At 45.3% G+C, this 57671-nt stretch carries 47 protein-coding genes, 1 tRNA gene and 1 pseudogene (1 of these 49 running past the window's edge); 33 read left to right on the top strand and 16 right to left on the bottom strand.

Annotated elements, in window-relative coordinates; translation table 11 throughout:
- The 7 genes from B3K91_RS13365 to B3K91_RS13335 form a co-directional block, all read left to right on the top strand.
- Window positions 1–253: the 3' end of a fumarylacetoacetate hydrolase family protein gene (locus tag B3K91_RS13365; RefSeq protein ID WP_292588708.1), read on the top strand. 722 nt of this gene lie to the left of the window's left edge; the window shows 253 of its 975 coding nt (coding positions 723–975); the start codon falls outside the window, past its left edge; its stop codon occupies window positions 251–253.
- Window positions 253–1113, top strand: coding sequence for a DegV family protein (locus B3K91_RS13360; protein ID WP_099830548.1), 861 nt, complete (start codon window positions 253–255; stop codon window positions 1111–1113). Before B3K91_RS13365 ends, B3K91_RS13360 begins: the two co-directional genes overlap by 1 nt.
- Before the next feature lie 266 nt (window positions 1114–1379).
- On the top strand, window positions 1380–2369 hold the full coding sequence (locus B3K91_RS13355) for a LacI family DNA-binding transcriptional regulator (protein WP_292588705.1): 990 nt from the start codon (window positions 1380–1382) through the stop codon (window positions 2367–2369).
- 26 nt (window positions 2370–2395) lie between these two features.
- On the top strand, window positions 2396–3472 hold the full coding sequence (locus tag B3K91_RS13350) for a carbohydrate ABC transporter permease (RefSeq protein ID WP_292588703.1): 1077 nt from the start codon (window positions 2396–2398) through the stop codon (window positions 3470–3472).
- Window positions 3469–4335 (top strand): carbohydrate ABC transporter permease, encoded by an 867-nt coding sequence (locus B3K91_RS13345; RefSeq protein WP_214079361.1) that lies wholly within the window; start codon window positions 3469–3471, stop codon window positions 4333–4335. Before B3K91_RS13350 ends, B3K91_RS13345 begins: the two co-directional genes overlap by 4 nt.
- A 125-nt stretch (window positions 4336–4460) precedes the next feature.
- Window positions 4461–5729, top strand: coding sequence for an ABC transporter substrate-binding protein (locus B3K91_RS13340; RefSeq protein ID WP_214060991.1), 1269 nt, complete (start codon window positions 4461–4463; stop codon window positions 5727–5729).
- 75 nt (window positions 5730–5804) lie between these two features.
- Window positions 5805–7040 carry a glycosyltransferase gene (locus tag B3K91_RS13335; protein WP_292588699.1) on the top strand — a complete coding sequence of 412 codons (1236 nt, stop codon included), beginning with the start codon at window positions 5805–5807 and terminating at the stop codon, window positions 7038–7040.
- 43 nt (window positions 7041–7083) lie between these two features.
- Here the strand turns inward: B3K91_RS13335 and B3K91_RS13330 are convergent, their stop codons facing one another.
- The 5 genes from B3K91_RS13330 to B3K91_RS13310 all read right to left on the bottom strand — a co-directional run bounded on the left by B3K91_RS13330 (window position 7084) and on the right by B3K91_RS13310 (window position 13536).
- Window positions 7084–8307, bottom strand: a complete 1224-nt coding sequence (locus B3K91_RS13330) for a 6-phosphofructokinase (RefSeq protein ID WP_214079364.1) — start codon at window positions 8305–8307, stop codon at window positions 7084–7086.
- 92 nt (window positions 8308–8399) lie between these two features.
- Entirely contained in the window at window positions 8400–9785 is a 1386-nt protein-coding gene (locus B3K91_RS13325; RefSeq protein WP_292595389.1) for an NAD(P)(+) transhydrogenase (Re/Si-specific) subunit beta, read from the bottom strand.
- Complete coding sequence (locus B3K91_RS13320; protein WP_214060480.1) at window positions 9782–10072, bottom strand: NAD(P) transhydrogenase subunit alpha; 291 nt, start codon at window positions 10070–10072, stop codon at window positions 9782–9784. Before B3K91_RS13320 ends, B3K91_RS13325 begins: the two co-directional genes overlap by 4 nt.
- Before the next feature lie 30 nt (window positions 10073–10102).
- The gene (locus tag B3K91_RS13315; protein ID WP_214078421.1) at window positions 10103–11284 is read right to left on the bottom strand and encodes an NAD(P) transhydrogenase subunit alpha; all 1182 of its coding nucleotides are present in this window, start codon (window positions 11282–11284) and stop codon (window positions 10103–10105) included.
- 221 nt (window positions 11285–11505) lie between these two features.
- Entirely contained in the window at window positions 11506–13536 is a 2031-nt protein-coding gene (locus B3K91_RS13310) for an Ig-like domain-containing protein (protein WP_292592196.1), read from the bottom strand.
- 306 nt (window positions 13537–13842) lie between these two features.
- On the opposite strand from B3K91_RS13310, the gene B3K91_RS13305 reads away from it, so the two are divergent.
- Window positions 13843–15603: an NADH-dependent [FeFe] hydrogenase, group A6 gene (locus tag B3K91_RS13305; protein ID WP_292592197.1), complete on the top strand. Its 1761-nt coding sequence runs from the start codon at window positions 13843–13845 to the stop codon at window positions 15601–15603.
- Window positions 15604–15651: 48 nt separating this feature from the next.
- On the opposite strand, the gene B3K91_RS13300 is transcribed toward B3K91_RS13305, so the two are convergent.
- Window positions 15652–16563 carry a sugar transferase gene (locus tag B3K91_RS13300; protein WP_292595386.1) on the bottom strand — a complete coding sequence of 304 codons (912 nt, stop codon included), beginning with the start codon at window positions 16561–16563 and terminating at the stop codon, window positions 15652–15654.
- A 104-nt stretch (window positions 16564–16667) separates the two neighbouring features.
- Between B3K91_RS13300 and B3K91_RS13295 the strand changes: the two genes are divergently transcribed.
- Genes B3K91_RS13295 through B3K91_RS13275 form a run of 5 tightly spaced genes read left to right on the top strand, consistent with a single transcriptional unit; the run spans window position 16668 to window position 25755 of the window.
- Window positions 16668–17957, top strand: a complete 1290-nt coding sequence (locus B3K91_RS13295) for a hypothetical protein (RefSeq protein WP_214078418.1) — start codon at window positions 16668–16670, stop codon at window positions 17955–17957.
- A gap of 13 nt (window positions 17958–17970) precedes the next feature.
- Entirely contained in the window at window positions 17971–22428 is a 4458-nt protein-coding gene (locus tag B3K91_RS13290; RefSeq protein ID WP_292588687.1) for a fibronectin type III domain-containing protein, read from the top strand.
- Between the two features lie 24 nt (window positions 22429–22452).
- On the top strand, window positions 22453–23946 hold the full coding sequence (locus tag B3K91_RS13285) for an ABC transporter substrate-binding protein (RefSeq protein ID WP_214078416.1): 1494 nt from the start codon (window positions 22453–22455) through the stop codon (window positions 23944–23946).
- 14 nt (window positions 23947–23960) lie between these two features.
- Window positions 23961–24914, top strand: coding sequence for an ABC transporter permease (locus B3K91_RS13280; protein ID WP_214061124.1), 954 nt, complete (start codon window positions 23961–23963; stop codon window positions 24912–24914).
- Between the two features lie 10 nt (window positions 24915–24924).
- The gene (locus B3K91_RS13275) at window positions 24925–25755 is read left to right on the top strand and encodes an ABC transporter permease (protein ID WP_214078415.1); all 831 of its coding nucleotides are present in this window, start codon (window positions 24925–24927) and stop codon (window positions 25753–25755) included.
- Here B3K91_RS13275 and B3K91_RS13270 read toward each other — a convergent pair whose 3' ends face one another.
- Window positions 25756–26298 (bottom strand): glycerol-3-phosphate responsive antiterminator, encoded by a 543-nt coding sequence (locus B3K91_RS13270; RefSeq protein ID WP_214061122.1) that lies wholly within the window; start codon window positions 26296–26298, stop codon window positions 25756–25758.
- A gap of 180 nt (window positions 26299–26478) precedes the next feature.
- On the opposite strand from B3K91_RS13270, the gene B3K91_RS13265 reads away from it, so the two are divergent.
- From B3K91_RS13265 to B3K91_RS13250, 4 genes are all read left to right on the top strand, one after another.
- Window positions 26479–27921, top strand: coding sequence for an NAD(P)/FAD-dependent oxidoreductase (locus B3K91_RS13265; RefSeq protein ID WP_214078414.1), 1443 nt, complete (start codon window positions 26479–26481; stop codon window positions 27919–27921).
- Window positions 27918–29156, top strand: a complete 1239-nt coding sequence (locus B3K91_RS13260; RefSeq protein ID WP_214078413.1) for an NAD(P)/FAD-dependent oxidoreductase — start codon at window positions 27918–27920, stop codon at window positions 29154–29156. Before B3K91_RS13265 ends, B3K91_RS13260 begins: the two co-directional genes overlap by 4 nt.
- Entirely contained in the window at window positions 29153–29527 is a 375-nt protein-coding gene (locus B3K91_RS13255; RefSeq protein WP_214061120.1) for a DUF1667 domain-containing protein, read from the top strand. Before B3K91_RS13260 ends, B3K91_RS13255 begins: the two co-directional genes overlap by 4 nt.
- A 50-nt stretch (window positions 29528–29577) precedes the next feature.
- Window positions 29578–29652: transfer RNA gene (locus tag B3K91_RS13250), tRNA-Asn, on the top strand.
- Between the two features lie 27 nt (window positions 29653–29679).
- Here B3K91_RS13250 and B3K91_RS13245 read toward each other — a convergent pair.
- Window positions 29680–30618, bottom strand: coding sequence for an asparagine synthetase A (locus B3K91_RS13245; RefSeq protein ID WP_292595383.1), 939 nt, complete (start codon window positions 30616–30618; stop codon window positions 29680–29682).
- Between the two features lie 234 nt (window positions 30619–30852).
- Here B3K91_RS13245 and B3K91_RS13240 point away from each other — a divergent pair, with 234 nt between their 5' ends.
- Together B3K91_RS13240 and smc are read left to right on the top strand one after the other, a co-directional pair.
- Complete coding sequence (locus tag B3K91_RS13240) at window positions 30853–31902, top strand: elongator complex protein 3 (RefSeq protein ID WP_292595380.1); 1050 nt, start codon at window positions 30853–30855, stop codon at window positions 31900–31902.
- Complete coding sequence (gene smc, locus B3K91_RS13235) at window positions 31889–35413, top strand: chromosome segregation protein SMC (RefSeq protein ID WP_214078411.1); 3525 nt, start codon at window positions 31889–31891, stop codon at window positions 35411–35413. The genes B3K91_RS13240 and smc overlap by 14 nt, the downstream gene beginning before the upstream one ends.
- Here the strand turns inward: smc and B3K91_RS13230 are convergent.
- The 8 genes from B3K91_RS13230 to B3K91_RS13195 all read right to left on the bottom strand — a co-directional run bounded on the left by B3K91_RS13230 (window position 35410) and on the right by B3K91_RS13195 (window position 43548).
- Window positions 35410–36312 (bottom strand): DMT family transporter, encoded by a 903-nt coding sequence (locus tag B3K91_RS13230; protein WP_214061117.1) that lies wholly within the window; start codon window positions 36310–36312, stop codon window positions 35410–35412. The two genes, smc and B3K91_RS13230, sit on opposite strands and share 4 nt — an antisense overlap.
- On the bottom strand, window positions 36309–37796 hold the full coding sequence (locus tag B3K91_RS13225) for a glycoside hydrolase family 13 protein (protein WP_214078410.1): 1488 nt from the start codon (window positions 37794–37796) through the stop codon (window positions 36309–36311). Before B3K91_RS13225 ends, B3K91_RS13230 begins: the two co-directional genes overlap by 4 nt.
- A complete protein-coding gene (locus B3K91_RS13220; protein WP_214078409.1) occupies window positions 37793–38605 on the bottom strand; it encodes a transglycosylase SLT domain-containing protein in 813 nt (270 codons plus the stop codon). The genes B3K91_RS13225 and B3K91_RS13220 overlap by 4 nt, the downstream gene beginning before the upstream one ends.
- Window positions 38606–38671: 66 nt before the next feature.
- Entirely contained in the window at window positions 38672–40288 is a 1617-nt protein-coding gene (nuoF, locus tag B3K91_RS13215; protein WP_214061114.1) for an NADH-quinone oxidoreductase subunit NuoF, read from the bottom strand.
- Window positions 40285–40788, bottom strand: a complete 504-nt coding sequence (locus tag B3K91_RS13210) for a complex I 24 kDa subunit family protein (RefSeq protein WP_214061113.1) — start codon at window positions 40786–40788, stop codon at window positions 40285–40287. The genes nuoF and B3K91_RS13210 overlap by 4 nt, the downstream gene beginning before the upstream one ends.
- 71 nt (window positions 40789–40859) lie before the next feature.
- Window positions 40860–42659, bottom strand: a complete 1800-nt coding sequence (locus B3K91_RS13205) for an NADH-quinone oxidoreductase subunit NuoF (RefSeq protein WP_214061112.1) — start codon at window positions 42657–42659, stop codon at window positions 40860–40862.
- A 17-nt stretch (window positions 42660–42676) separates the two neighbouring features.
- Entirely contained in the window at window positions 42677–43054 is a 378-nt protein-coding gene (locus B3K91_RS13200; RefSeq protein ID WP_099830576.1) for a (2Fe-2S) ferredoxin domain-containing protein, read from the bottom strand.
- Complete coding sequence (locus B3K91_RS13195; RefSeq protein ID WP_099830577.1) at window positions 43054–43548, bottom strand: complex I 24 kDa subunit family protein; 495 nt, start codon at window positions 43546–43548, stop codon at window positions 43054–43056. Before B3K91_RS13195 ends, B3K91_RS13200 begins: the two co-directional genes overlap by 1 nt.
- Window positions 43549–43678: 130 nt before the next feature.
- On the opposite strand from B3K91_RS13195, the gene B3K91_RS13190 reads away from it, so the two are divergent.
- The 14 genes and pseudogenes from B3K91_RS13190 to B3K91_RS13125 all read left to right on the top strand — a co-directional run bounded on the left by B3K91_RS13190 (window position 43679) and on the right by B3K91_RS13125 (window position 57332).
- Window positions 43679–44191 carry an adenine phosphoribosyltransferase gene (locus B3K91_RS13190; RefSeq protein WP_214060622.1) on the top strand — a complete coding sequence of 171 codons (513 nt, stop codon included), beginning with the start codon at window positions 43679–43681 and terminating at the stop codon, window positions 44189–44191.
- Window positions 44192–44203: 12 nt separating this feature from the next.
- Window positions 44204–45568, top strand: a complete 1365-nt coding sequence (locus B3K91_RS13185) for a glucose-6-phosphate isomerase (protein ID WP_214060623.1) — start codon at window positions 44204–44206, stop codon at window positions 45566–45568.
- On the top strand, window positions 45565–45822 hold the full coding sequence (locus B3K91_RS13180; protein ID WP_214078408.1) for a hypothetical protein: 258 nt from the start codon (window positions 45565–45567) through the stop codon (window positions 45820–45822). Before B3K91_RS13185 ends, B3K91_RS13180 begins: the two co-directional genes overlap by 4 nt.
- A complete protein-coding gene (gene coaE, locus B3K91_RS13175; protein WP_214060625.1) occupies window positions 45819–46394 on the top strand; it encodes a dephospho-CoA kinase in 576 nt (191 codons plus the stop codon). The genes B3K91_RS13180 and coaE overlap by 4 nt, the downstream gene beginning before the upstream one ends.
- Window positions 46395–46432: 38 nt before the next feature.
- The gene (locus B3K91_RS13170; RefSeq protein WP_214078407.1) at window positions 46433–47695 is read left to right on the top strand and encodes an ABC transporter substrate-binding protein; all 1263 of its coding nucleotides are present in this window, start codon (window positions 46433–46435) and stop codon (window positions 47693–47695) included.
- A 231-nt stretch (window positions 47696–47926) separates the two neighbouring features.
- Window positions 47927–49102 (top strand): MFS transporter, encoded by a 1176-nt coding sequence (locus tag B3K91_RS13165; protein WP_214078406.1) that lies wholly within the window; start codon window positions 47927–47929, stop codon window positions 49100–49102.
- A 487-nt stretch (window positions 49103–49589) separates the two neighbouring features.
- Complete coding sequence (locus B3K91_RS13160) at window positions 49590–50060, top strand: ABC transporter permease (protein WP_292592201.1); 471 nt, start codon at window positions 49590–49592, stop codon at window positions 50058–50060.
- Window positions 50060–50965: pseudogene (locus B3K91_RS13155) on the top strand (glycine betaine ABC transporter substrate-binding protein). Before B3K91_RS13160 ends, B3K91_RS13155 begins: the two are co-directional and overlap by 1 nt.
- A gap of 209 nt (window positions 50966–51174) precedes the next feature.
- Window positions 51175–53817 carry a pyruvate, phosphate dikinase gene (gene ppdK / locus B3K91_RS13150; protein WP_214060155.1) on the top strand — a complete coding sequence of 881 codons (2643 nt, stop codon included), beginning with the start codon at window positions 51175–51177 and terminating at the stop codon, window positions 53815–53817.
- A gap of 58 nt (window positions 53818–53875) precedes the next feature.
- A complete protein-coding gene (locus tag B3K91_RS13145; RefSeq protein WP_214078405.1) occupies window positions 53876–54997 on the top strand; it encodes a sodium ion-translocating decarboxylase subunit beta in 1122 nt (373 codons plus the stop codon).
- Window positions 54998–55016: 19 nt separating this feature from the next.
- The gene (locus B3K91_RS13140) at window positions 55017–55241 is read left to right on the top strand and encodes a 4Fe-4S dicluster domain-containing protein (RefSeq protein ID WP_214060153.1); all 225 of its coding nucleotides are present in this window, start codon (window positions 55017–55019) and stop codon (window positions 55239–55241) included.
- Complete coding sequence (locus B3K91_RS13135; RefSeq protein ID WP_214060152.1) at window positions 55234–56388, top strand: 2-oxoacid:acceptor oxidoreductase subunit alpha; 1155 nt, start codon at window positions 55234–55236, stop codon at window positions 56386–56388. The genes B3K91_RS13140 and B3K91_RS13135 overlap by 8 nt, the downstream gene beginning before the upstream one ends.
- A 119-nt stretch (window positions 56389–56507) precedes the next feature.
- Window positions 56508–56783 (top strand): stage V sporulation protein S, encoded by a 276-nt coding sequence (locus B3K91_RS13130; RefSeq protein ID WP_214060151.1) that lies wholly within the window; start codon window positions 56508–56510, stop codon window positions 56781–56783.
- 105 nt (window positions 56784–56888) lie between these two features.
- Window positions 56889–57332, top strand: a complete 444-nt coding sequence (locus tag B3K91_RS13125) for a ferritin family protein (protein WP_099830592.1) — start codon at window positions 56889–56891, stop codon at window positions 57330–57332.
- The last annotated feature ends 339 nt before the right edge of the window (window positions 57333–57671 follow it).

Raw genomic sequence — 57671 nt, 5'->3', positions numbered from 1 at the left:
TTACCCTGGAGACGTTATTCTCACGGGTACTCCGAAAGGGACCGCACTCAGTACAAAAAAGGGGTTTCGTTCGTGGTTCATTGGTCAGCTTTCTGAGTCCAAAAGATGGGAGATCTTTGTTAGAGATCAGCAGAAGAGCGGGAGATATTTGAACCCCGGGGATGTTGTTGAATCCAGGATATTCTCTTCAGATGGCAGAATAAGTCTTGGTTTGCAAAGAAACGTGGTTGTTGATGAGGAGGAAGCATATTAATGATAGGAATTATTTGTGACTCAATCGTGGATCTTCCTTTGGAGCTGGCTGAAAGAGAAGATGTGTACATCGTTCCTGTGATGGTTGTTCTGGGAGAAAAGTCCTTTCGCGAGGGCGTAGAAATAAGCAAGGCCGAAATTGCGGACTTTCTTGACGACAACTTTGCCAGAACGTCACTCCCTAGCCCTGGCGACGTGATGAAGGCCTTCGAGACAATGTATGCAAGAGGTTACGATGAACTTCTTGTTGTCAATCTTTCCGGTGGGCTTAGCGGAACTCATAATTTATTCAAGACGATAGGTGAACAGTTTGCTAGCGAGCGCAAGTCGGTTGTCATTGAATCGGTAGATTCTTTGTCACTTTCGGGCGGAATAGCCATGCTTGTCTACAAGGCGATAAAGATGAAAGAACGCGGAGACTCTTTGAGAGTAATCGCATCAGACCTTAGAAGTTGCGCAGGAATCAAGAACATAGTCTTCTTCACTTTGCCGACATTGAAGTATCTCAAACAGAGCGGGAGAATAGGAAGGCTTGAGGGTTCTGTAGGAGAAATACTCAATGTGAAACCTATAGGAACAATCGACAGTAGTGGTGTTTTCACCCTCTCCGGCAAAGCCAGGGGGATGAAAAAGGCCGTTGAAAAGATGGTAGATCGTCTGCTAGACACAGTCAAAGGAAAGAAAGTCCTTTGTGTTGCTCTGTATCATTCTGGAGATGACAGCAATACGGTCTCCCTGGTTGATTGGGTCAGAACGAAAATCTCTTCGCTTTCTGAGAATTTGCTTGCAGGAGAGTTATCCTCTGGAATCCTTGTCCACGGAGGGAAAGGAATTATTGGGATAGGGGCCTTGATTGCGTAGGAATAATAAGATCCAGTAATCTTATACTAATACACTGAAATCGTTGGAAGAAGCGTATCAAGTAAATCGATTGCCCAACAAGAAGCAACAGTGAGCAACGGAAAGATCTCGGGATTTATCTGCAGGATACAACAGCTAATTTGCCTTTTTCTTCGGTATTTATTCTTCATTCACTCAAATAAAGGATATTCACGTTTTGACTGACTTAACTGAATTGTTATAATGGAAGCGATTCCAAATTCCTATTGATTATAGGAGCGATCTCTTTGAAGAAGCCAACTATTAAGGATGTTGCAGCTCTTTCCGGAGTTGGAACCGGTACCGTTTCACGTGTACTAAATGGCGGTTCTGTTAAAGAGGCAACCAGGATTAAGGTTGTTAGGGCGATTGAGAAATTAGGTTATCAACCGAATCAAACGGCAAGAACACTGGCGGGAGGTAAGACAAGAAGAATTCTCTTCCTGATGCCTGAAGTCAGGACTGAGTTCCATTGGAGAGTTATGAAGTCGTTTGATGACTATCTCGACATGAAAAACTACGAGATGGTAATTTATCCTGTGTTTTCGGAAAGGAGACTGAGAAGACTTAGGAGAGATCTTGCTTTGCTTCATGACTCAGATGGGGCTGTAGTTTGTACAATGAACACAGAATTCTTGCTTAAGAACGGTATTGACTTCGGAACAAACATGGTCTTTTTTGAGGCTCAATCCGAGGAGTACGACTGTGTTTATCTGGATAATGTCATGGGCGGAAGGATGGCTGCCGAGCTGCTCATTGAGTGTGGCTCATCAGATTTCTTTGTGATCTCTTTTGAGGAAGAAAACACTATTCTAGCAACTGAGAATTTCGAAAAGAGAATTGAGGGCTTTATCGACATTCTCCGGGACAAGGGATATGATTTTGACCCTGAGAGGCTCGTCTACACATCGTTCTTCTTCGAAACGGCTCACGAAAAGATTGCACGGATCCTTTCTGAAAACACTAAACCCGGCATTTTCGCATTGGCCGACAATTTCGCCCTTGAGGTTCTTCAGACTGCAGCTGCTATGAAGAAGATTCCTGGAAAGGATTTTTTCCTTGTGGGATATGATAATCAGAGTTGGACTCAAAGAGCTGGTTTGACTACAATCGAGCAGCCAATGGAAGAAATGGGCAAGAAAACAGCGGAGCTGATAATCCAAAAGATAGAAGCACCAGGACAGTATATTCAGCCGGTAAGATTCCTGCCCAAGCTAAAACGCAGGAGGACGGCGTGATTTATCTCTAATAGTGAGGAGGATTTATGGCCAGGAAAGATAAGCTATCACTTGCTCAGAAGGAACAGAGAACCGCTTACAAATTGCTTATTCCAGCTCTGCTGATCCTAGCGGCCGTTGCCTTTTATCCCCTGTTTCAGGTTTTCTACACGAGTCTCACCGACAAGGTCTTCGCCTCGGGAAAGGACGAGGCGCCTGAGTTCATAGGGCTAGAAAACTATAAGCGTCTGCTCGGGCTTACAATACAGGAACTACCTGCGGTGTTAGATGATTCAACCGGAGAAACATTGATTGACGAGTCAACGGGTAGACCAGTATATGAAAGAGCGATTAGAGTCTTGCCCAGAAGTCCGATCAGGTACAGAGAGTGGTTTCAGTTTTCTTTTTTCGGACGGCGTTATGTAGTAGGTGCGAGAGATCCTGAGTTCATGAAGGCGATCTGGAATACGCTGGTCTTCACTGTTATTTCGGTCTTTCTAGAGACTATTCTTGGTCTTGGAGTTGCACTTGTAGTGAACAGCAACTTTAAGGGGAAAGGAATTATGAGAGCTACAATGCTTGTTCCCTGGGCCGTTATTACCGTTGTCTCAGCTAGGATATGGGAGTGGATGCTTCAACCAACGAGAGCTGGTCTTTTCAACATGGTCCTTAGTAGACTAGGCTTGGGCGATGGAGATCTTTCATTCCTCAGTATGTCAGGTCTGCAAATGCCCACTCTCATAGCTGTAGATGTTTGGAAAACAACACCGTTCATGGCGCTTCTGATTCTTGCGGGATTGCAGCTTATCCCGAGAGAACTATATGAAGCTGGAAGGGTTGATGGAGCAAGTAGAATTAGACAGTTTCTCTCTATCACAATGCCGCTTTTAAAGCCTACGTTAGCTGTAGCGCTCATCTTCAGAACGCTTGACGCCCTAAGAGTGTTTGACGTATTTCAGGTCTTGATGGGCAACCGGATGTACTCTATGGCCTCATACAATTATTATCAGCTGATCGGGAACAGGAATATGGGACTAGCTTCGGCAATAGGCGTAATAATATTCTTCCTAATCGGTATCTTCGCTGTGATTTACATGAGGCTTATGGGAGTTGATGAAGAATGAAGAAGAGTAGATTGCTCTGGTTCATAGGGAGAGTAGCTTTCTGGGTACTCGTACTGTTCATATTCTTTTACATGCTATTTCCGTTCTACTGGGCAGTTAACTCCTCGCTGAAGTCTGAGGCTCAACTACAAATGACCCCCGCTACTTTTGTTCCTGTGGACGGAAATGGAAAGTTCTCGCCGACACTTCAGAATTATGTTGCTGTGTTCAATGACGGGACCTTCGTTAGAGCTTTGTGGAACAGCACCATAGTTGCAGGACTAACTACAGTTCTTGCTCTAGGAGTTGGGTCTTTTGCGGCCTATGCAATGGGAAAACTTAGGTTCAAAGGGAAGAAGATAACACTCTATCTAATCCTTTCGCTAACCATGTTTCCTCAAATCACTGTACTCTCTGGGTTATACGCGGTAATCACAACGCTGAATCTAGGTGCTAGATTGAGTTTGATCCTCTCTTATATGATTTTCACTTTGCCTTTTACAACATGGGTTCTTACAGCTTTTTTCAAAGAGCTTCCTACGGAGATTATGCAGTCGGCATGGGTCGACGGTGCAACTCCATTCCAAACTTTCTATATGATCTTGCTGCCTTTGACAGCGCCGGCTCTAGTAACAGCGGGATTACTGGCATTTATAGCTGCTTGGAACGAGTACATATTTGCTCTTACATTCACAACTATTGCGCCTCAAGCAAGGACAATTCCCGTCGCGATTTCGTTGTTCACAGGGAGTGTCTCGAGACAGGTTCCCTTTGGCGAGATCATGGCTGGCGCGGTAGTGGTTACAGTACCGGTTGTGGTTCTTGTTTTCATCTTCCAAAGACGAATTGTGCAAGGATTGACTGCCGGGGCGGTAAAGGGATAGCGATGCTGAAATGATATGAATGTTTCGCTTCAATGCTAACGGGAGGTGATTTGAAGAGTCAAAGTAACTAAATGAGATTTGAGGATTGATGAAACTCAAAAAAACTCTTTTGAAGGAGGGGTATTATGAAAAAGGTACTTTTAACTCTCATGGTAGTATCATTCGCGTTAATGGCCATTTCCCAAACTGTGATTACGGTAGCCGCAGGAGCTGTCGGTCAGGAACTCGAGCTGACAAGGAAGGCTGCTGAGATGTATATGGAGATCCATCCTGATGTCACGGTAAGAGTACTGGACACACCAGATATGGTACAGGACAGACTAGGTCTCTATCTCCAGTTCCTCGAAGCAAGAAGTCCCGAGATTGACGTTTATCAGGTGGACGTAATCTGGCCCGGCGACCTCGCAGAACACTTCGTAGATCTTTACGAGTACAACGCCGACAAGGTTGTATCGATGCACTTTCCGGCAATAGTTGAGAATAACACAGTCGATGGAAAACTGGTTGCCATTCCATGGTTCACGGATGCCGGACTTCTCTACTACAGGACCGACCTTCTTGAAAAGTATGGGCTTGCTGTGCCGAAGACCTGGGACGAACTGGAAGAGACAGCAAGAATAATACAGGAAGGTGAGAGGAAGACAAATCCCGACTTTTGGGGATTTGTTTGGCAGGGAAACGCCTATGAGGGCTTAACATGTGACGCTCTTGAATGGCTTGCTTCGAACGATGCAGGTACGATTATCAGCGCCGACAAGAAGATAACAATTGCCAATGCAAACGCCGTTGAGATACTTGAAAAGGCCGCCGGCTGGGTAGGCACGATCTCTCCAAGTGGCGTCTTGACATTTGCCGAAGAGGATGCAAGAGCGGTATGGCAGACAGGGAACGCTGCTTTCATGAGAAACTGGCCATACGCTTATTCACTAAGCGGAGGCGAGGACAGCGCCGTAGCAGGAAAGTTTGACGTTTCTCCTCTACCTGCAGGAAAGAGCGGTAGCGGAGCGGCAACGCTTGGCGGTTGGCAGCTCTCGGTTAGCAAGTACAGCAGAAATCCGGAAATTGCAGCCGATGTGGCGCTCTTCATGGCTGGATATGAAGTTCAGAAGATGAGGGCAGTAGAAGGCTCCTTTAACCCAACAATTGGGGCTCTTTATGCGGATTACGAAGTGCTAAAAGCCAATCCGTTTTTCGGTTCATTGTATGATGTGTTTATAAATGCCGTTGCAAGACCTTCAACGGCGACCGCGCCACGATATAATGAAGTGTCTACTCTCTTCTTCAAGGCGGTTCATAACATCCTCTTGGGTACAGCAGATGCTCAGAACGCTCTTGAAGAACTGGCTCTTGATCTCGAAGATTTGACAGGATTTGAGGTAGTTTGGGGCTTCTAGTAACTGTCTAACTTGGTTAGCTGGTCCTAATCGGGACCAGCTAACCTTTTGCCAAAGCAGAAAGAAGGTGTGGACGTGAAGACTACGCAAGTACAGAGAAAGAGTCTGAAGGACTATGAGCCTTTTATAGAAAGTGATCTATTGGAGAGTATTCTTCAGCTTTCGAGCGAACTCAGGGGTCTGAGAGTTTTGCATGTCAACGCAACATCTTTTGGAGGAGGCGTGGCGGAAATACTACACACTCTGATTCCTCTAATGAAAGACTGTGGCCTCACTGTCGATTGGAAAGTAATTGACGCTCCTTCTCGGTTTTTCGACCTTACAAAAAGGATGCACAACGCACTTCAGGGTAAGGAGGATCGACTATCAGATGAAGACAGGAACCTTTTTGAAAACGTTTCAAAAGACAACGCGAGTTTTATAAAACCAGGTGAATACGATATTGCGGTGATACATGATCCTCAACCGGTAGGTCTTCCTGCCTTTGCAGAGTTCGGAAGTTGCAGGCTTGTATGGAGATGTCACATTGATACTTCCTCACCTAATCGGGTCTTCTGGGATTATTTAAACGGCTTCCTGTCTTACTATAATGCAGCTGTATTCACACTCAAAGACTATGCTAAAGACGGGATTTCAATCGACAAGATCTACGAAATTCCACCTTCAATCGATCCTCTAAGCAACAAGAACAGAGAACTATCGAAGGAAGAGATGCAACAGGCACTAAGAAAACTCGGAATCGAGAGTGGAAAACCCGTTATAACTCAAGTATCAAGGTTCGATCCATGGAAGGATCCGTTGGGAGTTGTAGATGCGTATAGAAAGCTGAAGGAGAGGTTTAGAGAGCTTCAGCTTCTGCTAATAGGGTCGATGGCTTCGGATGATCCCGAGGGCTGGAAGATCTATGAAGACCTTCTAAGATACAGTGGAATGGATTACGACATCAAGGTTCTCTCGAACTTCCAGAATATCAGTGATATCGAGGTGAACGCAGCTCAAAGAGTAAGCAAAGTCGTTCTTCAGAAATCACTTCGCGAGGGTTTTGCTTTGACTGTGAGCGAGGCAATGTGGAAGAAGACTCCCGTAGTTGGGGGAAACGTTGGAGGCATTCCTCTTCAGATTCACCACGGAATTAACGGCTATCTCGTTGAAAGCGTTGAAGATACCGTTGAGTACACTGGAAGAATACTTGATGATCCCGGTCTTGCAAAGGAAATGGGGAACAAGGGATATGAAATAGTGAAGAAAGACTTCCTAAGTACGAGACATCTACATCAATATCTTCAACTTTTCCGAGATCTTGCGAATTGAGAAGGCCCCCGTCCCGGCCATATGCGGAACGGGGAGCTTCATATCAGAGGAGCTTCTCCACCTTTCTTCTTTCAAGATTCTCGTATATGGGCAGACCATGTAGATAGAGATTTGGAGCTTCACCCTGTATGAGCGGTAGTGCATAGGATCTGAACTCCTCAGTAACGTGAAATCCGTCTTCCGAGATGAATTCTCTAGGAAGGTCTTTCGTTCCGTTGGCGATCCTCTCCAGATCAACTGTGCAGTATTTTTTCAGATAGGGCCTATTACTTAATCGGCGAATTGAGACCATCACTCCGCTTACCCCTTCTAGTGCCTCCCTGACTGCTAGTGCTCCTACCTCAACTGCTTCTTGCCAATCTATAAGGCTTGCAATGTGTCTTGAAGACCTCTGAAGATAATCCGGGATAGCGACATGCACTTTGCACTTCAAGGAATCGCGAATTGTCTTTTCGAGGTATTGCCCTATCTTCCCGAGCTGCACATTTCCGAAGGAATCGTAGTATCCGGCAGTAGATATGTATGATCCATCAGGCCTCTTAAGAGCCTCTGACGCAACGATTGAACAATAGCCCTCTCTTACGATTACATCATCTACTTTTGCAATGAAGGCATCTTCGTTGAAGGGTACTTCCGGGAAAAGTATGATCTGAGGACCGTGGAATCGGTCACTACTTGCGAGTGAACCTGAAGCAGCAAGCCAGCCTGAATGACGCCCCATAGACTCCATAATGAAAACCTTTGTGGAATCGCTGTACATTGATCTCAGATCTCTCGTCGCCTCCATTATCGAAATCGCAGTGAATCTTGCTGCGGAACCATATCCAGGACAGTGATCGGTTTCCATGAGATCATTATCAACAGTCTTGGGTACTCCTATCACTTGCAATGAAAAGCCTAGTTCTTTTGCTTTGTTATCGATCTTGTTGGCGGTATCCATTGAATCATTGCCCCCGTTATAGAAGAAGTAACGGATGGAATGAGCGTCGAAGACTCTGAACAATCTATCGAAGTCCTCATCGCTGTCGATTTTCGTTCTGCAAGAGCCGAATACCGCGCCAGGAGTGTAGGGAATCCTGTCTATCTCACTCCGTGTTTCTTCCGTCAAGTCAAGAAGCTCTTCGTTGAGGATTCCTTTGATACCATTTATTCCGGCAAATATCCTGTCGATTCCTTCACTCTCAAGCGCCGCAACAATCGTCCCATAAGCTGATGCGTTAATAACAGAAGTTACGCCGCCTGACTGCGCATACACAGCATTCTTCATTGTCCCACCCCTAAATGAATATACCACACTGAGAGATCACCAGCCACAAAAAAAACAGACGCCCTGAGGCGTCTGTGAAACTCGGGGACTTCTCATCGGCATGCTTCAGTAATAGTTGGCACAGTTACCGAGGCATTACCCCAAATAGTTATGACGTTTTTCATTGAATACAGAGTGTTCTCTACACCGGAGTAACCTGGTTTTTCATCTAGGTTGCACACTATTACGTTCTTCGATTTCTCAACTTCGAGAATTGGCATTCCATATATTGGAGAACCCTTGGCCGTATTAGCAGAAGGATTGACAACATCGCATGCACCCACCACAATTGTTAGGTCAGTGTTTTCGAACTCCGGATTTATCGTATCCATATCGTACAACTTGTCATAATCGATGCCCACTTCGGCAAGCAAGACGTTCATATGCCCGGGCATTCTTCCGGCTACTGGATGTATTCCAATCTTAACTTGCTTTCCAGCCTTCTCCAGACAGTCAATCAGATCCTTGACTTTGCCCTGCGCCTGTGCTACAGCCATTCCATATCCCGGTACTATTATCACGCTCTTTGCCGAGTTAATGACGTCTCCTATCTCCATACTGCCCTTTTTCTCTTCATTGAATCCTTCAAGTTCATTTGAGACGTTTAGCAGATTCTCCGCTCTTCTTGAGTCTGAAACAGTAGTTATTCCAGTTAACACTGCGCTGAGGTTCCTATTCATTGCACGACACATTATTCTTGTCAGAATAAGACCTGAGACTCCAACAACCGCCCCTACTCCTACGAGAAGAGGGTCCTCAACAGCGAAACCAGTTATCGAGGCAGCCACTCCGGAGAACGAGTTTAGTAGAGAGATAACTACTGGCATGTCCGCTCCTCCAACCCGAAGAGCCATTATTACTCCATAGACTGCCGATATTATCGAGAGGAAGACTACCCAAACAGAGTAGATTCCTGTTATGAAGGTGCTTACTAAAACAATTCCAGCGGCTGTTAAGAGTAGTATTCGCTTTAACTTCCCGCTTTCGTCAAGGTTGACAGGTTTTCCCGAAATGATACCCTGCAACTTCATTGCTGCAACCATACTTCCTGTGAAAGTTAATACGCCAACAGAAAGCGCAAGAGAAGCCGTTAACCACAAGTACCAGCTTGCATCGCCTAGAAACTGACTGCTCCCTGCAATTGCAACTAACGCCGAAGCAGCACCACCGAATCCATTTAGCATTCCGACCATTTGTGGCATCTGAATCATCTTCACTACATGGCCGAGTGACACTCCGGCAAACCCTCCAATAACTAACCAAAGCCAAAGAGCGGAATTTCCCATGCCTCCGTAAACGATTATCGTGTATATTATCGCGGCTCCCATAAACGCCGCTCCAATCCTATTGCCAAGAAGAGCAGTTTTTGGAGACTGCATTAATCGGATCTGAAGGATGAATCCAACTATGAATATCGCTGCAATGATAATAATGCTCATTTGTTCTTTCTCCTAACACTAGAATCAAACATCTTCAGCATACGATCTGTTACCCAGAATCCTCCCACAACATTGATCATTGCCAAAACAAGAGCTGCTCCACTAATGAAACGGACTATTCCAGAGTCAATTGTTGCAAAGACAGCGATTGCACCCAGAACGGTAATACCCGACAACGCATTCATACCCGACATAAGAGGAGTATGAAGAAGCGAGGGTACTGAAGATATTATCCTGTAACCTATAATGGCACAGGCGACCAGGAAAATTACTAAAGCCAAGAGCATAGAACTCCTCCTCTTATTGAATAGTGAAAATTATTCTATTATCTCTCCCATGGCCAACAAAGTACCGTGATGAACAATTGATCCCGCATGCGTTACAAGTGTCTCTTTCACAATCTGGTCATCAGAGTCGGTGACGATCTTTCCATCTTTCACCAGGTTGTCCACGAAGTGCCAGATATTGCTAGAGAACATCCTGGTCGAGTCTATCGAAAGTGTGGCAGGGATGTTGAGCATTCCAATCAACCACACTGAATTGTAATCGTATTCCTTACCTTCCTCTGTAAGCGCACAATTGCCCCCCTGATCAATAGCGATGTCAACAATCACAGAGCCTTTTTTCATTGAAGCGACCATTGGTTCAGTTACCAGAATAGGGGCAACCTCTCCCGGAATTAGTGCTGAGAGAATTAGAATGTCGCATGATTCCAAATGCTTTGACAGAATCTCTCTTTCCTTCTCGTACCACTCCTTTGGGAGCCTCTTAGCATAGCCGCCTTTTCCCATGGCCAGTTCCTGCGGCACGTCGAATGGAATTACCTCGACACCAAGCGACTTTGCCTGAGCAGCCGCTTCGGGCCTAATATCAAGTGCCTTCACCTTTGCGCCCAACCTCTTAGCGGTCGCAATTGCCTGAAGGCCAGCCACTCCGATGCCGACAACCACCACTTCAGAAGGAGGTATCATACCTGCAGAAGTAGGCATCATAGGGATGAATTTTCTTATTCTGTTTGCACCAAAGATAACCGATTTATAGCCCGCCACGGTACTCATCGAGGTCAGAGCGTCCATGGACTGAGCCTTTGAGATTCTTGGAATACTGTCCAGGGTGAAACTGGTGATCTCTCTCTCAGCCATAATCCTTATGGCCTTGTGGTTGACATCGTGTGCAGGGTGCAAGAATGCAACAATTGTTGCTCCGCGATTGATTAGCTCGGCCTCATGTTTTCCGAGCGAATTGTTAAACTGCGGTTCCTTGACTTTGAGAATCAAGTTAGCTCTTGAATAGACTTCTTGCGCGGTTGAGACTACTTCAGCTCCAGCAGCTGAATAATCACTATCAAAGAAGAATGCCCCCTCTCCGGCTCGACTCTCAATGACAAACTTAGCGCCGTTCTCAACAAACTTCTTTGCAACATCAGGAGTCACTGCAACGCGGAGCTCACCAGCAAGAATCTCCTTTGGAACACCAATCGTTAGTCCCGAAAACTTCATTCAGAATTCCTCCTTAACAGTCTTTGATTAAAGCACAGCCTCATTATACAATAGAGTTTGAAGAAACGAAACGACCGAATTTCTGCACAGAAACTCGATAAGAGCCAGATATTCGTATGTAGGTGCTCACCCTTCGTGATTTGAGACATTATTCGAAAACGGAGTGTTTCCCAGATTGTTGCGAGCGAAATTCTTGACTCAATATTCTGCCTACGGGCGATCTATCTTACTGTTATTGTGAAGGTTGTCGTGGCCTCCCCGCCTTTGAGATCACTAGCTCTAAGCATAACTGTGCTTGATCCAAGTGTTTCAGGAATGAATGAGTAGATGCTACCGGTCAACACTCCAGGTCCATAGATTAGTTCGTATCTAAGATAGTCTCCGTCGGGGTCGCTGCTGAACTGTCTCAAGTCAAGCCGAAGAGTTCTTGAGATTATTGTGGTTTGATCTGGAATATTGAATTCGGGCGGCCTGTTCGTATCCGTAACGAGCACGTCAAAAGAAGCATTTGCCGTACCTCCCTTACCGTCTGAAGCACTTACGACGAATGTGTAGAAGCCGTAATCCTCGTACCCAGGTTCAATTATCAGCCTGCTTCCTTCGATCGTTCCCATTCCCTGAACGATCTCAAATGATAGATTGTCATTGTCCGGATCAGATGAGTATTCATTCAGATCAACAACAAGTCTAGAACCTTCTGCTATCGTGAACCCAGGTATGTTCAAAACAGGGGGCCTATTGCTCTCTCTGACATCAATTCTTACCGTTGCTCTTGCCGATCCGCCCTTTCCATCGCTCACTGAAATAACCGCTTCGTAGCTTCCCGCGCTGCCATAGTCTGCGTCAAAAGTGTAAGTTCTTCCCTGAATTGTTCCCGGACCCGAAACCAGTGAGTAGCTAAGCGGGTCATTATCTGGATCGGAAGCGTGATCTGAAAGGTTAATCGTCAGCCTTTCTCCCTCAGAAATCCTCCTCGGGAGAATTGAGATCACAGGCGGGTTATTTGTTTGACTTACATTGAAGATCACTGTTCTGTCTACCGATCCGCCCTTTCCATCGGAGGCTCTGATAGTTGCTGAGTATCTTCCTGGATCAGATGATTGAAAAGTATACTGACTACCGGCGATTCTTCCGGAACCGCTGACAAGCTGGTATGAAAGTACGTCTCCGTCAGGATCTGAGAAGTAACTGCCAAGGTTAAGCGTAAGTTGTTCATTAACTTCAATCGTTCTCTCGGGAATGTTCGAAGCTACCGGTGCTCTGTTTCTAGTGGCGATACTGATTTGAAAGCTATCTTCAACAGTATTTAGACCGTCCGAAATCTGTAGAACAACGGTCTTTATGCCTGAGTCATTCTCGGTACTTGTATATGAATAGAGTGATCTCTCTACCTCACCAGGGCCCGAACTAATTCTTATCGAAACTGGATCATTTTCTGGATCCCTTATGAAGGTTCGGAGATCCAGAACGAGTGTATTGCCCTGGTCCAGAGTCTGATCAGGGATGCTCGACACCGGTGGAAGATTTCTTGTTTCAGCTGTTACTAATCGCGAAGAAGTATCTGTTCCTTCGGGAGTAATGGTGACTGCTGTTGCTGACTCGATTGTTGTGGAGTCAGCTGATGGTGTTGATGGAGTTGTAATGAACGCCTTATTCAATATCAAGAATGTTGAATCATCATTTCCCCCGCGACCGTCAAGAACTGTTATGGTTATACTCTCCTCTGTTCTTGTTGCAAAGTCCGGTTTGTACGTGTAGCTGCTGCCAATTATCTGACCGCTGCCTGAAGAGATTCTGTACGTAAGAGGATCCAAATCTGGATCTTCTGCGAACTCATCAAGATCTATGGAAACGGTTTCGTTGTGCGCAATCACCTGATCCGGCACTGATAGCACTGGTGGACGATTCACTTCCCTAACGGTAACGACAAATGTGGATTCGGCAGTTTGCTCTTTCTGGTCAGCAACCGAAATCGTCACAGTGTGTTTTCCAGACTGCTGATAACTCGGCGAGAATGTATAGAATGTCTCCCTGATTTCTCCAGGGCCCGCTAACTTTCTGTAGGTGAGAGATGCCATCTTTTCGTCGCTTGAGTAATCGTGTAGATCTATAGAAAGAATGTCACCCTCGTTGATTATCATGTCTGGAATGCTCATTACAGGGGGTTTGTTAAGCATATCAGGAAGCAATCTGATGGCAAATACGACTGCTACCACGACCATCAACAACGCCCAGAAGAACCATTTTCTCATACCGCAAAACCTCCATAGAGACCATAATAGTTATCAAGTCTATTATAATCTTATTCCTGTTCTATGCCCAAATGGAATGGGTTCTGAATACCTTTAGTGAGAACTCCTCACAATCGTTAGTCGGAGACTCGCATACTGTTTAACACGTCTAACCATGTTGCCTTTCATTTGTTTCCCTGTGGGTAAATTTTAACCTAATACCTGGCATAAGGGGCGATCAATATGCTAGAATCTACTTGATAGAAAAATCACAATCTAGTTTCTTCTCTCTCAATAACTGAAGATTTCGAATGGAGGTGCTGTTCGGTGCCCGTGACAATTACCATTAACGGCAAGGACTATTCCGTGAAAGAGGATCAGAGTATTCTTGAGGCTTGCCGTGAAGTTGGAATGGATATTCCAACGCTCTGTTATCACCCTGCCCTCTCTGTTGTTGGATCATGCAGGGTCTGTGTCGTCGAGGTTGAGGGAGCTCGTAATCTCTCGCCCGCATGCGCAACTCAGGTCGCTGATGGAATGAAGATTAAGACGAATTCTGAAAGAGTGAACAAGGCCGTAAGATTCAACCTTGGTCTTCTGCTTTCAAATCACCCCAATGACTGTATGACCTGTGATGTGAATGGTAGATGCGAGTTTCAGGATCTGATATATCAATACGATGTTAAAGACATGTTCCCGAAGACCCTCAGAAATGTTTCTTATGACACTTCCAGTCCATCGCTGTTCAGAGACATGAACAAGTGTATTGATTGTGGAAGATGCGTTAGAGCATGTGATGAACTCCAGGGCCTATCAATTCTATCACCTGTAAATAGGGGATATCATGTTCTGCCTTTACCCGCTCTCGGAGCCCCTATTGCAGCTACTGACTGTATAAATTGTGGTCAGTGCTCAGCGGTATGCCCGGTTGGAGCTATTACCGAAAGGATGGAGTTCAGAGATGTTGTTGCCGAACTGAAGAGACATGATAAAGTTCTCATTGCGCAGACGGCTCCTTCAGTGCGCGTTGCGTTGGCTGAAGAGTTTGGAGAACTTCCCGGAACCGTTAGCACCGGCAAGATGGTTGCTGCACTCAGAAAGCTAGGGTTCGACTATGTGTTCGATACGAATTTCTCTGCTGACCTGACAATTCTGGAGGAAGGCTCGGAACTACTCGAAAGAGTTAAGGAAGGTGGAAAGTTCCCGATGTTCACCTCTTGTTGCCCTGGATGGGTTAACATGATGGAGAAACTATACCCGGAGTACACCGAGAACCTTTCAACTGCCAAGTCTCCTCAAGAAATGATGAGTGCTCTTGTCAAGACTTTCTTCGCTGAGAAGATTGGTAAAAGGCCGGAAGACATTTACCTTGTCTCCATCATGCCTTGTACTGCTAAGAAAGATGAGAAGGGGAGAGATACACTTCAGGTAAGAGGTGCCCAATCGACGGATGCAGTTCTGGTAACCAGGGAGCTCGGGAAACTTATCAAAATGCATAAGATACCCTTCGAGTCGCTTGAAGAGGAAGAATACGACAATCCTCTTGGGATCTCAACAGGAGCTGCAGCTATCTTCGGAGCAACTGGAGGCGTCATGGAAGCGGCTTTGAGAACCGCGTATGAGGTTTACACCGGGGAAGAGCTGCCACGACTTGACTTCGACTTTGCTCGCGGACTCGAAGGTGTGAAGGAAGCCGAAATAGAAATGAAGGGCACTAAAGTAAAAGTTGCGATTGCTCATGGTGGAAGCAATGTTGTCAAGTTGATGGACAAGATACGTTCAGGTGAAGCCTTCTACCATTTTGTCGAGATAATGGCATGTCCAGGTGGCTGTATAGGTGGCGGCGGTCAACCGAAATCGAGTGTTCCTGGTTATTTGGAAAAGAGAATGGAAGCAATATATAGTATTGACAGGTCTTCCAAAATCAGGAAATCTCATGAAAATCCCGGGATTCTAAAGCTTTACGAAGAGTATTTGGAGAAGCCCCTAGGACACCTCTCACACGAACTACTCCATACTCATTACAAGAACAACAGCAAGAGCGTAATTGAGAGAAAGAAGGAGCTTGAGGAAATCGCCAAAGGGTAGCTATGATGAAGAAGTTAATCCGAGGGGCCAGGTGCCCCTCGTTTCTATTCAGCCATCGCTTCTCAGCAGAGCCAGAAACACTGCAAAGGGTGTTTTCAAGAGACACCTGAAGTCTAGCGTCAACGACCTGTTCTTGACATAATAGAGGTCGTAAGCAGTTTTTACTTTGTACTCTTCAAGTGTTGTTGTGTACTTGTAATTGATCTGCGCCCAACCGGTGAGTCCGGGTTTGACTAAGAGTCTTAGTGGGTAATCGGGTATGTTCTCCATTCCAAGGCTGTGAAATGATGGGAGCTCTGGCCTTGGCCCGACTAAGCTCATGTCTCCCTTTATGATGTTGATTATCTGAGGAAGTTCATCCAATCTTAGAGGTCTCAAGAATCTGCCGAGGCGAGTAATCCTATCTTTACCCGCCTTTGTTTCAAAAGTTCTAAACTTATACATTTCGAATTCCCTGCAGTCCTTTCCGATCCTCTTCTGGCAAATAAATACAGGCCTTCCGCTAGAGATAACTGAGGTCAGCACAATTACTCCGATGACAGGGCCGAACAGGACGAGTATCGTGACTCCGAGGACTATGTCAAGTACTCTCTTGATTCTATCGTAGGCTTTCTTGGTTTCTATTGGTTCTCTTTCGATAAGCATCAACTTCTCTTCATTGAAGCTCTCGTGAGAAAGCCTGTATAGAAAGAAGTATCTCAGAGCGGTAAGTGCCAGAGTAGGTAGGGCTATCCATGGTGATAAACGAATCAACAAAGCCCCGAATAAGCAAGACAAAACAACGGATCCAAGGGAAGAAGCCTTCTGCTTATCTGGATCGGAAAAAGTGATTCCCTCGTAACCGCGCATAGAAAAGCTAATAAAGACACATACACCAAGAGCTGCGATAAACGCATCAAAACCGTTCAATAAGAGCGGCAAAGCTAGAGAAAGATCCAGCAAATACCATAGCCTGTCCATCGTTATATTGTCTCATCTTTACAACGATATTGGAACCAGCAATTTCGCAAAATATTGAATCTTGAAAGAGGATTTGCGGTATCATGTAAATTAGGAGGTCCACGGTGAAAAAACTATATCTGAGTGATCTTCACATAGGTGACGGAACGTTAAAGGATGACTTCAAGTTCGATTCGGATCTCATCGAGCTGATACTCAGCTCCAAGGACAAAGGTTTCGGCGAGATCGTGATTGTTGGTGATGGTCTTGAGTTGCTGATATCAGAGTTTATTAGAAGCAGACGGATGTTGCCTTTTGACAGATTGCTGAAAGAGATCGATGTATCGATTGTCGATGCCATTGAGAGCAAACATCAGGAAGTGTTCAGAGCATTCAGAGAGTTCGCCGAGAGTGGAAGAGTGAAATACGTTGTTGGAAACCATGATTCCCTTTTGCTTTTCAGTGAGAGACTCCGTCACAAGTTGAAGGAGTTACTGGGAGACGAAGAGAAGGTTGAAATCCTGCCTTATTATCTTGACAGAGAGTTCAAGACTTTGGCCATTCACGGCAATCAGTACGACATTGTGAACAGATTCTTCAGAGATAGGAAGAACGGCAATCTTATGCAGCCTTTTGGTGACTATATGGCCCGTTTCATGATGGAGAACTTTGACAAATGTCTCATGAGAACCGAGCTTCCCGAGCAGGTGGTAAGGGATTATCAGAATGTACACCCTACTCTCGATGTATTTCAGTGGCTTGAATACTTAAGGAGAGTGTATGAGGTCGACTCGGACTTACAGGCGGAGTGGTCAAGGCAATTTCTTATTCTTTTGAAGAGCCATGATGCACAACGTTGGATAGATGCTAACTGGCCGGTTTTGAAGGTCATTGAGGGGTTGTTTGTGAACAGGCACGGCGGTATGAAACTCGGAAGTCTGATGGTGAGAATCGTGATGGCAGTCAGAAAGTTGAAGAAGACTGACAATCTATATAGGCAAGGGAGAAGACTGCTTGGTGCGGAGGGAAAGAAAGGCTTTCAAAAGGCCATGAACAGTGAGTTCTTTCTGATGTATGGTGACAAAGCCCCGCCTATCGTTCCAGGTGAACTGAAAGGTGTTGTGATGGGTCATAATCACCGCCACGTATTGCGGATGATTTCGAGCAACGGAGAAGAGAAATTCTACGCTAATGCCGGGACATGGAAGCCCGTTGTAGAGATGATAGATGATAATCCTAAGAACGGTTTTGCAAGAAGAGTTGAGCTGGGGTACATCACTATAGAGATGATTTCTAACGAGTTTCTTGTTCAGTCGAACCATATCAAGAAACTTAGTGGCCTGCGGTTATCCGAGGATACAATAGAGCGGAATGCCGACAGTTCTATTTCGCACGAGATTGGACTAAGAGTCTGAGGAGGGATTCACGTTGCACTATTACAGAGGTTCCACGATAGTGCCGATTATCATTACTTTGCTCCTGGTAATAGTAGCTGCCGTAGTTGCAGCATTTTTCCTCTGGCCCGTTCCAGAACCGAAAATACTTATCTCGAATGTCTCGCCAATTCCGAAAAATGCAGAGAGAATCCAATATGCTGAAAAGGTAGAATTAAGATGGGAAGCTGTATATGAACGTCCCAGGCATGGCCTCTTAGCAGAAGTCTTCGCTGGCAAGGACAGAAATAGTTTGACCAGATTGGCACTTGACCTTCAGGGTGATCTGACCTCCCCTACTGAGGGGATATTTTCCTTCTCTCATGAGTTTGAGGTTGATCCTCATTCTCAGTATTGGTGGAAAGTAAGGGTTTACACAGAAGGCGGAAAATCTGCAGAAAGTGAAATCTGGACGTTCGTACTCATGAATACTTATCCTAGAAGACCAGAGCTAATTCCACCCGGCAGAAACCTGGGAAACGTCCCCCTAAAAGATCTGACACTTAACTGGAGTTCCAATGATCCTGATGGAGATGAGTTAGTATACGACGTGTATTTTGGCAGAGAGCCAAGATTAGATGAGAAGGACCTTCTCATTAGAGGAACGCACGAAACGATGGTTGACGTTTCGTTACTAAAGAGACTTGATTACTCGACGAAGTATTACTGGAAAGTCGTTGCGAAGGACTCGTATGGAGGTGAATCTACTTCTTATACTGAGAGTTTCACAACACAGATGAGGGCAGATCTTCCTGCAGTTACGCCGGAAAACCCAAGAAGCGGAGCTAGCGATTTCGATGCTGGAAGGAGGAGCCTCTCATGGAAGACCTCACTTCCTCTCGAGTACTATCCCGAACCACTTTATTTCGATGTCTATCTTGCGGAAGGTCAGTCGAGGCATTCCCTCATCGGAACCACGAATTCAACGGATATAGTTATTCCTTCTCTTAAAGGACACACAACTTACAGCTGGTATGTTGTAGTGAGGGACGCATCAGGTAAGGAGAAGAAGAGCGAAGAGTGGATCTTCCGGACTTCAAACAGAGCTCCTGTAATTGATATGAAGTATCCCTTTGCACCTCCCGGGCAGTCCTCAATACCGGTAACTTGGAGCGTAGTGGATCCCGATGGGGATAGTGTTACAACCGAGGTCTTCTTCGGGGCTGAAGATGAAGAACCTGTCAGGATTGCTTCGGGCAGAATGACATCCGTTTTTCTTTCAGCTCTGGACGAGGGGACTAGTTACAGTTTAGTCATAAAAGCCAGTGACAATCATGGTGGCGAGGCAAGCAAAGAGATGCAAATAGTACCGGGAAACCGAGCTCCTAGTGTAGCCGTTGTTAACCCGGTTTCTCGGGAAGGGGTAGAGCCATCGGCTGTCTCTTTCAGGTGGGTCGGCGAGGATCAAGATGGCGACTCGATAAGCTATGAGCTTCATCTGAAGTCGCTAGATGATTCTAGAGTTATTGGACCTATAGATTCTCAAGAACGTGTAGTACGAGATCTTGGAGAAAACGAAGAGTACAGTTGGTATGTTGTTGCGACTGACTCTAGGGGCGCATTTGTCAGAAGCGAAGAAGCGGTCTTCAGAACGGGAGATAAGTCGCTGGCACTAGTTCTACCGGTATCGCCCAGACCTGGAGAAGAAGAAGTACCCCGGTCGCACACCCGTTTCATTTGGGAAATCGATGGAGAGAGAGAGGGTCTTTCTTACAGGTTTGTTCTTGCAAATGACATCGAGATGAACAACACAGTCATCGAACGCGTCCTCGATGGACCGGATATTGAGCTTACTCAGGATATATTGAGCAACACCAGGTACTTCTGGCGGGTAGATTTGATCAAGGACGGTTCCGAAATTGCAGGAGAAATCTGGTCTTTTGAGACCGAAAACCTCCCACCCGAGGTTCCGCGCCTCATATTCCCAATGGACGGTGCTTCGGAAGTCTCTACAAGGGATCTGACCCTGAGATGGGAAGGTAACGACCCGGACGGGGTAATCGTTTCAACAAAGATCTACTTGCGCGGAACCGAATTCGTTGAGAAAGAGTATTCTGCCTCAGAGAGTTCTTTCACTATCGATGAGCTTGAACCTGGGCGAAGATATGAGTGGGCCGTGGAAATTATTGATGATGGTGGGAAGAGCTCCAAGAGCAGGTACTCATCGTTTGTTACAGGCAACCAGAAGCCAGTCATCAAGCTTCTTCAACCTTCTCGCATGTTCCTGGAGGGGGCAACGACGCCTCTTGTTGTTGAATGGGAGCTGGACGATCCTGAAGGAGAAGACCTTGAGGTGGGAGTATATGTCGACCTTGCCGAAGAGTCGTTGGGGCGCCCGGTAGCTATCGGAAATAACCTTGAGAGATATGTCATAACCAACCTCATTTCCGGAAGGGATTACTTGTTGACAATCGTGGCAGAGGATCCCGGAGGTGAAAAAGGGATTCTCGAAATACCGATAAAAAGCCGTGTTTCGGGACTAGACTACATTTATCCTTCCGGTGGAGTATTCGAGAACGACAGAGAGTTCTCTTGGTCATATTCACAACAGAGTTCGGGATACGTCTTCCGACTTTATGATTCAGATCATAACCCCATTGTCAGAAGAGTTGTTCAGGACAACAAATACAGACCCGAACTATCTTTTGAGGATGGTAGACAGTACTTCTGGGCTGTATCTGTCTTGAGAGACAACGTCGAGTATGCAGGCGAGCCGGTCAGTTTCATTTCCGGACAGCCGTTTGGAGTGTTGCTTGAAGCGCCGAGGAACGGAGAAAAAGTGTCGGCTTCGGGAGTAACATTGAAATGGGTTTTAGACGGTGATACAGAAATGATAAGGCAGAAGGAAGTCTATTTTGGAGAACTGGGTAGCCTTTCACGTTACACGGTTTCGAGCGACAGTTATCAAACAGGAAGGCTTCTTCCGGGACGAACATATGAATGGTTCGTTCAGTTGACAGACAATAGTGGAGCCACAATAAGAAGCGAGACTTTCCGATTCTCAGTTGAAAACAGACCTCCAGAACTGTCTTTAATCAGTCCCGTCGATGGAAGGGCGATCGGTGAAACGTATGTTGATTTGACATGGTCAGGCTATGATCCTGACGGAGATCAGCTGAGGTATTCGGTGTATTTTGGTTCGGGATCTGATCTTGAGCTTTATAGAGAGTCAATGCAGACAAATCAAATCAGAATATCCGGTCTAATCATGAATCGAATCTATAGATGGTACGTTGTGGCAACGGACGGCGAAAACACAGTTACCTCAGAGACGAGGACCCTTTATGTGGTAACGAGTCAAGTCGATCTGCAGGTAGAGGCTCCAGCTGCAGATTCAGTTGCCGATATCAGACCTGTCTTCTCTTGGAAGGTTACGGGAGCGCAGGCGGGAGAGTTCAGAATTTATCTGGGCGAGTCTCAAGATCAGATGTCTCTAGTAGCTACGACAGCGGGTAACTCATTTCAGTATCAGGACCGACTGAAGGAAGACAGTACGTATTACTGGAAAGTTGAGCTGTGGAGGGACGGGAGTCTGCTTGCATCAACTTCAACAGTTCAGTTCAGAACGCAGTCTTCTGGAGAACCGCAACTTCATGATCAAAGAAGTGTAACAGCGATCTACTTCGGAGAGGCATTGAATATAGTTTCTTTGGATACTTCGGGCCTCGATATCATGGAGGTTCGTTATAACTATGATGGTGAAGTGCCTGTTGTGGTCAAAGGTAATCTTGTCTACGTGATAGAAGGGACGGGAAGACTAACAACCATTGATTATAGTTCGGGTGAGGCAAAGGTTATTGGAACGATCGCAACAAATACCTCTCCGGTCAAAATAGTGCTTGAGGGAGGTTACCTTTGGATTCTAGACAATAAGAGCGCTGGAGTCGTTGTCAGAGTCTCCCTTAATAGCAGCGGAATTCCCGAAGGGATGGATGTTGTTTACAGAGATTGGACAACGCCGGTAGATTTGTTCGTTACTGAGGACCTTTCAAGAATCTATTTGGCCGATGCTCTCTCAGGAATAAAGATCCTTCAGAGAGAAGGGACGGGATACGTCGATCGCACTTCAAGCTTCGATCTTTCTCTCGAAGGTTATTCTAGAGCCGTTGCCGAGAAGGACGGCATTGTCTTTTCCGGGGAAGCGGGCATAAACGGTGGACTGAAACTCATAGATACTTTGAGATCGCTGAAGAGCACCGTTGGAAGGTACTACATTGTCTTGAAGATCGAAGTCTCAGACGATATTCTCTACGCTTCAACCGACAAAGGAGTAGCGATTGTTGACATAAGCACTCCGGCATCTCCAGTTGTGCTAAGAGATCTGGAGCTTACGCAGGTAGATGAAATCTCAGTCTCGGGGAGGCTTATGATAGTGAAATCGGGAAACAGGATGTTAATATACGACGTAGAAAGACCAAATGATCCTATTTTGTTGGAAAGCAGAAATCAATAGCATCTAAACTTGGGAGGTGTTAGTGTGAGAAAGTATCTGGCAATGCTTCTAATAACTGTATTGTCTGTAGCGCTGTTCGCAGTAAGCGGCGTATTGGTGATGGCTATCGAAACCGAACCTGTAGGATTCGATCCGACTCTTGTGACTGCTTTTGCTTCGCATAGAGTTCTTGAAAACGTCTATGACGGTCTCCTGAAATACGATGAGAACATGAACCTAATACCTAACCTTGCTGTAGACTTCGAAGTTGTCGATCCTTATACCATCGTGTTCGAGATCAGAGAAGGAGTCAAATTCCACAACGGAGAATCCCTAACCGTTGAAGATGTTTTGTTCACATTTGAAAGGATTAGAGACCCGGAAGTGAAAGCTCCCGCAGCCACTTACTATGGTGAAGTCGAATCTATAAAGGTCATAGAAGGCAACAAAGTCGAGTTCAAGTTGAAGATTCCAATGGCCTCTTCTCTCTTACCTAACTTTGCAGGTGTCAATAGCGCAATACTTTCGAAGAGTTTTGTAGAGTCAGGAGCAAATCTTCAGCTCGTGACGAATGGAACAGGCCCGTTCTTTATGGCCGAATTTGTAGCAGGTAACTACATAACGCTGAGAAAGAACACTGAGTACTTTGTGGAGGGACTTCCTTATCTAAGCGAAATAAAGATGATGATCATGCCTGAGGAGGTAACACGGGTCTCCGCGCTAAGAAACGGAGATGTCGATCTGGCAAAGATTAGCGAGCCGCTTAGTTTGAGACAACTGCCCTCAGACAGATTCAAGATATATAGAACACCTGTTCTAAGCTATTACTTGTTGGGGTTCAACACAACCAGAGGTCCTCTAAGTAAGCCAGAGGTTAGGAATGCTCTGAATTATGCAGTAAACAGAGAGATGATCGTCAAGGCGGTTGCATTCGACGAAGCAACTATAACAGGTCCTCTAAACCCGGAACTTGATTTTTGGGCGCTCCAGCCAAATGAGTTTGAGGAGTACACTTACAACCCAGCAAAGGCGAAACAGCTGCTAACGGAGGCAGGCTATCCAAATGGTTTTGAGTTTGAGATAGTTGCTGCCCAGAGATATAACTTCGACAAAGTTGCCCAAGTTATTCAAGCTCAGCTTGCAGAAGTTGGCGTCACAGCAAAGATAAACATTGTGGAATGGGGTATCTTCATTAGCAAATGGAGAGAAAGCGATTTCGATTCTTTCATTTCCATGAACAGCGGTTCTATTGATCCGGATATTCAGTTCAACAGGACCTTCAGAACCGGTGGATCAACCAATGTATTCCTTTACAGCAATCCCGAGGTCGATGAACTCCTTGACAGAGGAAGAAGCGAGTCGGATATTGTTGCAAGACAGAAGATCTATGGAGAGCTCCAGAAAAAGCTTGTGGAAGACTCACCGATTCTGTTCCTGTATTCGGCAAACACGATATTCGCTTCGAATAACGCTGTTGAAGGGTTCAGATCTCTGGCTAACGAGAGTCTTGTTTTCTTGAGAGAAACTCACAAAGAGTAATGAGCAGGTAGAGAATGGAGTTCGGATACATTGCCAGGAGGTTGCTTTCGGCAATCCCCACTGTTCTCTTAGTAACATTTTTGGTTTTCATTGCAATCCACATAGTTCCCGGCGATGTGGTGGACATGATGCTCGGAACTCAGAACTATCTTAGTGAAAGCCAAATAGAGCAGCTTTATACTGAATATGGTCTAGATAAGCCTTTAGTCGTTCAGTATGGAATATGGGTGAGAAACCTCCTTTCTTTCAATCTAGGAACTTCACTTAGAACGGGAAGAACCGTAACCGAACTAATTAGAGAGAGATTTCCCGTTACTCTTGAACTGTCATTATTCTCTCTTGGATTCGCTATGTTGTTTGGTATTCCAATGGGAATCATATCTGCAATCAAAAGAAATGGTTTCATTGACAATTTCGTAAGGATAATCGGCCTCATCGGTCTTTCGTCCCCATCCTTTTGGGTGGGGGCGATCTTCATAGTTCTCTTCTCAGGTACCTTTCACGGCTTCAATCTCTTTGGCTATGTAAGACCGGGAGTAGATCTAATCTCCAATCTTCAAGTGATGTTTCTTCCTTCGCTCACATTGGGTTTGATGGTTGCCGCCCAGATCTTAAGGATTACGAGAACCTCGATGCTGGACGTGTTGAATCAGGATTATGTTAGGACGGCAAGAGCAAAGGGGGTAAGTGTGCGAAATGTTATTTTTAAGCATTCACTGAGAAACGCTCTGGTTCCTGTGGTAACGCTTTCCGGCATTCAGCTTGGATATCTTCTTGGCGGGACAATCGTTATTGAGAATATGTTTGCGCTTCCGGGAATGGGAAGACTTCTTCTCAATGTAGTGAACGAAAGGGACTACCCAGTTGTTCAGGGAATTGTTCTTTTTATAGGTATTCTGATAGTTTTGTTGAACATAGCGGTAGACATAATATACACACTCATCGATCCTCGTGTCGAACTTCGGTAGGTGAGAGAGATTGCTTAATGTATTCAGAAGACTTATCAATAATCCAATTTACATAGTGAGTATGGCGATTATCATAGTTATAATCATGGTGACTCTGCTTCCTGGTTTGTTTGCTCCGTACGATCCGTATAAGATGAATATGGATTCTTTCATGAGCAAACCCACCTGGAGTCATCTGTTTGGTGGAGACCAGTTTGGAAGAGACGTGTTCTCAAGATCAATATATGGAGTTCAGAAGAGTGTGATCATTGCGTCCAGCGCAATTGCACTATCTGCTATTATAGGGACCTTGTTGGGACTCCTTTCCGGCTACATAGGCGGCTGGACTGATCTGATAATCATGAGGATCATGGACAGTTTTTTTGCCTTCCCTTCGTTGATACTGGCTCTCTTCATTATTGCACTATTTGGTTCAAGCATGGCCAATCTGATATTTGCAATAGGGTTGGTCTACGTCCCGATTTTTGCTAGGACTGTTAGGGGAGCCACTTTGTCTCTGAAGGACAGTCTATATGTAAAGGCATCAAAGGCGTTGGGAAAGAAGGGTATTTCAATAATGTTGACCGACATCCTTCCAAACATCTCCTCTATACTCATAGTCACTTTCACAACAAACGTATCAACTGCCCTTCTTACAGAAGCATCTCTTGGATTTCTTGGTCTTGGTTTACCTCCACCAGAACCTACTTTGGGAGGTATGGTAGGTCAAAGCACATCTTATCTACTTAGCGCACCATGGATCGTCCTCTTTCCCGGTCTTATGATCGCCATAATCGTACTGAGCCTGAATATTCTCGGAGATGGTCTTAGGGATGTGCTTGATCCAAGAATCAGCAGATAATTACCATCTGTAGGACCATAGGGTCGTGGAACTTGTGGATACGGCATCCACGTGTTTTTTGAGAGTCTCAATCTCTTCAGCGGTATCGATGAGTCCAGCGGCGACTATCGTTATGTCGGGTGCGTGTGCTCTGATCTTTGGGGCGATTTTCGCCGCAACAATTCCAGGGAGTATCTCAATATTTCTTACACCATTAGATACTATTTGCTGTATTCCTTTGTCAACGGCCCTCGAGTCAAGAACGAAGAACCTCAACAAGCTCTGATTCAAACCAACGTTAACGGCTTGCTTAAAAATCCTTAGTTTAGCCGTTATTATCCCATCTACCCCGCTCTTCTTAAGGTAGATAACGCTGTCTTCATCTCCAGAAAGTCCTGACACGAAATCGATATCAACAAATACCCTTTTGCCAGCAGATTTGAACTGGTCTATTCTCTCTTGAACTTCAAACAGGCCTCCATTGAGAAAAAAAACCGTCTCCGGTATAACGGCTTCCGGCCTCTCTTTTCTATCCCACAAAGCTGCAATGATTCCCTTAAGCATAGTAAACCTCCCTTAATCGATGATACAACATGTTCTGTAGATCGCTTATGTGCTCTTTGCTTTTAAGGTATCCCGTAATCTGAAAAAACATTTGTGATATAATTCGAGTAAACGTGGTAGAGTTTATGAGAAAACCACGCCATGAGTTGATGGCGTGGTTTTCTTTTTGGAGGTGCCGGGATGCAGGCGGTGGTTATTGGTGGTGGAGTTGTCGGTTCGCTAATTGCCCGAGAACTCACAAGATACAAAATTGAAGTCGTTCTGGTTGAGAAGTCCGAGGATATAGGTCAAGGCGTTACCAAGGCGAATTCGGCGATTTTGCATGGTGGTTACGATGATCCGCCAGATACTCTAAGAGCGAAACTTTGTGCCGCCGGGAATTCGATGTTTACCAGGCTTTCTGAAGAGCTAAAGTTTCCTGTTAAGAGGACAGGGTCACTTGTGGTCGCCAGAGGCAGAGACGAACTGCCAAGACTTGAGGAGCTCCTTGAAAACGGCATCAGAAATGGTGTGGAAGGACTCAGAATTGTTGAGAAGAGTGAACTGAAGAGTCTGGAACCATACATTTCTGATGAGTTCAACTTTGCACTTCTTTGCAGCAGTGCCGGTATTACCGAGCCATGGATGGTAGCTATCTCTTCATCGATAAACGTCTCTGAAAACGGAGGCAGAATAATCACAAGCGATGAGGTAGTGGGCGGTACTATGAGAAATGGGAGGATTGAGAAGGTTCTTCTAAGATCGGGAAGAAAGCTAAGGGCTGATTTAGTGATAAACGCTGCGGGGGTATTCTTCGAGAGAGTTGCATCAAGCTTCGGAGTTGATGTGCCTTCCGTTAAATTGAGAAAGGGAGAGTACATTCTTTTGGATAAGAAAGCAAGTTCGCTTGTAAATAGGATTATCTTTCCTCTCCCAACTGCCGAAGGGAAAGGAAGACTCGTTGTTCCAACGGTTGATGGAGGAGTTCTACTTGGTCCCACTTCTGTCGAGTTGCCGGGATTTACTCCTGAAGATGTAAGTACTACTTATGAGGGGCTGGTCTCTGTTAGAAATTCCGGGGAGTATCTGATCCCCGGAATAGACAATCCAGGCTGGTATGTCAAGTCTTTTGCCGGACTAAGACCGGAGACAGATCAGAAGGATTTCTACATAAGAAAGGCAGAAGAACTAGAGAACTTCATCACGGTTGGAGCCATCAGGTCTCCCGGATTAACTGCAGCACCGGCAATTGCAGAATATGTTGTGACTAGAATAGTCCCCGAAACAGGAATTCGCCTGGTCGAAAGAGATGATTTCGTTTCTAGCATCAAAGAGAGAGAGAGAATAAAAGAGCTTTCGTTTGAGCGAGTATCACAACTCATTGACAAGGATCCCGCCTATGGAAGGATAGTATGCCAGTGCAACGAGGTATCTGAGACAGAGGTGATTCAGGCAATAAGAGATGGAGCGAGGACTGTGGATGGAGTTAAGTTTAGAACAAGAGCTGGTTTTGGAAGATGTCAGGGCGGATTTTGCAGTTCAAGTATTGCCAGAATTCTGTCCAGAGAGCTGAAAAAAGACCTGTCGGAGATTAGACAGAACAATGAAAGAAGCTGGATAGTAAGCGAGAAGGTGAGACAATGAAGAGACTCATCACAGACGTACTTGTAATTGGCGGGGGAGCCGCAGGAATGGCCGGTGCCTTCAGCGCAGCGAAACAGGGTGTCAAAGTAACCCTGCTCGAAAGAGAGGCAGTAGTTGGCGGCGTCTTGAATCAGTGCATTCACAATGGTTTTGGACTTCAGTTTTATCATGAAGAACTTACTGGTCCGGAGTTTGCAGCTCGACTACAGAGTGAGATGAGTCAGGAAAGGGTAGATGTGATAGGTGAATCATATGTTCGGGAAATTGATGTCCGGAGGAAGGAAGCTTTGGTGTTGTCACCACAAGGTGCCTTCAAAATAGAGTCAAGGGCTCTCGTGATTTCGACCGGTGCAAGAGAGAGACCATTTGGGTCATTGCTGATACAAGGAGATAGACCTTCTGGGGTTCTGCCAGCTGGACTGGCACAGAGATTTGTCAATCTGGAGAACTATCTGCCGTCAAGACGTGCAGTTGTACTTGGTTCGGGGGATATTGGGTTGATAATGGCCAGAAGACTAACCCTTGAGGGTGTCGAGGTTGTGGCAGTAGTTGAGCGAATGCCGTATCCAGGTGGGCTTACGCGAAACATTGTTCAGTGTCTAGAGGACTATGGTATCCCGCTTCTTCTGTCGACAACGGTTACTGGCATTTATGGCAACGGAAGGCTTGAGGAAGTTGAGATCTCAAGAGTCGATGAGAAATTCACGCCTGTTCCTGGCACCTCGAAGAAATTGAAGACAGACACGCTGATTCTATCGGCAGGATTGTTGCCACAGGTTGAGGATTTCGATAATGATTTGATGATAGATCCTGTTAATCGAGGTTTCATCGTTTCCAATACCGGTGAAAGTAGCATAGAAGGTGTCTTCGCTGCAGGAAACAATGTGGCTGTGTTTGACCTGGTTGATTATGTGGCAGCTGAGGGTTGGATAGCTGGCCGACATGCTGCTCTTTTCTCGCTTGGTGAGAACACGTCAGGTGACCGAGTTCCGGTCATAAGAGGAGAAAACGTGGGAGTACTGGTTCCAAGCATTGTCGATATGGAAGAACACTTGAGATTGTACATAAGACTGAGGAAGCCCATGGATGAGGGAAGAGTAGTACTAAAGGAGTTGAACTACGAAAAGCGTTTTTCATACGGAGTTCCAAGTGAGATGATCCAAGTGGTCATAAACAAGGATAAGTTGGCTCCTCTCCTGGATGCAGGACAACTGACTGTAGAGGTGTTAACATGAAACGACATATTACCTGTGTGATCTGCCCCGTAGGTTGCAAGATATCTGTAAGAAAGAAGGATGAGAAATACGAAGTAACTGGTAACAAATGTCCAAGAGGTCAGGAATACGCACTCAATGAACTCGTAATGCCGAAACGAATACTTACAACCAGCGTGAGAGTTTTGAACGGGGAACTCCCTCTTGCTTCAGCGAAGACCACAGGCCCAATTGACAGAGCCCTAATACTCGAAAAGATGAGTTTAATCAGCAGAATAGCCGTTGAGGCGCCGGTGAAGATAGGGGACGTTTTGATAGATGACATCGACGGTGAGGGAACTTCACTTGTCGCTACTCGACCAGTTGGAAGAATCGAAACCTCCAATCAGTAGCTTTGGCTACTTGAAATAACTTTAGATTCGAGTTACAATAATTAATGTGTTCCAGCGTGGCTCAATGGCAGAGCATCCGGCTGTTAACCGGACGGTTGGGGGTTCGAGTCCCTCCGCTGGAGCCAGAACTCCCCTGTAAGGGGGAGTTTTCGTTATATCCAGCTCTGCCCTGGGACTTTCGGGAATAGCCTGGTTTTCAGGACGTTGTCAAGAGAGCATACATATCTGGCAAGTCTTTCGACTCCAATTCCACAACCCGCTGTTGGAATGAGTTCTCTCATTTCTGCTATCTCCATGTACCAGGCAAGTTCTTCGGGGTCAGTACCTCTGAATTCCATTCTGTTAATAATCCTTGGGTGTTCCCACTCTCTCTCTCCACCAGACAAGGTCTCTCCGAATCCTTTTGGAAGAATCAAGTCCATGTCTTTGAGTGTCTTCCCATCATCAGACAGGAGGTCGTAGAACTCCCTCTCCCATATTGGGAAGTCTATCAACCAGAAGGGTTCAGTGAAGCTGGAGGACAGAACGGTTTCGAAGTCTTTTCCATACTGTTCGTAAGCATCCATGAACTTCACTTTTGCGAATGGTCGGGAGGGTACTAAAGGGTCTGAAGACAGATACTCCAGTTCCCTTTTACAGCTCTCTTTAATTGTTGTAATTACGCTGGCAAGCAGATCTTCAACAAGTAACATCACGTCATCTCTGGACGCGTTCTTGATTTCCAGATCGATCTGACTGAATTCGAAAAGATGTTTTCCCGACAGCGCCTTCTCAGAAGTCTCTAGTCTCACGTTAGGAGATACTATGAAGATCCTGTCAAATGACTTGCATGCCAACTGCTTGTGGAAAATCATAGACTGCGTTAGACGATACTCCTGATCGTAATAACGAAACTTCGCGTTATGAACTTCATGGTTCAGTGGATCGGTTATTGGAGATACAACGGTGGGAAGAAGTTCCACAAAGCCTTTTCCCCGAAGGAAGTTGTTTGCTTCTCCCAGCAGTGCGGACTTAACTCTAACTGCCGATTTTACTTGCGGGTCTCTCAGGTGTTCCAGTATCCTTGTGCTTAGTCTCCCTGTGCTTTCCATTCTCTCACCCCTTATAAAAAAAAAGAAGGCCGATGGTTATCCATCGGCCTTTTAATCTTCTAAAAGCTACAAAAGCAAAGATTAACTGACCGATCCCGGCCAGGAATTATTATCGACTCCTCTATTCCCATATAAAGACTCATTATGAACCATAATCATTCCTCCTGATTGTTTGATTGTACCACCTGAAAAGTAACACGAAAAGCACGCTGTTTAAGATTTGTTGAAGTATCTTTGTTAAATAGCGCTCGATCGGTTTATAATATTAGCATGAATATCATTCCGATTTTCGTTCCACATGAGGGTTGCAGAACGCGGTGTACTTTCTGTAATGAACATTCGGCTACGGGAGTAAGTAGACTTCCCGATGAAGCCGAGGTTCGTGAAACTGTCGAGAGATACCTTTCGTTTTTCAGGGATCCCCATAAGGCAGAACTGGCTTTCTATGGCGGCACCTTTTCAGGTGAAGGCCGTCAGCAAATGTACCTTGAAATTGCAGACAGATTATTCAAGAAAGGAATCATTGGAGGTATAAGATTCTCCACCTCGCCGGGACTGCTTACTGAAGAGACGATTAATCGTATGAGATCTTACCCAATAACCTTTGTGGAATTAGGAGTTCAGTCATTCGACAACGATGTTCTGAGAAGGTGTCACAGAGATCATGGCACAAACGAGATTTACGAAGCCGCTCGATTATTGAGAAAGAATGGAATTGATTACGGGATCCATTTGATGACAGGATTATCTGGAGATTGCGAGGCGAAGGACATGTTCTCGACAAAGGAAGCAATCAGAGTCGGTGCATCTTGTGTGAGGCTTCATCCGGTCGTTGTACTGAAAGGATCGATTCTCGAAGAAGAGTATCATCTTGGAGGATTCACGCCGAAAGGAATTGAAGAGTCACTTGAGATTCTATGGAAGATGTATCTTTTGCTTTTGCTGTCTGAAGTGAAAGTTAGTAGAGTAGGGATCTGTCTTTACGGAAGACAGGTGGCAAATGTAGTTGCAGGTCCTTTTCACCCTGCTCTTGGGGAACTTGTCAGAGATAGGCTGATGTTTGAGATCTTAAGAGAGTTCTGCGTGCAGAATAATCGTCGCTCTCTTTGCCTTGATAGATCGAACAGCAAATGGTTCACAGGCCATAAGAAGGGAATTCTCGCAAGAGCATTTAGAGAGGGGATTTCAATCTCCTTTGTCGAGAATGGAGAGGATGTCGATTTGCCTTTCTACATGAAGTCTATCGGGGAAAGGATTCTGGGGGGAGTCTATGCTCAAGCTTGATTCAGTTTACATCAAGGGATTCAAGAGTTTTGCCATGCCGACGAAATTTGACGTATCATCGGGAATTACAGCTGTGGTCGGGCCGAATGGAAGCGGCAAGTCGAACGTTGTGGATGCAATAAGATGGATGTTCGGAGAACAGTCGATGAAGAACATCCGTGCTGACAGTAGAGAGGATGTGATCTTCAACGGTTCGGAGAGGTTTCCGCCATCAAACTCTGCTGAAGTAAGACTGGTGTTCGAGTCGGATGAAGGGACCTTCTCAATAGCAAGAGAGATTTCCAGGGACGGGCAGTCGATGTATAAAGTTAACGACAAGCAGTCTAGGCTGAGAGATATCAGAGAGTTGTTCCAGGGGACAGGAGTAGGGATGGATATCTACTCGATTGTTGGTCAGGGACAGGTTGATAAGGTCGTGACAGCCTCACCTTACGAGTTAAGGGCTCTCATTGAAGAGGCCGCAGGCACGGCTGTTTACAAGGAGAGGAAAAAGGAAGCACTCGGGAAACTGGCGGCAACCGAAGAGAATCTGAGCAGGCTTGAAGACATTATCTTCGAGCTTGGCAAGCAAAGGAAGTCGCTATATCTGAAAGCGAAGAGGGCAGAAAAGTTTGTTGAGTATTCTGCGAAACAAAAGGAACTCAAGAACCTTTACTTTGGCAATATCGCAAGACTGGAAGAAGAGAAGCTTATTAGTCTGAGAGAAAGATTTGACAAAGCACGAGATGAACTGAAGGATCTTCAGAAAAAGCTAATTGAAGGTGAATCGAACTGGTCGGCCCTGAGGGCGGAGTTTTCTGAGGTCGACAAAGAGATTGAGGGTTTTACGAAACTTCTTGAAGAATATAAAAAACGTCAGAATGACTTGCTCGAGCTTAAAGAAATGTACACTCGAAGATTGAGTGAGAAAGAGAACCGACTAATTGAAGTCTCCACTAGGATAGATAATTTCAGATCGGAAATCGATGATCTCGATAAGAGAAAGGATGAGATCAAACTGATTATTGATAGTCTTGAGCAGCAGATCTCTGATGAAGAAGCCGCCCTTTCCTCTTCTGAAGAAGAGAGAGACTCGCTGGTGAAGAATTACAGTGCGCGTGAACGAGAATGGCTGAAACACCAGGAGAGTTTTGAGTCAATCTCGAAAAGGCTTTCCAAGATAGAGAATGAGCTTGAGAGACTCGATAACAGCCGTGAGGATACGGGCAAGAGACTAAGGTTAATCGAGAGTCAGCTTGAAGCTAAGAGCGCGAGGTTTGAGACTCTCAAAGATGAGACTGAATCACTCGCCAAACAAGGTAAGGAAAGCACCGAGAAGCAGCGCGAAGTTGAGAGAGATATTGGTGCGTCAAGAGAACGTCTGAATGAACTAGATACGGAGCTTGAGAAAGCAAGAGAGAAACTCTCTAAAGATGAAAATGAGTTAAGGCGTTCTCAAATGGAAAGATCCCTACTTGAAAGACAACAGGAAGAGTATCAGGGTTTTTCCAAGGCTGTGAGAGAGGTATTCTCGAGAAAGGATAGTTTTGCAGGCCTGAGAGATGTGGTTGCGAATCTCATCCAGGTACCAGAATCATACGAAACTGCGATAACTATTCTTCTCGGTTATAGAATGCAAGATATCGTGGTTGATGATTCCATAACCGCAAAGAGAGTCATCGAGTTTCTCAAGACATATAAGATCGGCCGTGTTACGTTGCTTCCTATGGACATGATTGAAGGGAACTTCAGGAACTTCACCAAAGTGGAGTCGCATCCTGGATTCATAAACTACGCAGCCAGATTGGTTGATATTCCCTTTGGCTTCGAGAAGCTCCCGGTGTATCTCTTTGCGAATTCAGTTGTCGCCAGAAGTTTGGATGATGCAATCGAGATGAGGAAGGAAGCAGGCTTCTCGGGAAGAATAGTCTCTGTTGACGGTCAATTGTTGAGTGCTGGCGGTTCGATTACTGGTGGCTTCATTGGGGAAGAGACGAGAACCGATTTGCTTTCGAGAAAACGAAGAATTCAAGAGCTTCTAGAGAGAGAAACGGAACTTGTGAAAGAGATCCAGCTCGGTGGTAAGCAGATAGGTAGACTGAAAGATGAGACTATTGAAGTTCGCGGCTACCTCAAGACATTGCAGGAAGAGCTGAACGAACTTGCCTCCAAAGGGGCCGCGATAAACAGAATGATTAGTGAGCTCCTTAAATCTGCACAGGAAGTTGAAGAGGAGATATCGGAACTAACTAAGCTCGAGAATGAGTATACAAGAAGGTTGGAGGAGAATTCGAGAAAGAAGGAGCTTCTTGTTGGAGAGCAGACTTCTCTGAGAGAAGAACGATTGGATTTGGAAAGGAAAGTCGAGGCCGAATCCGAAGAGTTGAAGAAACAGAAAAAGGCTCTTGAACAGCTCCAAGAGACAATAGTAGACACTAGATTAAGGCTTTCAACTCTATATGAGAAACACGAACAGTTTACGAAGGAACACGCATCTCTAATTCAGAAGAAGAAGAACGATCAGGAAAGTATTGAGCTCCTGTCTAGGGAGGTAACTGAGCTTGAGTCGGAGACAGAACGCCTAAGAAAGCAAGTAGCCGATCAGGAACGGGAGCTTTCATCGGTCAAGAAGGAAACAGAGAATCTCTTCTCCAGCATTAGATATCAAAGAGAGGGGAAGGAGCAAAGACTATCAGCCCTTCAGGAGGCCGAAGAAGAGATTAACAGGTTGAAGGATGAAAGAGAGAAGCTTCGTGAGCAATCTCATCAAATCGAAATGCATATTCAGGAAAGTGAAATGAAGCTCTCAAGGGTAAGAGAAGAGTTTGAAGAAGATGCGAGCGAGATTCAGATCCTGTCAGAAGAGAACCTTAAAGATGTAAAAGTGGAGCTTGATGATTACGAAAACAAGCTGAAGTTTCTTGGCAGTGTTGATCTTGAGGCAATAGACGAGTATGGAGTTGTGGACAAAGAGTATCAGGAACTCGATGAGCAGAAGCGAGATCTGGAAGAGGCCAAGGTGAAGTTGATAGAGCTGATTGATAAAACTGATGCGAAGGCCAAGAACATTTTCATGGAGACGTTCAACAACGTGAACAGTAACTTCAGCCATTACATTCAGGAGATTTTTGACGGTGGGGAAGGAGAAATCAAAATCATCCCGGGTGAAGATCTTCTTGAGACCGGTTTGGAAATAACTGTAAGGAGGCCCGGAAGGAAAGTTCAGAAGCTGCAACTTCTCTCTGGAGGAGAGAAAGCACTTGTCGGTATTGCACTAGTGTTCTCCTTATTGAGTATAAAGCCCAGCCCCTTCTACGTTTTAGACGAGGTAGATGCTCCTCTTGATGACTTCAATGCGGAGAGGTTCAGGGTGCTGTTGAGAAAGCATGCTACCGATACTCAGTTTCTTGTTGTCACCCACAACAAACTTGTTATGGAAGTTGCCAACGTTCTTCACGGAGTTACGATGACAGATGGTCTCTCAAGAGTTATTCCAGTAGAGCTTAAATCGGTTGAGACTGTAATCGGTTAATCTTTTCCGTTTGTAGAAGTCAAATGACTAGACTCCCTTGAAATAACTACAAGCATTCCAATACCAATGAGTGCTGATCCCGAGAAGAACATAAGAGAGGGGGAGTTCTTTAGAAAGAGTATATCTGCAATGATCGTGAACACAGGAATGGTGTAGACCCAGAGAGTTGCTGCCTTGCCGCCCCAAAGATTTATGCCTTTGTTCCACATTATGTACCCAAGAGCGGAGGCGAATACACTAAGAAAGAGAATCCCTCTTACTGCACCTTGAGAAAACTCAACGGGTTTGTTTAGAATGAACACCTCAGTTACCACGAGAGGTGATGAAAAGAGAAGACCCCAAAGCATTATTTCCAGAGTAGTCCATATTGAGCTGTTGTGTATCTTCTCGTAGAAAAAGGTGTAGGCAGCCCATGAAACTGCAGCCCCAAAGGAGAGGAGATTTCCAACTGTACTAGAGCCTTCGGAGAATCTCCCTGAGAAGATGATTACAAAGAGTCCGGCAAAAGCTACTAAACCCCCAAAATACTCCAAGAAATCGAATCGCTTCGTAGCAACATCGTAGAGAATTATTGTCAGAATCGGTGCCGTGGAGACGATGAGAGAAGCATCAGAAGCGTTCGTCAAAGTCAGTCCGTAGTTTTCAAACAGGAAATAGAACGTGATTCCGAATAATCCAGCCAAAGCAGCATTCTTGTGATCGACGGTCCTAAACGAACCTCTTTTCCGTGTAGACAACGGAAAGAGTATACCGACCGCTATGGAGAATCTTATATACGCTAGTAGCATTGGTGGCAGTGATTCAACGGCCACCTTCGTAAATATATACGATCCTCCCCAGATCATAGCTGTCGCTGCAAGAATCACGAGACCGAAAGATCTTTTTTTTGTTCTTCTCATACTCTCTTGTATGGGGAGTAATCTGCGTTGGATCTAGAGATCACAGGTTCAAGTATTAGAGCCTCGTATGGGTGAAGGTCAATACTTATCGTCCCAAAGGATGCACTAAAGGCCTTTCCTGCAATAGTGTCTTTCATCTCCGTTCCATTCATGAGAAAGCCCTCTTGCAGAAATACTCTTGACCTTACATTCTTTTCTGTAGGATTTACGATGCAGACTAAAAGATCATCAACAATTCCAGTTGTTCTCTTGAATGAGATTAGAGAATGATCAGAGCTGACTAGAGGTTTGAAGTCGCCCGACCGGAGAGATGGTTTGCTTGAACGAATGGTGTTCAGAGTCTTGTATAAGTTCAAGGTCTCAATCTCCTGGCTCGTGTGCTCCCACTTCATTGGTGCCCTATTCTCCGGATCGTTGCCTCCTTCCATACCTAACTCTTCCCCATAGTAGATCAAAGGGACGCCCGGAAGGCAATACTGGAGAATCAACGCTGCTTTGATTCTGTCTATGGATCCAAGCTCGTTCTTCAGTCTCGGTACATCGTGTGAAGAAAGGACAGTCCAGGACTTCGACAGGAATTCCAGGCCTGCATCTCTAACTGCATCATTAATAATGTTAACTGCATCTTTCCCTGAAACAAAACCGTTCAGAGCTTCCCATATTATCAACCTGAAGTAGTAGTTCATAAGCCCATCAAGACCCGATCGCTCCGGCCAGCTCCCTGGGTAATTCCATATCTCACCAATCACGCACGAATCAGGTCTAGCAAATCTTGTTCTTTCGACTATTTCCTTCAGAATTTCAGGACCCAGATCATATGCAACGTCTAGCCTCCAGCCATCGATTCCCATGTTGAGCCAATGACGTAACACTGATTCCTCTCCCTTGAAAATGATTTCCGCAAGATCGGGGTTCTCCAGGTTCAGTTCGACAAGATTACCGGAATTCATCCAACCCCTGAATCCCTTCTCTCCCCTTATGAAGTACTCCATCAGTCTTTCGTTGCCTTGAAAAGCCCCCGGTTCATCGAAGATCTCCAGCCCGTTGAACCACCTTCCAGCAATGCCAGCATGATTAAACACTCCGTCAAGTACAACTCTAATTCCCCTTGCGTGGGCACTCTCAATTAGGGCAACAAAGTCTTCTTCAGTGCCAAGATCGGGGTCGATAGCGAAGTAATCAATTGTGTCGTACTTATGATTTGTGTGAGCCCAGAATACCGGATTCAAGTAAACGGTGTTTGCTCCAAGCTCCTTGATGTAATCAAGTTTTTCGACTATGCCGATCAAGTCTCCTCCCCAAAAATCATACTGGTGACTTCCGTCAATTGAAGGGAGAGGTCTTTCTTCCCAACTTTTGACCTTTTGTTTGGGGAGCGAATAGTACCCTTCCTCTTTCTTCTGAAAGACAGTCTTTCCATTGCCCAAATTGAATCTATCGGGGAGCACCTGATATACAATTGCATCCTTCTTCCAGTCTCTCATCTTCTCTCCTCTAGCAGCTCATTGGCATACGCGAGGTATACCATTCCAAGAAAGATATTGTTTCTTACAGACCAGAGTTCTTCAGGCTTGATGTTTATTTGAGATTGCCTTAACCATGAATTCAGAGTCCAGAGAGTCATCTCGTAGATTTGCATGAGTCCTCTCGAATAGACGTATGATGAAAAGGATTCGTCGATGCTTCTCTCTTCCATCAAAGCAAATGGATTCAATGATGACTCAACTGTCATAATAGACAGTACCACCGCCGGATCGAGCTTGGAGAGATCTAGAGTACGAACTCTTCCACCGATAATAATCTCTACCTTCGTACCGCCGAACTCGACAAGCGAATCGTAGATCTCCTCTGAAAGGCGTCTTCTAAAGAGATCCGATCTATCGGAAAGCAATTTGCTGGATTCAATCAACGAAGCTACTTTTCTTTCTAGATCAGGATACTCCTTTTTCGTTCTGGCCTGTGTAAGCTTTGTAAGGGCGGAGTTATATTCGAAAATCCTTTCTTCAGGCAGATTATGCATTCTAATCGAATTGTTTAACATTAGTTCGTTTGAAGGGTTCTTGTTGGTGAAGTAGCTGTAGGCATCAAGTACTCGATCATCATACAAGTAGGTGGGGCTATTGAGAAAAGTCTTGTAATCAGCGCCCAAGCCTGCATTGTAGAGGACAGACAGAGCTGCAACTCTCTCGAGCTTGTTCTTTTCGCCTAGAGAAGTGAGTATTAGTGCAATAGTGATTATCGAGGCAAGCAGAATCATTAGCACAATTAGATCAGTCTTCTTACCTTTGTCCATAGTCCACCTCTCGGCAATTATAGCAGAGAAAAGGCCGGGTCGCCCCGGCCAAAGATTTCAACGTATTTACCTCTTCTTTGGTTTTTCGAACTTGCAGACACCAACAGGACACTGCGGAGCATCTACGTGGGCAAGGAATTCCTCCTTGAATCTATCCAGGATAGATCTCAAGGGTACAGGTACCGATTGTCCTAGACCACAGAAAGAAGAGTCTTCCATAGTTTCAGATATGTCATATAGCTGACTGAGCATCTCTGTAGTTCCTCTCCCTTTCGAGAACTCATTCAGAATATGAACAATTACATGAGTTCCTTCTCTACATGGTGAGCACTTTCCGCAAGATTCATGGGCGAAGAACTCCATGAGATTCTTTGCTGTATCTACTGCACAGTGGGTCTCATCAATTGCAAGAATAACACCCGAACCTAGAGATGCACCATACTTTTTGAACGAGTCGAAATCAAGTTCTGCATCCATCTCTTCGGATCTGATAAAAGTACCTGCAGCACCGCCGGTCTGTACCATTTTCAAAGCTCTTCCGTTCGGTATTCCTCCACCGAACTTGTGAACAAGATCTCGAACAGAAGTGCCCATGGGGACTTCAACTATTCCTCTTTTCACCAAATTACCACACAGAGAGAAGACCTTTGTTCCAGGTGATGACTGGGTCCCAATAGATTTGAACCAGCTTGCTCCTTTGTCGACTATCGGAGGAACACACGCAAATGTCTCCACATTATTAACAACTGTCGGCTTATCATATAGTCCGCTTACCGGCGGATAAGGCGGTTTAAGTCTCGGCCTTCCGGATTTACCTTCGATAGACTCTATCAAAGCAGTCTCTTCTCCACAGACATAGGCGCCTGCTCCCAGTCTCACAGATAGATCAAATGAGAATTCAGTTCCGAGTATTGATTGACCGAGAAGGCCATACTCATAGACTTTACTGATTGCATCTCTAAGGCTTGCAACGGATTCGAAATATTCTCCTCTGATGTATATGTAACCCTTGTTGGCGCCCACTGCATAACCTGCAATTGTCATGCCCTCTATTACGGAATGCGGGTCGCCTTCCATTATCAATCTGTCTTTGAACGTTCCTGGCTCACCTTCATCTGCATTGCAGATCACAAATTTCTCCTCTGAATGAACCTTCTGGGTGAATTCCCACTTAAGTCCTGTAGGAAAACCGGCTCCACCTCTTCCTCTTAGGTTGCTCTTCTTTAGTTCTTCAATAACGGCTTCTGGAGTCATTCGTAGGGCTTTGGCAAGACCTTGATAGCCATCACGAGCAATATATTCTTCGATATTCTTTGGATCGATCGAACCTGCGTTTCTGAGGACAATACGTTCTTCTTCAGATGCCTTGCCAGCGTGAACATGTCCGCCACCTTCGAAGTCTGTAACAATCAATTCTCTGACTCTTCGACCCTTCAGAAGGTGCTCAGTAACCATCTTTTCTATGTCAGCTTCAGTCTTGACAGAGTACATAACATTGTCAGGCAGGATCAAGAAGAGAACCCCTCTTCCATAATCTCCAAAAGAGCCTGTTTCAAGCACCTCTACCAAAGAAGTGAGATTGTAGTTCTCGGTCAGGGTGCTTAGGTAGTTCTTGAAGTGTCTTGCACCTAGTAGCAAACTGTTCGAATCAATCGATACGAGGACGGTTATCGGTTTGTTCACAATGACTCACTCCTTTCTCTTGACACTATTTCATCTATGATTTCCGAGACTCTTTCAGGAGTGAGATTGCCATAAGCTTCATCATTTATCATCATTACAGGGGAGACTCCGCATAGTCCCAGGCAACTCGTTTCCTCAAGGGTAAAAAGGCCGTCTTCTGTAGTCTCACCGAAATCTATTTCCAGTCTATATTTTAAAGAGTCAATCACCGCCTGACCGCCTGTAACATGGCATGGAAGGCTCTTGCAAACTCTTATTACATGTTTCCCTCTCTTATGAGTAGCAAACATTGTGTAGAAAGTCAGTACTTCATAAATCCTTGAAAGAGGTGTTCCTGTCACTTCTTTCAGTGCTTCGGCTGCCTCTATTGGTATAAAATTGCCGTAGTGATCCTGAATCGCATGAAGAGTATTAATAAGCACATCGCCCCTTTCAAGACTCTGGCTGCTTACGTCTTCGTAGATTCTCGATACTATCTCATGAACGTCCTCAACAGACATACAAGTTCCTCCCTTCAACCCTCTTCGAAGTAGCAAAAGAGCCCCCGCTCAAGGGGGTTCTTGTAAACCTTTTATGGTGATACCTTGCTAATTGCACCGAATCTACAAACTGCGAGACAACTTCCGCATCGCGTACAGATTTCCGGATCTATTTCGTGAGGTTTCCGTACCGAACCGCTTATTGCGTCAACCGGGCAGACTCTCGCACAGGCTGTACAACCTACACATTTCTCTTTGTCGATTACAACCCTCATCAAAGTCTTGCACTTCTTTGCAGGACATTTTCCTTGTTTGACATGAGCCTCGTATTCGTCCCAGAAATACCGCATCGTTGAAATCACAGGTTGTGGAGCGGTTTGGCCAAGCCCACAAAGTGAAGTCGCCATGATATTCTCGCCAAGATCTTTTAACAGCTGTAGATCGTTCATGGATCCTTCTCCTTCTGTTATCTTTTCGAGAATTTCAAGCATCCTTCTCGTTCCGTCCCGACAAGGTGTGCACTGACCGCAAGACTCCTCAACGGTGAACTCGAGGAAATACTTAGCAACATCTACCATGCAGCTGTCCTCGTCCATAACTATCATCCCGCCCGATCCAATAATCGTGCCGAGTTTCTTCATATTGTCATATGTTATTGGCGTATCTATCAATTCTAATGGAATGCATCCTCCACTAGGACCACCTGTCTGGATCGCCTTAAGCTTCTTTCCTCCGGGAACACCTCCGCCAATCTCATAGATCAATTTCCTTAAAGTAATTCCCATCGGTACTTCCACCAGTCCTGTGTTCTTCACATTTCCGGCCAGAGCGAAGACTTTGGTCCCTCTTGATCCCTCAACACCATACTGGCTAAACCATTCGCCGCCATTTATGATTATCGGGGGGATGTTTGCATATGTCTCGACATTGTTCAAAAGGGTTGGTTTTTCCCACAATCCTTTGCTGGCAGGGAAGGGAGGCTTGACTCTCGGTATACCTCTTCTGCCTTCTATTGAGTTTATAAGAGCCGTCTCTTCTCCACAGACGAACGCACCAGCACCAATTCTGATTTCTAGATCGAATGAGAAGTCAGTTCCGAGAATGCTTTCGCCCAAGAATCCGTATTCCCTTGCTGTCTTCATGGCGTGGGTTAACCTTTCAATTGCAAGTGGATATTCGGCCCTAACATAAACAAAACCCTTCTGGGCCCCAACAACCCTGGCAGCGATGGTCATAGCTTCAACAATTGTATGGGGGTCACCTTCAAGAACGGCTCTGTCCATGAATGCACCAGGATCGCCTTCATCTGCGTTACATATGATGTATTTTGTTTCTCCCTTTGCCTTCTTAGTCAGGTCCCACTTCATCCAAGTGGGGAAGCCTGCTCCTCCTCGTCCCTTCAATTCACTCTTCTTCAGTATTTCAACAACATCATCGGGACCAATCTCAAAAAGAACTTTATGTAGTGCAAAGTAACCGTCCCTTGCAATATACTCATCTATTGAAAGAGGATCAATTACACCTAGATTTCTTGTTGCGATCTTTACCTGTTCAGTGAAGAAAGGAAGCTCTTCCTGAGGCTTTTCCTTCATTTCTCCAGAGTCGCCTTTATATAAAAGCTCTTCGACTACTCTTCCCTTTAGAATATGTTCTTCGACTATTCGGGCTGCACTCTCTGCCGTAATCTTCTGATAAAACACCCCTTCAGGATAGATTACGAGGATCGGCCCGAGGTCACAAGCACCCATGCATCCAGTCTCCACGACCCTAACTACACCATCTAATGAATACTTCTTCAGGGTTTCTTCAAATACACTCTTAACGCTCTTCTCGCCTGCAGAAATGCAAGCCCCTCCGGCACAAATAAGTACCGTGTTTTCAACAACGGGCACCCTTAATCACCTCTTCGTTAAAGTTCTCCTCTTTTCACTATGAGATCTCCGACAACTTTACCACCGACAATGTGTTGCTCAACGATTCTCTTTGCCTGAGCAGGGGTAACATGCCCGTAGATTATCGGCTCAGCTCCTTCCAAGTGAACCTCAATAGTCGGTTCGACATCGCAAAGGCCGAAGCAACCGGACTGCACGACAGAAACATCGTCGACCCCCTTCTCATCGAGTGAATCTACGATGGCCCTAAGTGTATCCTTTGCGCCTGCTGCAATTCCACAGGTACCCATAGCAACTATCACTTTGCCTCTCTTGCCTGAGTCACGCATCTTAAGACCCTTCATCGCGTTCTCTTTGATTTTCATGAGCTCTTCAAGGCTCTTAATCTTTGCCATCACTCGGCCCTCCTATATTTGTCTAGAATCTTTGATACTTCATCAGGGGTGACTCTTCCATAATAGTCGTCTTCACCAACCAGAACTACCGGAGCCATGCTACAGGCGCCGAGACATCTTACGGCATGAATTGAAAAGAGTCCGTCGGAGGTCGGTTCATTCATCTCGACTTTCAGCTCATCGTGGAGCCTCTCAAGTATCTTATCTGCGCCCTTAACATAGCAGGCAGTTCCTAGACAGACCTTTATCTGGTTCTTTCCTTTTGGCTTCATGTTGAAGAAATTATAGAAAGTTACAACTCCATATACCTGACTCAACGGAATATCCAACTTTTCGGATACGTGTTGCTGTAATTCTTCAGATAGATAACCGAAGACTTCCTGCGCCTTGTGAAGTACATTGATGAGAACGCCCGTGTTGCCTTTTACTGAAGCAATATACTCATCAAGTTCATCGTAGAGCTTCTGACAATCCGGGCAATTTACGAGAGACAAATCTTGCACCTCCTTTGAGGAAAGAATGTTATTTATTTCACACATGCATTATAACATGCACCTAGAGAAATGGGCTGATTCCTGTGTTAAAATAACCCATGTCAAAGGAGCTCTATAAGGAGGAGATTAGATGGATCTAGAAGCCTTTGTACGTGACGTTCCAGACTTTCCAAAGGAAGGCGTGGTTTTCAAGGATGTCACTCCATTGTTAAAGGATCCCCTTGCTTTTAGAGAGTGCATTCTGCAGTTGTCAGAAAAAGCAAGAAAGTTCGATTTCAATATAATGGTTGCACCCGAAGCAAGGGGTTTTATTTTTGCCGCTCCTCTTGCTTTTGAAATGGCGAAGGCACTGGTTCCAGTCAGGAAACCCGGAAAGCTCCCTTACAAAACCAGGGAAATCGAGTACGAATTGGAGTACGGCAGAGAAACCCTTCAGATGCATGTGGATGCGATTGGTGATGGAGATAAGGTGCTAATCGTCGACGATATTCTTGCCACGGGGGGGACTATGGAAGCTATCGCTCGCATCATCGAAGACAGTGGAGGAGAAGTCGTCGGAATTCTTTGCCTTGCGGAGTTAGGATTCCTGGAGCCCAGAAAGAAACTGTCTGGCTACAATGTAGAGACAATAATCACTTATTGACGGAGGTTTGAAATGCTCAAATATGACTTCTCGTTTGCGTTCAGGGAAACACTTGAAAGCGGCCTGGCCTTTGATGAGATGACCGAGATTGGGAAGACGTTATCTGCGAATTTCGAGAAGATCTTCCTCCCCCTTCCTGGTTTTCTCAGAATACTTGAAGATGATGAGATCATCGATGAAGTAAAGGCATTGAGATCATGGATTGAGAAGTTCGACAATTTCGTTGTCATCGGGATTGGAGGCTCTGCGTTGGGAAACCAGGCTTTGCATTTTGCACTAAAACCCATCAACTGGAATCTCTATGAAAGAGACAAGCGAGCTGGAAAGGCCAGGGTATTCTTGCTTGATAATGTAGATCCCGATATGATCACGGCGATTCTCGGAGAACTGGATTTAGGAAAAACCGTTTTCAATGTTATCTCCAAGTCTGGAACAACTGCGGAGAGCATGGCAAACTATCTGGTCGTCAGGGGCCTGCTTGAGAAGCTCGATCTTCCTGTGAAAGACCACTTCATATTCACGACGGACAAGGAAAACGGAGTCCTGAGACAAATTGCCGACAGTGAGGGAATTAGAACCTTGACGATTCCAGAGGATGTTGGAGGTCGCTTCAGTGTTTTGACTCCAGTTGGTTTGCTTTCGGCCGCTGCAGAAGGAATAGATATCGATCTCTTATACGAGGGTGCTAGATTCGGAAAAGAGAGGTATTTAAGAGAGGATGTGAAATCGAATCCCGCTGCCGTAAGTGCGTTGATTCACTACGCCTACCTGAAGAAGGGACACAATATATCGGTGATGATGCCGTACTCAAACAGGCTCTATACACTTGCTGATTGGTACAGACAATTGTGGGCCGAATCTCTAGGAAAGAAGTTCGATGTCTCAGGAAGGATTGTCCACTGTGGGCAGACTCCCGTGAAGTCTCTGGGGGCAATTGATCAACATTCTCAAGTACAGCTTTACAGTGAAGGACCAAGGGATAAGATAGTTACTCTAATCAAGGTAGAGGACTTCGGTAATCAGCTTACAATACCATTCATTCATTCCGATATCGAGGCTTTGTCCTATCTGAATGGAGTAGAAGTAGGAGAATTGCTTAATGCGGAACTCAAGGGAACGGCGATCGCTCTTGCGGCAAACGGCGTCCCAAATATCGCGGTCACATTCCCGCAGATTGACGAGGTACATGTTGGCGAATTTATCGTCTCATATGAGATACAGACCGCAATTATGGGGTTTCTTCTTAGAGTGAATCCATATGATCAGCCGGGAGTTGAGCTTGGAAAGAAACTGACTTACGCTTTCATGGGAAGAAAGGGATACGAAGAAGTAAGGGATAGATATGAGGAGAAGACCTCCTGGAGGTTCGAGTTATGAAATCAGAGCTTATGAAAGTTCTCGACGGTTTTTCGGTAGAGGAAGCGTATTATGCTGCCGGAGAGGCAATACCCACTTTTGTTATTGTTTCATTGGAACCTGAGAATCTCTTGCAGAAAATCGGAGAGATGGAAGAGATTGAGGCTGATATTATCGTTATCAGTCCCGAAGAAAGAAAGAAGCTCGAGAGTGCAGACAGTGATATGTCAAGAGTGGTGATGAGTGTTATCGAATCAGGAGAGAAGCTTCTTTGACCGTTATAGGGCTTGCTGGCAAAGCCGGAAGTGGCAAATCCACGATAGCTGAGCGTCTTGAAAAACTTGGTATCGAACGGATCTCCCTTGACGAAATTGGTCACAGTTCTTTGATCGAAGCGAAACAAGAGATAGTTTGCTCATTTGGAAAAAGGATTCTTACCTGTGACGAAGTAGACAGAAAGAAGCTTTCTAGGATTGTATTCCGAGATGGAAGCTTGCTGGACAGACTCAATCAGATAGTACACCCGATTATTAAGAAGAAGGCACTGGAAATTGTTGAGAGAAGCGATTCCGATCTCCTTTTATTTGATGGTGCGCTGATTCATGAAATCGGGCTATCTAGCTATTGTGACAAGATTATCTGGTTTGAGTGCGCAGATGAAGAAGCTGTTCAAAGACTTGTGAACAGAGGAATAAGTGAATCTCAAGCCAAATCAATACTTTCTTCGCAATCATATCTCGATCGCAATAGAGAGTTAGCAAATGTTGTTGTTTCAACGTCTGGCTCCATTGAAGAGACTTTCAGAACAACTATGGAGGTTCTTTTTGAATGGGGCATAATGGTATAATTGGTTTACTTAGACATTTCTTATAAGGAGGTAGGGAAATGCGCAAGAAACTTATTCTAGCTCTGTTAATTGCGTCTTTTTCGGTGTTCACCCTTGCTGCGACTGAGATTGAGTTTTGGCATGCGATGGGTGGTGCTCAGGGAACGACGGTCAACGAAATTGTAGATTCTTTCAACGAAGCCAACCCCGACATTGAGGTGAAAGCGATCTACGTGGGAAATTACAGTGCTTTGCAGCAGAAGCTGCTAGTAAGCGCAGAAAGTAGAACCCTCCCCGCTCTTTCACAGGCATATGGTAATTGGACCGCGAGGTTAATACCACGAGGTGCTGTTCAGGAGTTGAATTCGCTAATTTCCGATCCAGAAGTTGGATTAACCGATGAGGAATGGGCTGCAATCTGGGACCCGTTTAAGAGAATGGTCACATGGGGAGATACTGTCTACGGTCTTCCCTTCAACAAGAGTACATATGTGCTGTACTATAACACAGATCTCTTTGAAGAATACGGATTGGAAGTACCAAAGACCATGGATGATCTTCTCTTTGCCGCGATGATGCTTACTGAAGACAAGAACAACGACGGACAGATTGATCAATATGGCTTCGGGTTCAGAACGACGATCGATCACTTCATGATTTTCTTGAGGGCCAATGGCGGGGAAGCAATTGAAATTAAGCCAGACGGTTCGGTTGATGTCATAATTAACTCGCCTGAAGCTAAAGAGGCGCTTCAATTAATGTACGATATGGCTCACACCTACAAGGTTGCGCTTTTTCAGGGCGGATACCTGGACGCCCCGTTTGGAGATGGCCAAATAGCTATGTTCGTTGAGACGATCGCATCCGCTTCTTATGTTGACTCCGGTTCCAGAGGAAAGCACGGCTGGGCATGGGCTCCAGTTCCTATGTGGAAGGTTCAGGCACCACCGTTCGCTGGAACGGACGTTGTTATGTTCACCGGCATCACACCGGAGCAAAAAGCAGCTGCTTGGAAGTTCATGAAGTATCTCGTTAGCCCGGAAATCCAGGCATATTGGTCCGTAAAAACAGGATACATGCCAGTAACGGAGATCGCTCTGACAACTCCCCAGTGGAAGGCATATGAAGAACAGAACCCAACTGTACTTGTTCCAATCAGTCAGATCCCGTTTGGCTCGGTTGATCCTAATGTTGCACTGTGGGACGATGTAAGGACTGTTCTTGGAACTATGGTAGGAGATGTGATAAACCAGAAGAGGACTGTCGAAGAAGGTCTTGCGTGGGCTGAACAAGAAATCCTGCGAAAAGTGGCTGAACAGTAGATAAATGCACTATCGAAAAAGGAGGCCTTCGGCCTCCTTTTTCAATTGGATTATGTCCAGGAAAACAAGGAGAACAATAGTTTCGGCGCTCAAAGAGGGCAAGAGTTCCGTAGATGCTAGAGAGTGTTGACTTCGCAACCGTGACGCGTGATATCTGATAGGGTAGAATACTTACAGTCCAATGCTCTGTTAGATCTTCCTTATTAAACCTTTAAGAGAGGCGGTACAGTGATGAAGAGCTTTTTCCACGCATTCAACTTCTATGCATTCTCCTTTTCGATACTACTCTACTTGCTTACTTCATCGATAAATACAAAGGCCGCAGAGTGGGGTTTGTCGTACCTAGCGATAGGTCTGATAAATTTCTTGGGCTGCTTATTCTATGTTTTCTCTGCTCTGGTGTTTGGAAGGATGGGTGACAGGACTGGCTTCAAGAGGAATCTCTCTTCTGGAATGATTATTATGGCGATCTCACTCGTATACGGGTTCTTCTGGGCACATCCGATTGATTTGGTCGTATCTGCGATAGGAATGAACATATTCTTCGGCTTTTTCTTTCCATCAATTGAGGGATTGCTTTCAAAGTCAGAAAGAGCAGAAGGAGTCGATCCCGCTGCAACCGTTATTCGTTTCGTTCTTTCCTGGAGTGCCGGAAACATGTTAGGAATGGCGCTCGGTCCTTTCCTTATTCAAAGATATCCAATAGCGGTCTTCGCTTACGGCATACTTCTCAGTCTATTCGGCGCTATTCACATAAGATACCATATGAAGAAGTATGGTGAGTTGCTTCCCGGTCCTTATGATTCTAGACTGAAAGAGTCCTTTGGCAAAATCGACTTGCCCAATATACGAGACTACAGAAGGGTCTATAGGGTCACTTTTCTGCTTGCCGGTGTTATCTATACGAGTGGAATGGCTCTATTTCCCAAGCTAATATCTTCAACGGGGATCCCGCTGGAAAGTGTTGGCTTCCTAACTGTAGGTGCTAACATTGGGGTCTTTCTGTCGTTCATATTCATGAGTTTCTTTCGCTTCTGGGTTGGTAGTCCACGAGTATCTCTATTTATTATGACGGCAGTATTTGTCGCAGCAATTACAACCTTTTTTATGCCCGAAACGGCACTCACGTTCTTTCTGTCGACTCTGTTTTCTGGTGCCACATATGCTGTTCCCTATACGTTTGCGATTTTCTATGGCCTCAATTCGCAGGACGATGATCACGGAAAGCAGGGAGGATTTCACGAGTCGATGGTTGGTGTGATCTTTGGTGTTGGTCCGCTTCTAGGGGGGTATTTTCTTCAAGTGTGGACGAGTCTCAAGAGTATGGGAATCATGGCCTCAGTCCTTATGACGGTGATTATCGTAAGTCAAATGACCTTCATAAAGAGAATTAGCATTAAGCGGTGATTAACTTAATTAACAGTTATTTCTAGCGCATAATGCTCTTAAAACAAACCTCACAAATTTCGCTACTCTTCATTTATTCATGCCATATTCTTTGAGATACACTCGCTAGATGTGATATAGCAGGTATGCAATGATAGTCTATTGATTAAATTATTCTGGTTAAGATCCTGTCCAAACTAGCATTATCCATTTAATTCGGATCATAAGATAATCTTGATGCTGAAAGTGAATAGCTGTTTCTTGGGGGAAGGTCTTGGCCACAAAGTTTTCTCCGGCTCTTTGTCGGAACTTCTGGAAGGAGAAGCATATGGGGTTTTTTTAGCATCTGGGAAGAAACTACGACCTCGTTTTGATAGAGCTGCTGAATCACATAAAGATCATCGCGATAGCGGTACCTATTGCGATTGGAATTGAAGTACCCATTGGGATAATCGTCTCAAGGAATAAGAGGGTTTAGTCGATAGCTCTCTATGGAGCAGGCATCCTAATGACGATTCCCAGTCTAGCTCTCTTCGGTTATATGGTCGTTCTGCTTGCTCCGCTGAAAGCAGGTATTGGTGTCACACCGGCGGTTATTGCCCTTGTGATCTATTCTTTCCTGCCTGTTATAAGGAATACAGTAGTAGCTGTGAATTCAGTTGATCCTCGAATGATAGAGGCGGCCAAAGGAATGGGGATGACGAACAGGCAGATACTGTGGAAGGTAGAAATGCCGGTGGCAGTTCCAACGATGCTCTCAGGGATCAGAAGTTCTGCAACGATAAATATCGGTACTGCTGCTATTGCCGCGTCAATTGGCGCAGGTGGCCTTGGGGAGATCATCTTCACGGGACTTCGCATGACAAGAGGCCCAATGATAATTGCCGGAGCCATACCAGTAACCTTACTGGCTGTGGCTGTTGATATAATCCTTGGCCTTTCGGAAAAAGCACTGACTTCGAAAGGCCTCAGAACATAATGAACACGGAGGTGTCTAAATTGAAAAGACTGCTAATAGTAGCACTATTAATTGTAGTCGTGACAACTCTATCGTTTGGTCAGACAAGACTGAATGTTGGAGCAAAGAACTTCACAGAACAGTACATCGTCAGTAGCATGATATCACAGCTTCTTAGAGATGCTGGGTTCAGGGTGACTGAGAGTTTTGGAATGAGTTCGTTCGTTGCAAGAAGTGCACTCGAAACCGGGCAGATCGATCTATATGCTGACTACACTGGAACAGCCTGGCCCACATATCTAGGGCATGAAAAGATGATTAGAGATCCTTTGGCTCTGTAGGAAGCCGTGAAGGCGGAAGATCTCGAAAATGGAATCGTATGGCTTGACATGGCTGATTTCAATAATACATATGCGTTAGCTGTGAGAAGAGATTTCGCTGCTGAGCATGGACTGCAGACTTTTGAAGATCTCGCTGAACTAACTAACGATGACCCTGATCTTCTCTTTGGAATCGTGTACGAATTTCTTGAAAGAGATGATGGGTTCTGGCCTATGAGTGAGACTTACGAGTTTTCTGTCGAGAAGAGGCAGGTTAAGACAATGGAGATCGGGCTGACTTATGAGGCACTTGATAAAAAGCAGATCGACATCGCCATGGTCTTCTCTACTGACGGAAAGTTGGAAAAGTACAACTTGCTTGTACTTGAAGACACTAAGAATTTCTTCCCGTCATATAATCTTGCCGTAACCGTACGTAAGGAAGTTCTTGAAAGCCATCCTGAGATTGAGGAGATCTTAAGGCCAATATTTGTCTATCTTACAGAACCAATAATGATCAGGCTGAATTACCTGGTGGACGCAGGAGGTTACGAGCCAGATGAAGTTGCCGAAGGGTTCCTAAAGGGATTAGGCTTAATAGATTAAGTTAGCAAATGTTAAGTTTTAGGGCCGCCTCATGGCGGCTCTGTTTTTTTTCCAACATCCTCAGAATTGAAGTCACTATTCTTCTCAACTTTTCTGAACAGAAGTCGCAGTGGAAAGAGACCTTCAACATTAGAAAGGTAGCTAAACACCCCGATTCACTGGCTATGATATAATCATTCGAATATGCTTTCAGGAAGGGAGGAAACAAAGTGTCAGAGAAGTATGTGTACTATTTTGGAAAGTTGAAAGCCGAAGGCGACGCGAAAATGAAAAACCTTCTCGGCGGAAAAGGAGCCAATCTATCTGAGATGGTTAAGATAGGGATACCTGTTCCCCCGGGTTTCACTATTTCTACCGAGGTATGCAAGTATTACTACGATCACGGGAAGACATATCCGGTTACTTTGGAAAAGGATGTCCAGGAAGCCGTAAAGCTACTGGAGGAGGAAACAGGAAAAGGATTCGGATCTGCAGAGAGACCTTTACTTGTCTCTGTAAGGTCTGGCGCGGCGATTTCAATGCCCGGCATGATGGATACTATCCTCAATCTTGGTCTTAACGACGAAACGGTTAACGGCATGATCAAGGAATCGGGCAATCCCAGGTTCTGTTATGACGCTTACAGGAGATTTCTTCAGATGTTTGGCGATGTTGTGCTGAAGATAGAGCACTCCGAGTTCGAAAATGCGCTGGCTTCTGTGAAAAGGGAAAAGAGAGTTAAGCTTGATACAGACTTGGATGCAGAAAACATGAAAGACGTTGTAGAGAGGTATCTTGAGGTCTACAAGAGGGCCGGCAAAGAGTTCCCTCAGGATCCATGGAAGCAGCTATGGATGGCGATTGATGCAGTATTTGGAAGTTGGATGAACGAGAGAGCAATAAAGTACCGGGCCCTCAATGGCGTGAAAGAGGGAGAACTTCTTGGAACTGCGGTTAACATTGTGGCAATGGTTTTTGGCAACACGGGAGAAGATAGTGGAACGGGAGTCGCATTCACGAGAGATCCTAATACCGGCGAGAAGCAATTCTATGGAGAGTATTTGCCGAACGCTCAAGGAGAGGACGTTGTTGCCGGAACGCGTACGCCATTCCCTCTAACAAAACTTCAAGATATTAATCCTGAAGTTTATGACCAGCTCCTGGAAATATTTACTAAACTGGAGAACCACTATAGAGACATGCAAGATATCGAGTTCACCGTTGAGCACGGAACTCTTTATCTGCTTCAGACCAGAAATGGGAAACGGACACCATATGCGAGCGTGAAGATCGCAGTTGATCTGGCAGAAGAGGGAAGGATTTCAAAGGAAGAAGCGATCATGAGAGTTACACCTGAGCATATCGAGACGCTCCTCCACCCATATTTCACGAAGGAGACTATGGAGAGCGCAGAAGTTCTAGCCAAAGGTATCGCAGCATCGCCCGGAGCGGCAGCAGGTATAGTTGCATTCGATCCCGATACTGCTGAAAGACTTGTGAGAGAAGAGGGTAAGACTGTGATCCTTGTGAGGCCGGAGACTTCTCCGGAAGACATAGCCGGAATGGCTGCTGCTCAAGGAATCCTCACCTCGACTGGTGGAAAGACTTCACATGCTGCGGTTGTAGCCAGAGGAATGGGAAAGACCTGCATTGTGGGCTGTGAAGCCGTTGAAGTAGATCAGAAAACCAGAGTAATGAAAGTTAACGGGAAGACAATAAGAGAAGGAGAATGGATAAGCATTGATGGGACCACTGGAGAGGTTTTCATGGGAAAGCTGGATTCAGTTAAGCCTCAGGGTTTGGAAGGTCCGCTAGCAAAGCTTCTTGGATGGGCCGATGAGATCAGGAAGCTCGGAATTAGAACTAACGCAGATACTCCTAAGGATTCACAGGTAGCCAGGGAATTCGGAGCGGAAGGAATTGGACTCACAAGGACGGAACACATGTTCTTCCAGGAGGATAGGATTTTTGCTGTGAGACAGATGATTACATCAAATACCAAAGAGCAGAGAGAGAAGTCTCTTGCGAAGCTTCTCCCTATGCAGGAAGATGATTTCTACGGTATTTTCATGGCCATGGAAGGACTCCCCGTTACGATCAGACTTCTTGATCCGCCACTTCACGAATTCCTTCCAAAAGAAGAAGAGGATATAAAAGAGTTAGCCGAAGAGATGGGTATGACATATCAGGAACTAAAGGAGACAATCGAAGATCTTCATGAGTTCAATCCGATGATGGGATTCAGGGGATGCAGGTTGGCTGTAGTTTATCCCGAGATTGCTGAAATGCAGACCAAAGCGATAATTGGAGCTGCGTTGAGGTTGGTTGAAGAAGGAAAATCAGTGATTCCCGAGATAATGATTCCTCTGATCGTTGAGCTGAAGGAGCTTAAGTACGTGAAATCGATCATTGTGAATGCGGCTAATGAGATTATTTCCAAGTCAGGGCTGAATCTTGAATACAAAGTGGGTACAATGATTGAGGTTCCGAGAGCGGCACTGACTGCAGACGAAATTGCCAAGGAAGCAGAGTTCTTTAGCTTCGGAACCAATGATCTAACTCAGATGACATACGGATTCAGTAGAGACGATTACGGCAAATACGTTGGACATTACATGGAAAAGGGGATTCTGGAGAACGATCCATTTCAGAAGCTCGACAGATTTGGAGTAGGTCAGCTTGTGAAGATGGGAACTGAGAGAGGACGCTCAGTTAGGCCGGATCTGAAGGTCGGAATATGCGGCGAACACGGTGGAGAGCCTTCATCTATTGAATTCTGTCATATTGTAGGTCTTAACTATGTTAGCTGTTCACCTTACAGAGTTCCAGTTGCTCGACTTGCAGCAGCTCAGGCAGTAGTAAAGAATCGTTAGGGATTATTCAGACCGTGCCTGAGGGCACGGTCTTTACTATTTTGGAGGTTTGCCTATCATGACGGCGTTAATCTCGGGATATCTATCACAGACAGGATTCGCTACGGTAAGCTGGGAAAACTGGGTTATGTTTGTAATCGCGGGAATTCTAATCTATCTGGCGGTTGCAAAGGATGCCGAACCACTTCTTCTTGTTCCAATTGCCTTTGGCATGGTTATTGCAAACATCCCTCCGGAAGTAACCGGTGTCTTCACTCCCGGAACCGGGATCATGTGGATTTTGCAGCAGGGATTGATGCTGGGGATCTATCCACCTTTGATATTTCTTGGCATTGGCGCTGTTACCGACTTCTCTTTCGTGCTGGCAAACCCTAAGACTCTCTTTTTGGGTGCTGCTGCACAGATAGGGATTTTTTTAACTTTTCTTGCAGCGAATTTTCTGGGTTTTTCCCTTTCGGATGCGGCATCCATAGCGATAATTGGTGGTGCGGACGGACCAACCTCAATCTATGTTGCAAGCATTATGGAATCACAGTTTCTTCCAATAATCGCGATCGCTTCCTACTCTTATATAGCTCTTATACCAGTTCTTCAGCCACCGATAATGAGACTATTTACTACTCGTAAAGAACGGGCAATAACAATGGGAAAGAAGCTTAGAAAGGTTTCGAAGCTAGAGAGAATTGTCTTCCCGGTAGTCGCGACTATTGGGATCTCTCTTATTGTTCCTCAGGCGCTCCCTCTGGTAGGAATGTTGATGCTCGGTAATCTTCTTAGGGAAAACGGAAGAACAAAGAGACTGGTTGAAGCTTCGGGCAAATACATCTCCGATACTGTGATCATTTTGCTTTGTGTTTCAGTAGGAGCAAAGGCTGATGGCAAGATATTTCTAACACTGGAGAGTATAATGATTTTGGGGTTGGGTTGTGCAGCCTTCGTTGTTGCAACTGTTTCGGGGATTCTCTTCGCGAAGTTTATGAATCTGTTCTGTAAGAGCAAGGTAAATCCTTTGATCGGTGCCGCCGGGGTCTCGGCAGTTCCAACTGCTGCAAGAGTTGCTCAGAAGGTTGCTTCGGAGGAGGATCCGACGAACTTCGTCCTGATGCACGCTATGGGTCCGAATATCGCAGGAGTCATCGGATCGGCGGTTGCTGCGGGTGTATTCCTTTCAATAATATGATTTGGTGCGGGAGGATGTCATGGCTGTGAAGAAGCAATATCAGGTGAATATCAATCATACTCTGTGTAAGCGATGTGGGATTTGTTATTGGATATGTCCCACCAAGACAATCACAAAGGGAGAGCTTGGCAGGCCGCAGATCATTGACCAAAAAACCTGCATTGGTTGTTTAATGTGCGAAAACGCCTGTCCGGATTTCGCGATTGATGTTAAGGAATTGGAGGCGGTGAAAGAAGATGCGTGAGTTCGTTCTGCTTCAAGGAGATGAAGCATGTGCGCTTGGGGCTATAAAAGCTGGGTGCAAATTCTTTGCAGGTTATCCTATTACGCCCGCGACCGAAATTGCGGAGACTATGGCTAGGGAGCTTCCGAAGATTGGAGGAACGTTCATTCAGATGGAGGATGAGATAGCAAGCGCCGCTGCGATAATAGGGGCGTCACTTGCCGGCGAGAAATCAATGACTGCAACGAGTGGTCCGGGCTTCTCCCTAATGCAAGAAGCGATTGGGTATGCAGCCATGACTGAGACACCTACAGTCATAGTCAACGTTCAGCGGGGTGGCCCGTCTACCGGCATGCCCACGAAGACGGCACAAGGAGATATAATGCAGGCGAGATGGGGCACTCACGGCGACCACCAGATCATCGCAATATATCCTTCGAATGTTGAAGAAGTATACAAATATATAATTACGGCTTTCAACTATGCTGAGTTATACAGAACACCTGTGATTTTCTTGATGGACGAAATCCTAGGTCATATGCGTGAGAGTGTATATTTGCCACACGATTCTGAAATCATGGAAGTACAGAGGGTCGGTGAAATGGAAATGGCTGACGATGATATATTCCACCCCTTCGAAGGCGATGACCAGATGATGGCAACTCCACTTGTTAAGATGGGGAAGTCAAGGTTTCATGTTTCCGGTCTAGTGCACGACGAGTCTGGTTTTCCAATAGGTTCGCCATCTGATTCTTCGCGACTCCTGAGGAGGTTAGACAATAAGATAAGATTGCATAGCGATGAGATAGTTATGTACGACGAATACATGACTGAGGATGCAGAGATACTTGTACTCGCTTACGGTTCAGTTGCCAGAAGTGCAATAAATGCTGTAAAGATGGCGAGGGAGGATAAGATCAATGTAGGTCTCTTTAAACCAGTGACTATCTGGCCATTCCCGAGTACAAGACTGAGGCAGCTTCTAAAGAGAGTAAGTGCCGTCATTGTTGCAGAGATGAACCTTGGACAAATTCTTTATGAAGTGTCTAGATTGAACAAGCGCGGTGCAAAGATTGAGCACTTAAGCAAAGTTGATGGAGAGCTTATCACTCCGCAAGAAGTCCTTGATGCTATATCAAGGGTTAAGTCGGAAATAATGGATCTGTAGAATGAACGTCTTTGTCGATTCTTTCTTCTTTTTGCGAACAGTATGTTAAAACTTTTGCTAATTCAGCGGCCTCTGTGGTAGAATAACAGCGAAATTACCTGCAAAAGGAGGAAATCTCAATGGAAATCCTGAAGGTCAGTTCTAAATCTAATCCTAACAAGGTTGCAGGTGCCATAGCCGGGGTCATCTCAAAGAACGAGCAAGTAGAACTTCAGGCCATTGGCGCTGGTGCTGTGAATCAAGCTGTGAAGGCAGTAGCCATCGCTTCTAGATTCCTCAGAGAACAGGGTACTAAGGTGTCCATGGTCCCTGGATTTGTGGAGATTCAGATTGGCGAAGAGATGCGAACGGGGATCACCATTAAGATTATTTCGGAGAAAGACGAAGAAAAGTAATGAGGGTTCTGTAATCTCATAAGTCGGGGGGAGGTCGTTGATCTCTTCCTTTTTTGTTGGAAGACTACGAGATAGTTGCTGGTTAGCTGAATGAGGAGGTATTAGATGCTTACAGTAAGTGATATGCTGGGTATAGCCCTCAAGATCGAAAGTGCAGGTTATTCATACTATCAGAAGCTTAGTGAGAGAACTTCTGGGGAAGTAAGAGATCTTTTCTCAAGACTTTCGGTGCAGGAAAGGGAGCACGCAGAAATATTCAGAGATATTCTGAAGAATGTGGAAAACGAACCAACAGCCCAGGATTGGGACGACAATGTGGGTTATTTGAAGTCTTATGCAGAGATATCCATTTTCCCTCGAATTGAATCGTCAGAGGTCCCTCAGAATATGAGCAAAGCTATCAGTGGTGCAATGGAAGTGGAAAAGGACAGCATTATATTCTATTCAGATCTCGCTTCCTTTATACCCAACAGTAAGGAGCTCAAAGAGATAATTGAGGAAGAACGAAGGCATCTCCATGATCTAGTGAAGCTTTACGGTTCATTATAGAGACTGTTAAGGGAATGGGCTCCCAAACGGTGAAAGTGCCAAGGATCTCTAAGAGCGAGTCTCTATACTGGGTGAATGAATGTGGTTTCCGCAGTTAAGTATCTTTGTGGAGGACATCAAGAGAAAGTATTTGATTGACCCGTCGCAATGCATCAAAATAGAATCTATTCAAAATCGAATTGAAGGAGATTAAGAACACCTCCCTTTGAGTTAGATTTAGACTTCATTATCTGTATATCAACGAGTAATTCCTGAGAATGTGCTATATTACTCTTGAGTATATATAAATCTAGGGCTTCGTGAACCTTGCGAAGCTCATCTTTTTTTGTGTAGTCAATC

It is taken from the genome of Mesotoga sp. UBA5847 (assembly GCF_002432735.1).
In the GTDB taxonomy this organism is placed as follows: Bacteria; Thermotogota; Thermotogae; order Petrotogales; family Kosmotogaceae; genus Mesotoga.
Note: the sequence above shows the minus strand (reverse complement) of the source record. Positions and strands in the feature narration are given on the sequence as shown.

Bases quoted from the DNA above. Each gene is read 5' to 3' on its own strand.
- B3K91_RS13360 (WP_099830548.1), top strand. From the start codon at position 253: ATGATAGGAATTATTTGTGACTCAATCGTGGATCTTCCTTTGGAGCTG.
- B3K91_RS13350 (WP_292588703.1), top strand. From the start codon at position 2,396: ATGGCCAGGAAAGATAAGCTATCACTTGCTCAGAAGGAACAGAGAACC.
- B3K91_RS13345 (WP_214079361.1), top strand. From the start codon at position 3,469: ATGAAGAAGAGTAGATTGCTCTGGTTCATAGGGAGAGTAGCTTTCTGG.
- B3K91_RS13340 (WP_214060991.1), top strand. From the start codon at position 4,461: ATGAAAAAGGTACTTTTAACTCTCATGGTAGTATCATTCGCGTTAATG.
- B3K91_RS13330 (WP_214079364.1), bottom strand. From the start codon at position 8,307: ATGAAGAATGCTGTGTATGCGCAGTCAGGCGGCGTAACTTCTGTTATT.
- B3K91_RS13325 (WP_292595389.1), bottom strand. From the start codon at position 9,785: ATGAGCATTATTATCATTGCAGCGATATTCATAGTTGGATTCATCCTT.
- B3K91_RS13320 (WP_214060480.1), bottom strand. From the start codon at position 10,072: ATGCTCTTGGCTTTAGTAATTTTCCTGGTCGCCTGTGCCATTATAGGT.
- B3K91_RS13315 (WP_214078421.1), bottom strand. From the start codon at position 11,284: ATGAAGTTTTCGGGACTAACGATTGGTGTTCCAAAGGAGATTCTTGCT.
- B3K91_RS13310 (WP_292592196.1), bottom strand. From the start codon at position 13,536: ATGAGAAAATGGTTCTTCTGGGCGTTGTTGATGGTCGTGGTAGCAGTC.
- B3K91_RS13300 (WP_292595386.1), bottom strand. From the start codon at position 16,563: ATGGACAGGCTATGGTATTTGCTGGATCTTTCTCTAGCTTTGCCGCTC.
- B3K91_RS13280 (WP_214061124.1), top strand. From the start codon at position 23,961: ATGGAGTTCGGATACATTGCCAGGAGGTTGCTTTCGGCAATCCCCACT.
- B3K91_RS13270 (WP_214061122.1), bottom strand. From the start codon at position 26,298: ATGCTTAAGGGAATCATTGCAGCTTTGTGGGATAGAAAAGAGAGGCCG.
- B3K91_RS13265 (WP_214078414.1), top strand. From the start codon at position 26,479: ATGCAGGCGGTGGTTATTGGTGGTGGAGTTGTCGGTTCGCTAATTGCC.
- B3K91_RS13260 (WP_214078413.1), top strand. From the start codon at position 27,918: ATGAAGAGACTCATCACAGACGTACTTGTAATTGGCGGGGGAGCCGCA.
- B3K91_RS13255 (WP_214061120.1), top strand. From the start codon at position 29,153: ATGAAACGACATATTACCTGTGTGATCTGCCCCGTAGGTTGCAAGATA.
- B3K91_RS13245 (WP_292595383.1), bottom strand. From the start codon at position 30,618: ATGGAAAGCACAGGGAGACTAAGCACAAGGATACTGGAACACCTGAGA.
- smc (WP_214078411.1), top strand. From the start codon at position 31,889: ATGCTCAAGCTTGATTCAGTTTACATCAAGGGATTCAAGAGTTTTGCC.
- B3K91_RS13230 (WP_214061117.1), bottom strand. From the start codon at position 36,312: ATGAGAAGAACAAAAAAAAGATCTTTCGGTCTCGTGATTCTTGCAGCG.
- B3K91_RS13225 (WP_214078410.1), bottom strand. From the start codon at position 37,796: ATGAGAGACTGGAAGAAGGATGCAATTGTATATCAGGTGCTCCCCGAT.
- B3K91_RS13220 (WP_214078409.1), bottom strand. From the start codon at position 38,605: ATGGACAAAGGTAAGAAGACTGATCTAATTGTGCTAATGATTCTGCTT.
- B3K91_RS13210 (WP_214061113.1), bottom strand. From the start codon at position 40,788: ATGTCTGTTGAGGACGTTCATGAGATAGTATCGAGAATCTACGAAGAC.
- B3K91_RS13200 (WP_099830576.1), bottom strand. From the start codon at position 43,054: ATGGCAAAGATTAAGAGCCTTGAAGAGCTCATGAAAATCAAAGAGAAC.
- B3K91_RS13190 (WP_214060622.1), top strand. From the start codon at position 43,679: ATGGATCTAGAAGCCTTTGTACGTGACGTTCCAGACTTTCCAAAGGAA.
- B3K91_RS13185 (WP_214060623.1), top strand. From the start codon at position 44,204: ATGCTCAAATATGACTTCTCGTTTGCGTTCAGGGAAACACTTGAAAGC.
- B3K91_RS13180 (WP_214078408.1), top strand. From the start codon at position 45,565: ATGAAATCAGAGCTTATGAAAGTTCTCGACGGTTTTTCGGTAGAGGAA.
- B3K91_RS13170 (WP_214078407.1), top strand. From the start codon at position 46,433: ATGCGCAAGAAACTTATTCTAGCTCTGTTAATTGCGTCTTTTTCGGTG.
- B3K91_RS13165 (WP_214078406.1), top strand. From the start codon at position 47,927: ATGAAGAGCTTTTTCCACGCATTCAACTTCTATGCATTCTCCTTTTCG.
- B3K91_RS13160 (WP_292592201.1), top strand. From the start codon at position 49,590: ATGACGATTCCCAGTCTAGCTCTCTTCGGTTATATGGTCGTTCTGCTT.
- B3K91_RS13145 (WP_214078405.1), top strand. From the start codon at position 53,876: ATGACGGCGTTAATCTCGGGATATCTATCACAGACAGGATTCGCTACG.
- B3K91_RS13140 (WP_214060153.1), top strand. From the start codon at position 55,017: ATGGCTGTGAAGAAGCAATATCAGGTGAATATCAATCATACTCTGTGT.
- B3K91_RS13135 (WP_214060152.1), top strand. From the start codon at position 55,234: ATGCGTGAGTTCGTTCTGCTTCAAGGAGATGAAGCATGTGCGCTTGGG.
- B3K91_RS13130 (WP_214060151.1), top strand. From the start codon at position 56,508: ATGGAAATCCTGAAGGTCAGTTCTAAATCTAATCCTAACAAGGTTGCA.
- B3K91_RS13125 (WP_099830592.1), top strand. From the start codon at position 56,889: ATGCTTACAGTAAGTGATATGCTGGGTATAGCCCTCAAGATCGAAAGT.